Source organism: Bradyrhizobium iriomotense, assembly GCF_018129405.1.
Taxonomy (GTDB): Bacteria; Pseudomonadota; Alphaproteobacteria; order Rhizobiales; family Xanthobacteraceae; genus Bradyrhizobium; species Bradyrhizobium iriomotense_B.
Genome location: NZ_JAFCLP010000011.1, coordinates 1 through 57,671 on the forward strand (window position 1 = coordinate 1; position 57,671 = coordinate 57,671).

The window sequence follows — 57,671 nt, forward strand, 5'->3', positions numbered from 1 at the left end:
TCCGACCAAACCAAAAACCAGCCGTGTTCCGGGCCAGATCGAGTTCTGCTATGCATAACTTCCCCGGACACCCCTGCCCTTGTGGGAGAAGGTGGCATAGGCGGCCTTCGGCCGCCGTTCTTAAGAACGCCGAAGCGAAAGCTTCGGCTCTGGCGCCGGATGAGGGATCTTTCTCGGCAGGGGAAGGTGTGGAGAGATACCCCTCACCCCAGTGAGCTTGCGTCTACCGGCGTCGCTGCCCTCTCCCACAAGGGGCGAGGGCACATCAACGCGCATCCCGCCTTATTGCCCGCATAGTCAGCCGCCTCAGGCCACTGCCGCCGGGATCGGGCGCGGGCTCACGACGTATTCGCGGAGGACCTTGTCGTTGGCGTCGACCTCGATCAGCGCGACGTCGTAGGTCCAGAGATCGGCGAGGTGCTGCAGCACGCGCTTGGCGTCGGTCTCGTTGAGCTGCGAGCCCTTGATGACATGGTGATGCAGGATCAGCCGGCGGTCGCCGGAGAGATCGACGTCGACCACCTCGATATTGGCATCGATATAGCCGACATCATGCTGCCGCGCCAATTCGCGCCGCACGCGGCGGAAGCCGCGCTCGTCGTGGATGGCATCGACGCGGATGCCCGCGCGCTCCTCGGGATCGTCGTGGAGATGGAACATGCGGAAGTGGCGCATCAGCCTGGGGCTCAGGAACTGGCCGATGAAGCTCTCGTCGCGGTAATTGGCCCAGACGTCGCGCAGCACGCCCATCACGTCATTCTTGCCGGCGATGTCGGGGAACCATTCGCGGTCCTCGTCTTCCGGCCTGGTGACGATGCGCTCGATGTCCTGCATCACGGCGAAGCCGAGCGCATAGGGGTTGAAACCCGAGAAGCGCGGATCGTCGAATTCGGGCTGGAACACCACGTTGGTGTGCGACCCCAGGAATTCGAGGAAGTTGCCGTCGGTGATGCGGCCCTGCTGATGCAGCTGGGTCATGATGCGATAGTGGACGTAGGTCGCCGTCCCCTCGTTCATCACCTTGGTCTGGCTCTGCGGATAGAAATATTGCGCGATGTGGCGGACGATGCGCAAGAGCTCGCGCTGCCAGGGCGCCAGCCGCGGCGCGCTCTTCTCCAGGAAATAAAGCAGGTTTTCCTGCGGCAGGCCGAGCAGCTTGCGGCGCCGCTCGATGCTGAGCGTCGAACGGCTCTTGCTCTTGCCGGCCGGCACGGTGCGCCAGAGATCGTTGAAGACCTCTTCCTCGTGCTGGCGCCTGCGCCCTGCCCGCTTCTCCTCGGCGCGCAGGTCCAGCTTCTTCTTGCCGGGATAGCGGTCGATGCCGTGCGACATCAGCGCATGCGCGGCGTCGAGCGTACGCTCGACCTCGGTGCGGCCGTAGCGCTCCTCGCATTGCATGACGTAGTTCTTGGCGAAATCGAGATAGTCCAGGATGCCGTCGGCGTCGGTCCACTGCTTGAACAAATAGTTGTTCTTGAAGAAGTGATTGTGCCCGAAGGCGGCGTGCGCGATCACCAGCGTCTGCATCGTCGCCGTGTTCTCCTCCATGAGGTAGGAGATGCAGGGCGAGGAGTTGATCACGATCTCATAGGCGAGGCCCATCAGGCCCTTGCGATAGGAGGCCTCGTGGAAGGCGAAATGCTTGCCGAAGGACCAGTGCTTGTAGAACAAGGGCATGCCGACCGACGAGTAGGCATCCAGCATCTGCTCGGCGGTGATGACCTCGATCTGGTTCGGATAGACGTCGAGCCCGAGATCCTTCAGCGCCACCTCCTCGCAGGCATCGGTGATGCGCTGCAGGGTACGAAAATCCCAATCGGCGCCTTCGAACAAGCGTTCCGTCATGGAGCGGCTTTCTCCTGAGAAGTTTCGCGGCGCTGGAACAGATCGTGGAACACCGGAAAGATCTCGCTGCGTTCACTGACCTTGCGCATCGAGAGCGGTGCGCCGCTGTTGCGCAGGCGATCGTAGAGGGTCCAGAGCGAGGAGTCGGAGAGATCGAAGGCGCTGCCGCCGGATTCTCCGACCTCGAGATAGGCGAAGAACTGGCAGACCGGCAGGATCTTGTCGGTCAGCAGCAGGCCGGTGAGCTCGCCGTCGGAATAGGAATTGTCGCCGTCGGAGGCTTGCGCGGCGTAGATGTTCCAGTCCGAGGGATTGAAGCGCTCGCGCACGATCTCGTGCATTGCCTGGAGCGCGCTGGAGACCAGCGTGCCGCCCGAGGCCGGGCCGTAGAAGAAGGTCTGCTCGTCCACCTCCTCGGCGCGGTCGGTGTGGCGGATGAAGACGATCTCGACATGCTTGTAGCGGCGCTTCAGGAACACGTAGAGCAGCATGTAGAAGCGTTTTGCCAGATCCTTCATGTGCTCGGACATCGAGCCGGAGACGTCCATCAGGCAGAACATCACGGCCTGCGCTACCGGCTTCGGCACCATCTCGAAGCGGCGATAGCGGATGTCGATCGGATCGATGAAGGGGATGCGCTTGGACTTCGCCTTCAGCTTTTCGAGCTGGGCGAGAAGCACCAGACGTTCGTCCTCATCCGTGCAGGCGGCGATCGCGGCTTCCAGCTCTTCGATCTCCTCCTTGCGGGGACGCTTGAGCGCGATGCGGCGCGCCAACGCTAGCCGGACAGTCCGGCTGACCGAAATGTTGGCAGGCGAACCTGACGTCGTGTAGCCGGCGCGCTGGATGCCCTCGCTCTCGGTCTGCGCGATCTTGCGCTTGGCGAGATCCGGCAGCTCAAGATCGTCGAGGAAGAGATCGACGAATTCGTCGCGGCTGAGCACGAAGCGGAAGGCGTCCTCGCTGTCGCCTTCGCCCGGACCGGAATCCTTGGCGCTGCCCTGGCCGGAGCGCTGCAGATAGTCGCCCTCGATGAACTTCTTGTTCCCGGGCAGCACCATGTCGCGCGTCCCGCCTTCGCGGCGGAAACGCGGCTCGTGCATCCCGTCCAGCGGGATCGTGACCTCACCACCCTCCAGGACGTCCTTGATGTCGCGTTCCTGCGAGGTCTTCTTGACGGCGCCCTGCACCAGGGATTTGGCCCGACGCAAGAACCGCTGCCGGTTCTCAAGACTCTTGCCGCCTGGATTCAGGCGCCTGTCAATAATGTGAATGGCCACTTTCCCATCCGCCTCAACCGGCCTGCTTCACGCGCATGTACCATTCGACGAGCCGGCGAACCTGACGCTCGGTGTAGCCGCGCTCCACCATGCGTGCGACGAACTCGCCGTGCTTCTTCTCCGTCTCGCCGTCCTTCTTCGACCCGAAGGAAATGACCGGAAGCAGGTCCTCGACTTGGGAGAATATCCGCTTTTCGATCACGTCGCGAATCTTCTCGTAGGAGGTCCAGGTCGGATTCTTGCCGGCATTCTGTGCTCTGGCCCGTAACGAGAACTTGACCACCTCGTTGCGGAAATCCTTCGGATTGGCAATGCCGGCCGGCTTTTCGATCTTGGTCAACTCCTGGTTCAACAGTTCGCGATCGAGCAACTGGCCGGTGTCCGGATCCTTGAAATCCTGATCCTCGATCCAGGCATCGGCGTAATCCACGTAGCGGTCGAACAGATTCTGGCCGTAATCCGAGTAGGATTCGAGATAAGCCTTCTGGATCTCGTTGCCGATGAACTCGGCATAGCGCGGTGCCAGTTCCGCCTTGATGAACTCCAGGTAGCGTTTCTCGGTTTCCTCCGGCAGCTGCTCGCGGCGGATCGACTGCTCCAGCGCGTACATCAGGTGCACGGCATCGGCGGCGACCTCCTGCGGATCATGGTTGAAGGTCGCAGCCAGGATCTTGAAGGCAAAGCGCGTGGACACGCCGTCCATGCCCTCGTCGACGCCGGCGGCATCCCGGTATTCCTGGACGCTTCGCGCCTTGGGATCGGATTCCTTCAGGCTTTCGCCGTCGTAGACCCGCATCTTGCCGAACAGCGTGGAATTCTCGTGCTTGCGCAGGCGCGACATGACCGAGAACCGAGCCATCGTTTCCAGGGTCGACGGCGCGCACGGCGCGGAAGCGAGCTCCGAGCCCTGGATCAGCTTCTCGTAGATCTTCTGCTCTTCGGTGACCCGCAGCACGTACGGCACCTTGATCACGCAGATGCGGTCGATGAAGGCCTCGTTGTTCTTGTTGGCCTTGAAGCTCGCCCACTCCGCCTCATTGGAGTGCGCGAGGATCACGCCGGTGAACGGGATCGCGCCGATATTTTCGGTGCCGATGTAGTTGCCCTCCTGCGTTGCGGTCAGCAGCGGGTGCAACATCTTGATCGGCGCCTTGAACATCTCGACGAATTCAAGGATGCCCTGGTTGGCGCGATTGAGGCCGCCGGAATAGCTGTAGGCGTCGGGATCGTTCTGCGCGTAGGTCTCGAGCTTGCGGATATCGACCTTGCCGACCAGCGACGAGATGTCCTGGTTGTTCTCGTCACCGGGCTCGGTCTTGGAGACCGCGATCTGGCGCAGCCGCGACGGCTGGATCTTGGCGACACGGAATTGCGAGATGTCGCCGCCGAAGGCTTCCAGCCGCTTGTAGCACCACGGGCTCATCAGGCCGGTGAGGCGCCGGCGCGGAATGCCGTATTTCTCTTCCAGCATCGGCCCGAGATGATCGGGATCAAACAGGCTGAGCGGGCTTTCAAACACAGGCGAGAGTTCATCGCCGGCTTTGAGCACGTAGATCGGCTGCACTTCCATCAGCGACTTGAGCCGCTCGGCGAGCGAGGATTTTCCGCCGCCAACCGGACCGAGCAAATAGAGGATCTGCTTGCGCTCTTCGAGACCCTGCGCCGCGTGGCGGAAGAAGCCGACGATGCGCTCGATGGTTTCTTCCATGCCGTAGAAACCCGCGAAGGCCGGATAGGTGCGGATGGTGCGGTTCAAAAAAATACGGCCAAGGCGTGGGTCCTTGGCCGTGTCAATCGTCTGCGGATCGCCGATCGCTGCTAGCAGTCGCTCGGCCGCGTTTGCGTATTTCATGGGATCGCTTCGACACGACTCCAGATATTCCGCCATCGACATGTCGTGCTGGCTTCTCGCCTCGAACGACCGAGCGAAAGCGTTGAATAGAGAATCGTTGTACATGATCCCTCTCCGCGTGAGTTCCGCTACAAGCTGAAACGAAAGCAGTTACCGGACCGTTCCTCAGGCCGTTTCGAATCAGCGTGAGCACATGACGATCATTGGACACCCGGGAGCCGACTCGACGCAACGCACAACGTAGGCAACCAGGTGAGTTACGAACAGGCACCTGCCTGTTCTTTATGCGAATCTATGTATATCTTCGCTCATTTCCAGAAAATGTCACTCGGCCGCCACATCCGGGCATTACCGGGGATCAGCTCATCCGGCGGTGCAGCATAGCCGTCAGCCGGCGGCAGCTTTATGACGCTTGTACGGCCAAGCCTTGTGCATCTGAGCCTTATCACCTGAACCTTGCGTGCCTTGATCGCGGTCTCGCCGCAATGCGGTGCGTGCATCGCTGGCGGCATGGCACCCACGGCGAGCGCGCAGAAATGTTTCAAAATCGGTCGATCGTCCTGCACGCCGCGCGACATCGCCCGGCTCCCGCCGCGAATACAGGAGAGCTGCCGCGGCAATGTCGGCGTCGGCGTCAGCACGATCATCCTGTGCCCGCGGCGATCCTCGGTCGAAATGTCCGCGACCGTCTCCCACAGCAGAAATTCATTACCGATGCGGAAGATCGCGGATGCCGCAGGGGGTGACGATCACCACCGGCCCACGTTCGCCGGGAAGCAGCCAGATCACCAGCCGGTGATCAGGCCGAACACCGCGACGCCGGCATAGCCGACTGTCGTGTCGTCGTAGTCGTCGAGGCCATCCCACCAGTCGAACGCCGCGACCAGCAGCCGCAAGCACGTGGCGCATGGTTGATTTCGAGATCGTGGGACGCATCGATGCGCCCGGTCGGCGCGACCGGGTGCGGGCTGTCGGAGACGGCGGACGAAGGGCCGTCAGAAATGTGCCTGCATGCTTTCCCCAGCATGGCCATTCGCGAGGCCGAACCTTCCCGGCCAACGACTTTTTACGCAACACGGCCACTGCCGCCTGGATCGCCATGATCGCGACGGAGTTACACTGGAGGATATGACTCCCACACCCTAGATTGGTTCCCTCCCGGCAGCATGTAAGCTAGAGGATAGCGCGTCAGGACTGGCGCGGAAACCCCTCGCCCCCAGGCTTGGAGATAAATAAGTATCATGAATCCCGTCAAAGAACTGGAAAAGCACGGACAGGCCGTCTGGCTGGACTTCCTGGCCCGCGGCTTCATCGCCAAGGGCGACCTGAAGCGGCTGATCGACACCGACGGCGTCAAAGGCGTCACCTCGAACCCGTCGATCTTCGAGAAGGCGATCGGCAGCTCGGACGAATATGACGCCTCGATCGGCAAGGCGCTGAAGCGCGGCGACCGGGCCGTGGCCGACCTGTTCGAGGCCGTCGCGGTCGAGGACATCCAGAATGCCGCCGACGTGCTGCGCCCGGTCTATGACCGCCTCAAGGGCGGCGACGGCTATGTCAGCCTGGAAGTGTCGCCCTATCTGGCGATGGACACCGCCGGCACGGTCACTGAAGCACGGCGGCTCTGGAAGGACGTTGGTCGCAAAAACCTGATGGTGAAGGTGCCGGCGACGCCGGAGGGCCTGCCGGCGATCGAGACGCTGATCGGCGACGGCATCAGCATCAACATTACGCTGCTGTTCTCCAAGGCGGTCTATCTCGAGGTTGCGGAGGCCTATCTGGCGGGCCTCGAAAAATACGTCGCCGGCGGCGGCGATCCGTCGCACGTCGCCAGCGTGGCGAGCTTCTTCGTCAGCCGCATCGACTCGGCGGTCGACAAGCAGCTCGACGAGAAGATCGCGCGCGCCAACGATCCGTCCGAGAAGGAGCGGCTCGCCGCGCTCAAGGGCAAGGTCGCGATCGCCAACGCCAAGCTCGCCTATCAGGACTACAAGCGCCTGTTCTCAGGTCCCCGCTGGGAGAAGCTCGCCGCCAAGGGCGCCAAGCCGCAGCGCATGCTGTGGGCGTCGACCGGCACCAAGAACAAGGACTACAGCGACGTCCTCTATGTCGAGGAGCTGATCGGCCCCGACACCATCAACACCGTGCCGCCGGCAACGCTGGATGCGTTCCGCGACCACGGCAAGCCGCGCGACAGCCTGGAAGAGAATGTCGAGGACGCAAGGCGCATCCTGGAAGAGTTGGAGCGCTCCGGCATCTCGCTCGATGCGATCACCGAGGAGCTGGTCAAGGACGGCGTCAAGCTGTTCGCGGATGCCGCCGACAAGCTCTACGGCGCGGTCGCGCACAAGCGCGCCACCGTGCTCGGGCCGGCACTCGACCGCCAGCAGCTTTCGCTGGGCGACGGGCTCGGCAAGGCTGTCGCCAAGAGCACCGAGGAATGGCGTGCCTCCGCCAAGATCCGCAGGCTTTGGCAGCGCGACAAGTCGGTCTGGACCGGCACGGACGAGGACAGATGGCTCGGCTGGCTCGACAGCGCCGCCAAGGCCGACGTTGCCGATTACGAGGACTATGCGGGCCGCGTGAAGGGCCAAAAATTCTCCGACGCCGTCGTGCTCGGCATGGGCGGATCGAGCCTCGGACCTGAGGTGCTGGCCGAGACCTTTGGCAAGAAGCCCGGCTTCCCCAAGCTGCATGTGCTGGATTCCACCGATCCCGCGCAGGTGCGGGCGATGGAGGGGAAGATCGACATCGCCAACACCGTATTCATCGTCTCCAGCAAGTCCGGCGGCACCACCGAGCCGAACGCGATGAAGGACTATTTCCATGAGCGCGTCGCGCAGGCGGTCGGCCCCAAGGTGAAGACCGGCCACCGCTTCATCGCGGTGACCGATCCCGGCTCGTCGCTGGAGAAGGCGGCGAAGAAGCTGAACTACGCCCGCATCTTCCATGGCGAGCCCTCGATCGGCGGGCGCTATTCGGTGCTCTCGCCGTTCGGGCTGGTACCGGCGGCGACCGCCGGCATCGACGTCAAGACCTTCGTCAGGCACGCACTCGCCATGGCCCGCTCCTGCGGACCGGACGTGCCGCCGTCCGAAAACCCGGGCGTGCAGCTCGGCCTTGCCATGGGATTGGCCGGGCTCGAAGGCCGCGACAAGGTGACGATCCTGTCGTCGAAGAAGATCGCCGATTTCGGCGCCTGGGCCGAGCAGCTGATCGCAGAATCGACCGGCAAGGAGGGCAAGGGCCTGATCCCGATCGACGGCGAGCCGTTGGGCGATCCCTCTTCTTACGGCAACGACCGGTTCTTCATCGACATCCGCACCGAGGGCGAGGCGGACGCCGCCCACGACTCCAAGCTTGCCGCGATCGAAGCGGCCGGCCATCCCGTCGTGCGCATCGTCATGAAGGGAATCGACCATCTCGGCCAGGAGTTCTTCCGCTTCGAGATGGCCACGGCCGTGGCCGGCAGCATCCTCGGCATCAACCCGTTCGACCAACCCGACGTGGAAGCGGCCAAGATCAAGACCCGCGAGCTGACGGCGTCGTTCGAGAAGACCGGCGCGCTGCCGGACGAACAGCCCGTGGTCAGCACCGACGAGGCCGATCTCTACACCGATGAGGCCAACGCCACGGCGCTCCGCGCCGCCGGCGCCAATGGCGACCTCACCTCATGGCTGAAGGCGCACCTGTCGCGCTCCAGCGAGGGCGACTATGTCGCCCTGCTCGGCTACATCGCGCGCGACAAGGCCACCATCGATGCGCTCCAGGCGATGCGGCTCGAGGTGCGCGAGAAGCGGCATGTCGCGACCTGTGCCGAGTTCGGCCCGCGCTTCCTGCACTCCACAGGCCAGGCCTACAAGGGCGGACCCGACAGCGGCGTGTTCCTCCAGATCACCGCTGACGACGCCAAGGACCTGGCGGTGCCGGGCCAGAAAGCGAGCTTCGGCGTGATCAAGGCGGCGCAGGCGCGCGGCGATTTCGACGTGCTCACCGAGCGTGGGCGGCGCGCGTTGCGTGTCCACCTGAAGGGTGGGCTCAAGGAAGGTCTCGCGGCGCTCAATGCAGCGCTCAACGACGCACTGAATTAAGGGAATCTCTCACATGCAACTCGGCATGATCGGCCTTGGCCGGATGGGCGGCAACATCGTTCGCCGGCTGATGCGCCAGGGACATTCGACCGTGGTCTACGACAAGGACGCCAAGGCCGTCGCGGGCCTTGCCGCAGACGGCGCGACGGGATCGGCGACGCTGGAGGAGTTCGTCGCGAAACTCGAGCGGCCGCGCACGGCGTGGGTGATGCTGCCGGCCGGTCACATCACCGAGACGACGATCGACACGATCGCAGGGGTGATGCAGGAGGGCGACGTCATCATCGACGGCGGCAACACCTTCTGGCAGGACGACGTCCGCCGCGGCAAGGCGCTGAAGGCGCGCGGCATCCACTATGTCGACGTCGGCACGTCGGGGGGCGTCTGGGGCCTCGACCGCGGCTATTGCATGATGATCGGCGGCGAGAAGCAGGTGGTCGACCGGCTCGATCCGATCTTCGCCGCGCTCGCGCCCGGCGCCGGTGATATTCCGCGCACCGAAGGACGCGAGGGGCGCGATCCCCGCATCGAACAGGGCTACATCCATGCCGGCCCCGTCGGCGCCGGGCACTTCGTCAAGATGATCCACAACGGCATCGAATACGGCCTGATGCAGGCCTACGCCGAAGGTTTCGACATCCTCAAGAATGCCAATATCGACGCCCTGCCGGCGGATCATCGCTACGATTTCGATCTCGCCGACATTGCCGAAGTGTGGCGGCGCGGCAGCGTGATTCCGTCCTGGCTGCTCGACCTCACCTCGACCGCGCTCGCCGATAGCCCGCTTCTGTCGGAATATTCGGGCTTCGTGGAGGATTCCGGCGAAGGACGCTGGACCGTGAACGCCGCAATCGACGAGGCCGTGCCGGCCGAAGTCCTGACCGCGGCGCTCTACACACGTTTCCGTTCCCGCAAGGAACACACCTTCGCCGAAAAAATTCTCTCCGCGATGCGTGCGGGTTTCGGCGGCCACAAGGAGCCGAAGCAGCCGGGTGCATCGAAACCAAAGTAACGAGTAAACAAAGCGAAGGCCGACAATTCGTGACAAAAGACCCGCAAGTAAAGCGCAAGCCGGAAAATTGCGCCTTCGTCATCTTTGGTGTCACGGGCGACCTCACCCATCGCCTGGTGATGCCGTCGCTCTACAATCTGGCGGCCGAGCACCTGCTGCCGGAAAAATTCTGCGTGGTCGGCGTGGCCCGCAGGGGCCAGTCGGATGATGAGCTGCGCAACAGCCTGCTGAAGGGCCTGCGCCAGTTCGCGACCCGTCCCGTGGACGACGACGTCGCCAGGAAGCTGCTGGAATGCGTGACCTTCGTCGAGGCTGATCCGAAGGATCCGCCCTCCTTTGATCGCCTGCGCGAGCATCTGGATTCGCTGGAATGCGCGCAGGACACCGGCGGCAACCGGCTGTTCTATCTGGCAACGCCGCCCGCCGCATTTGCGCCGACCGCGCGCGAGCTCGGCCGCACCGGCATGACGAAGGAGAACGGCGCCTGGCGGCGTCTCGTGATCGAAAAGCCGTTCGGCACCGATCTCGCCTCGGCCAAGGCGCTGAATGCCGAGCTGCTGAAGATCATGGACGAACACCAGATCTACCGGATCGATCATTATCTCGGCAAGGAGACGGTGCAGAACATTCTGGTGCTGCGCTTTGCCAACGGCATGTTCGAACCGATCTGGAATCGCAACCATATCGATCACATCCAGATCACCGTGGAGGAGAGACTCGGGGTTGGCCATCGCGGCGGCTTCTACGATGCCACCGGCGCATTGCGCGACATGGTGCCGAACCATCTGTTCCAGCTGATGTCGCTGGTCGCGATGGAGCCGCCCGCGCGTTTCGACGCACATTCCGTGCGCTCCGAGAAGGCCGACGTGCTCACATCGATCCAGCAGCCTAGCCGGGAAGAGGCGCTGAAGAATTCGGTGCGCGCGCAATATCTCGCCGGCCGCAGCGGCGACGAAGAGATCGCGGACTATCGCAAGACCGAGGACGTCAAACCCGACAGCACCACCGAGACCTTCGTCGCGCTGAAGCTGATGATCGACAATTGGCGCTGGGCCGGCGTGCCCTTCTATTTGCGCACCGGCAAGGCGCTCGGCCACAAGCGCACCGAAGTCGCGATCAAGTTCAAGCAGGCGCCGCTGTCGATGTTCTCGGGCACGGACGTCGACCGGCTGTCGCAGAACTTCCTCACCATCGGCATCGCACCGACCGAGACCATCGAGCTGCAGTTCAACGCCAAGATCCCGGGGCCGAGCATCACCATCGACGGCGTCGAGATGAAGTTCCGCTACGGCGACTATTTCCGCGCCGACCCGTCGACCGGCTACGAGACGCTGATCTACGACTGCATGATCGGCGACAACATCCTGTTCCAGCGCGCCGACGGCATCGAGGCCGGCTGGCAGGCGGTGCAGCCGTTCCTGGACGCCTGGAAGCTGGCCGGCACCAACGGCATCGAGACCTATGAAGCCGGCAGCGACGGCCCCGCCTGCGCCGACGAACTGCTCCGGCGCGACGGGCGAAGCTGGCGGAAATTTTCGTGATGGTGGCGGCCGGCCAGCCGAAGCTGATCGTCGAGGCCGACGCCGAAGCGCTGGCGCAGGCCGCGGCCGAACGGGTGATGGCGCGGATCGGCGCCAATCCCGGGCGCATCGCGATCTGCCTCACCGGCGGGTCGAGCCCGAAGAAGCTCTATCAATTGCTCGGCAGCGATGCCTGGCGCGGCAGGATCCCGTGGGAACGTGTGCACTGGTTCATCGGCGACGAACGCTTCGTGCCCGAGAGCGATCCCCTCAACAACATGGCGGTCGCGCGGGCGACATTTCTCGATCGCAATGCGCCGGCCGGCCATATCCATCCGATCCCGACCACGGCTGAAGATCCCGATGCCGGAGCCGAAGCCTATGCGCGCGAGCTGCGGGCCTTCTACGGCGCAGACCAGTTCGATCCGGCGCGGCCGCTGTTCGACCTCGTCCTGATGGGCGCAGGACCGGACGGCCACACTGCCTCGCTGTTTCCGGGCTATCCCGAGCTCGAGGAGAGCCGGCGATGGGTCGTCGGCGTCCCCAAGGCCAATGTGGCGCCGTTCGTGCCGCGGGTCTCGCTCACCCTGCCCGCTCTGGCCTCCTGCCGCGAAATGCTGTTCGAGATTGCCGGGCACGACAAGCAGGCGATCTTGACGCGCCTGCTCAATGGCGAGAATCTGCCGGCCTTACGCGCGCGCTCGAATGGTGAGACCGTCTGGCTGGTCGATAGGGCCGCGCTTCCGGAGGAAATTCGTGGGCCGCGTTGAAGCACCTTGTGCGTTGATCGTGATGGGCGTGTCGGGTTCGGGCAAGAGCACGGTTGCAGGGGCGCTCGGCGACCGGCTCGGCTGGCGCTTCGAGGACGGAGACAGCTTCCACCCCGCCAGCAATGTCGAGAAGATGCGGGCCGGCCATCCGCTCACCGACGAAGACCGCTGGCCCTGGCTCAACGCCATCGCGGACGAGATCGAGCGGGTGTGCGACAAGGGCGACCATATCATCATCGCCTGCTCGGCGCTGAAGCACACTTATCGTGACGTGCTGCTGCGCGGACGCAGTGACGTCCGCTTCGTGTTCCTGAAGGGGACGAAAGAGCTGATCGCCGAGCGGCTCGCGCAGCGCAAGGGCCATTTCATGCCGCCCGGGCTGCTGACGAGCCAGTTCGACACGCTGGAGCCGCCGGAAGCGGGCGAGCACGTCCTCACCGTCTCGATCGACGAGACCGTGGAGGCGATCGTGGACGGCATCGTAAGACAATTGAAGCTGGGCGGCGCAATACCCAAGGTTCTGCCATGACTCCCATCTCACTCGTGGTCTCCGATGTCGACGGCACGCTGCTGACCAAGGACAAGACACTGACCGAGCGTGCGAGGTCCGCCGTGCAGCGGCTGCACCAGGCCGGCATCGGCTTCACCATCACCTCCAGCCGCCCTGCGATCGGCATGCGCTTCCTGATCGAGCCGCTGGCGCTCTGGCTGCCGGTCGGCCCGTTCAACGGCTCCTCGATCGTCGATCCCGAGATGCGGCCGGTCGAGCAGCATTTGGTCCCTGCGAGCGCCGCCGAGCGGTCGCTGCAGATCCTCCGCGACTACGGCGCCGACATCTGGCTGTTCACCACCGACAAATGGCTGATCGACAATCCCAGCGGTAAATACGTCGCGCACGAGCGGCACACGATCCGCTCCGACCCCACCATCGTGACGGACTTTTCGCCCTACCTTTCGAGCGCCTGCAAGATCGTCGGCGCCAGCGCCGATGCGGCCGGCCTTGCGGCTTGCGAGAAGGCGATGCAGGAGGCGCTCGGCAGCGAGGCCACCGCGGTGCGCTCGCAGACCTACTATCTCGACATCACGCCGCCCGGCTTCAACAAGGGCACGTTCGTCGAGGCCATGGCCAGGCACCTCGACATCTCGACCGATGCGGTCGCCACCATCGGCGACATGCAGAATGATCTGGCAATGTTCCGCGTCAGCGGCACCTCCATCGCCATGGGCAACGCCGCCGACAACGTCAAGGACGAGGCCACCCACGTCACCGCGAGCAATGAGCAGGACGGTTTTGCCGAGGCGATGGAAATGATTTTGAAGCGGAATGGGGTGGGTTAGCTGGAACCATGAGCTGCCGCTTGCGGCTCACCTTCCTACGGGCGAGTTGAACAACCTCCCGTGCCAAGCTACTTCGACCGCTGCATCGCCGGCTTCTCGCTTCTCTGCCTTGCCGCCGACAAGTTGTGTGCGGTGTTGATCAGCGCGATGTGGGTCAGCGCCTGCGGGAAGTTGCCGGTCTGGCGGCGGGCCACGGAGTCGTATTCCTCGGCGAGTAGCCCGACATCGTTCGCAACGCCGACCACGCGATCGAACAATTCCTGCGCCTTGTCGAGATTGCCCGACAGTACATAAGCATCGGCGAGCCATAGGCTGCAGGCCAGGAACGCACCTTCGAGCGCCTGTCCCGCAGGCAGCTCGCGCGGATCGTGCCGCAGCACGAAACCGTCGCGCATCAGGCATGTCTCGACGGCGGCGATGGTGCCGCAGATGCGCGGGTCCGACGCCGGCAGGAAGCCGACCGCGGGCAGCAGCAGCACGCTGGCATCGAGCAGCTTCGAGCCGTAGGACTCGACGAAGGCGTTCTCCTCCGCATCGAAGCCATTGTTGCAGACGTCGCAATGAATGGCTTCGCGTAAGGTGCGCCAATGCAGCAGCGGCGCCTTGAAGCCAAAGGTCTCCGCGCTCTTGATGCCGCGGTCGAAGGCGACCCAGGTCATGACCTTTGAGAACACGTAGTGCCGGGGCTGGCCGCGCCGTTCCCAGATGCCGTGATCGGGCCGGTCCCAGACCTCGGCGAGATGGTTGAGCACGCTGCATTCCAGCGCCCAGCTCTCCTCGTCGAGCTTCAGCCTGGCCATGCGCGACTGGTGGAAGGCGTCGATCAGCTCGCCGTAGACGTCGAGCTGGAGCTGCGCATGCGCGGCATTGCCGACGCGCACCGGCTGCGCGCCCTCATAGCCGGCGAGCCAGGCCGCCTCCCATTCCAAGAGCCGCCGCTGCCCCCAGATGCCGTACATGATCTGCATGTTCGACGGCGAGCCTGCGGCCGCGCGCAGCAGCCAATTGTGCCAGGCCGACGCTTCCTCGGTGTAGCCCGAGTTCATCAGCGCCAGCAGCGTGAAGGTGGCATCGCGCAGCCAGCAGAAGCGGTAATCCCAGTTCCTGCTGCCGCCAAGCTTTTCCGGCAGGGATGTGGTGGGCGCCGCAACGATGCCGCCGGTGGGGGCGAAGGTCAGCGCCTTCAGGGTGATCAGCGAACGCATGATGAGATCGTGATAATCGCCGTCGCGGGTGTAGCGGCGGCACCAGTCCTGCCAGAAATTCTCGGTCTCCTGGAGCGCGACCCCGGGATCGATCGGCCCGGGCGGATCGAGATGCGAGGGGCCGTAGGTCAGCACGAAGGGAATAACCTCGCCTGCCCTCACCTCGAAGTCGGACACCGTGGTCAGATCCTCGCCGCGGGTCTCGACCGGCGTGCGGAGCACCGTCATGTCCTGGCCGCAAATCGCGAGCAGGGAATGATTGATCCGCCGCACCCAGGGAATATCCACGCCGAAGCCGAAGCGGATGACGAGCTCCATCCGCATCTTTACCGTGCCGCTGACGCCGCGGACCAGGCGCACGATGTCGGACGCCTTGCCGCGCGGCGGCATGAAGTCGATCAGCGCGACAGTGCCGCTTCTGGTCTCAAACCGCGTTTCAAGGATGAGGGTATTGCCGAGATAGCGGCGCGACGTCGCGGTGACATCCTCACTTGGCGCGATCAGCCAGCGGCCGTTCCTGTGCGTGCCGAGGATCGCGGCAAAGCAGGCATCGGAATCGAAGGCTGGCCAGCACAGCCAGTCGATCGAGCCGTTGCGCCCGACCAGCGCCGCGGTCTCGCAGTCGCCGATCAGCGCATAGTCCTCGATCCTTTGCATCAATGTCGTACGAGCCTGGGAAGCCCCGGCCCTTCAACTCCCGCCGGTCAGCGAACGTTCCCGTGTCGCGGCCTTCAAAGCCGCGAGATCGACCTTGGAGGCGATCTTGTCGAGCGTAACAGGAAGGCGCTGGCGCCAGTTCGGATGCTCGTCGATCGTGCCGGGAATGTTGGGCTGGTCGATCACGCCGAGCAGGTCCTCCATGGACACTGCGAGCAGGCGCGAGGGCGTGCGCGACAGGAAGGCGAGCACCGAATAGAGGTCGTTGCCGTTGATGCCGTTCTGGCGCAGGATCTGGTCGAGCATGCCGAGCGCATCCCAGCGCGCCTGGTCGTTCTCGCCGGGATCGAGCCCGAGCGAGCGCTTCATCTTGAGATCGCTGAAGGAGCGCCAGCCCGCATAGGTGCACAAATCATGCGTGTTCAGCGTCACCAGCGCGTTGGGCCGGTAGTGATCGACATTGCGGAAATGGCCGGCATCGTCGCGCTCGAACATCATGACGAGATAGGACCAGATGCCGAAATCCTGCATGGTCTCGCGAAAGCCTTCCGGCACGGTGCCGAGATCCTCGCCGATCACGATGCATTTGTGGGCCGCGCTCTCGCGCACCACCGCGGCGAGCAGCGCCTCGAACGGCATCTGCACATAGGCGCCGTTGTCGGGCTTGAAGCCGCGCGGCACGAGATAAAGCCGTTTCAGCCCGAGCACGTGATCGAGCCTGATGGCGCCGGCATGGCGCATCGACGCCGCCAGCATGTCGGCGAACGGCACGAAGGATTGCGCCTCCAGGCCGCCGGCATTGAAGCCGGCGAGGCCCCAGTCCTGGCCGACGGTGTTGAGCACGTCGGGCGGCGCGCCGACGGCGAGGTGGCGGGAAATCGCGGTCTGCTCGTTCCAGGCATCGAAGCCGTTCGACTGCACGCCGACGGCGACGTCGAGATAGAGCCCGACGCGCATGCCGAGCTGGCCGGCCAGCACCTTGGCGGCATGCAACTGGCTGTCGGCCGTCCACTGCACGAATTCGACGAACTCGACCTCGCGCCGCTCAGGCCCCTTGTGCAGCTCGGCGCATTTGGCTTCGTCCGGCTGTTGCCATTCGGACGGCCATTCCCACCACGGCCGGTTGAAGCGATGGCGCAGCACCTCGAAGCAGGCGAAGCGGGACAATAGCGGCGCGCGGGCGGCGCGGAAGGCGTCAAACTCCTTGCGGCGCGCCTCGCGCGCGCTCGTCACGAAGCTGTTGAAGGCCGCGCGCAAGGCCAGCCATTTCAGCGCCGCCATGTCGGCATAAGGCACGCGGTCGCCTTCACGCAGCCGCGCGGCGGTTGCGGCCGCATCGGGGACGAGATCGGCGGAAAATTCCGGGATCGCCTCGACGTCGATATAGAGCGGATTGAGAAACAGCCGGCTGTTCGGCGAATAGGGGCTGCAATCGGCCGGCTGGTCGTCGAACAGCACATGCAGCGGATTGAGGCCGACGCCGTCGGCGCCGAGTTGCTTGGCGAGCCGGACGAGACCGGCGAGGTCGGTGAAATCGCCGATGCCCCAGTTGCGGTCGGAGCGGACGCTGTAGAGCTGCACGGCGAGCAGCCAGCCGCGATCGAAATCGCCGCCGAAGGCGCGCTCGGGCGCCACGATCATCGGCACCTCTTCGCTTGCACCCCCGGCATCCGTCAGCGTCAGGCGATGATAGCCGAGCGGCAGGCCGGCCGGCCAGGCAATGACCGGCTCGCGCGTCTCGCCTTGCGCGATCACATTGCCGTTGCCGAAGATTTTCCATTGCAGCGGCGGCGTCCCGGTTGCCGCCAGTTCGGTGCGCGGATGTCCCAGGGCCCGGACCACGACCGGCCCGCCGACGAAGCGGTAGACCCGCTTCTCCGGCAGGGCATCGAGGATGGATTTGAGCGCCTCGGGCGCGGTGACCCGCAGCTTGCCGAGGGCGTCAACGAATTCGGATTGAACGCCCTTGATCCGGGCTTGAGCTAAAAGATCCATTCGGCACGCAGCTTGCAGGCCATGATTTGGCCGGGGGCAGGGATTTTAACGAGGTCGCGGAAGAGGTTAGTCAGGGGTAACTCGCAAACTGCGCTTGCCGTTCCCCAGGGAACCAATGACACACAAGCGGCTTTCTATAATGGTACCAAGCGTGGGTTCCCGACAAGGGAAACGGGCTCCTGCTTTCTTGTCAATGGCATCACCGTGAACAAGACAATTCAAACTGTCGAAAGTGCCGCATCCGGCAGCGCTTTCCTCATCGAAGACGTCTATCCCTCGGTCGACGGCGGCCGCTTCGCCGTGAAGCGGATCGCGGGCGAACGGGTCGAGGTCTGGGCCGACATCTACCGCGACGGCGACGCCGTGATCGCCGCCGCGCTGATCTGGCGAGGAGAGCAGGACCGCGAATGGCGGAGCGAGCCGATGACCCCTCACGGCAATGACCGCTGGTGCGGCGCGTTCACACCGGTTGAGCCCGGCCAATATGTCTACGCGATCGAAGCCTGGACCGACGAGTTCGCCACCTGGTCGCACGCCGTCGCGCGAAAACGGCGCACCGGCGCCGATGTCAGCCTGGATGCGATCGAGGGCGCCGGACTGCTGACCAAGGCGCATGGCGCACGGCAGGACGCCGCGGCGATCATCATCAAGCGATGCGAGGATTATCTCCAGACCGGCGACGTTACGCCGCTGCTCGCGACCGAGCTTGGCGAGGCCATGGCCGAGAGCCAGTCGCGGCCCGACCTCACGCGCTCGCCGCTCTTCCCACTGATGATCGACCGCGACAAGGCGCGCTTCAGCGCCTGGTACCAGATGATGCCGCGTAGCCAGAGCGAGATCCCGGGCCGGCACGGCACGCTCCGCGACTGCATTGCACGCGTGCCTGATATCGCCGCGATGGGCTTTGACGTGCTCTATTTCACGCCGATCCACCCGATCGGCCACACAGGCCGCAAGGGGCGCAACGATGCGCCGGTGGCGAACGAGGGCGATCCCGGGTCGCCCTATGCGATCGGCACCGCCGAGGGCGGGCACGATGCGCTGCATCCCGATCTCGGCACGATCGAGGACTTCCGCGCGCTGGTCGCCACGTGTCTCGAGTACGGGCTCGAGCTTGCGCTGGACTTCGCGGTGCAGTGCTCGCCGGACCATCCCTGGCTGACGCAGCATCCGGAATGGTTCAAATGGCGGCCGGACCGCTCGGTGCGGACGGCGGATGGGCCCTATTCGGACATCGTCATCCCCGACTTCGGCTCCGTCGATCGCGCCGGGCTGTGGAATGCGTTCCGCGACGCCATGCTGTTCTGGATCGACCATGGCGTCACCATCTTTGCCATCGACAATCACGACACCGCACCGCTTCCGTTCTGGGAGTGGCTGATCGGCGACATCCGCCGCCGAAATCCCGAGGTGATCCTGTTCTCCAAGACGTTTGCACGACCGAAGTTGATGCAGGGCCTCGCCAAGCTCGGCTTCACGCAGTCTTTCAGCTATTTCCCCTGGCGCACTTTGAGGTGGGAGCTGGAACAGTATCTCGGCGAGCTGACCCGTTATCCCGAGCGGGACTTCTATCGTCCGAACCTGTTCGTCAACACGCCCGACCTCTTGCCCTATCATCTCCAGAGCGGCGAGCCCTGGGTCTTCAAATCACGGCTCGCGCTGGCCGCGACGCTGTCGGGCAATTACGGGATCTTTGGCGGCTTCGAGCTCCTGGAGCACGAGGCGATTCCCGGCCGTGAGGAATATCTCGATTCCGAAAAGTACCAGGTCAAGACGCGCGACTGGAACAAGCCCGGCAACATCAAGCCCTGGATTGCCGCGCTCAACCGCCTCCGCAACGAAAACCCGGCGCTTCAGCAGACCGCGACCTTGCGCTTCCTCGGCATCGAGGACGGCGAGACGATCGCCTTCGCCAAGGAGGCGGCCGATCCCGCAAACACCGTCGTCGTCGTGATCGCGCTCTCCCGACATGCGCGCGAATTCTGGCTGCCGCTCGCCGACATCACTGTTGACGCCGGCGGACAGCGACACCATGTGACGGCACTCGAAAACCTCCTCACCGGCGAGCAGTCCCGCATCGAATGGGGCGGGATCAGGTTGCGTATCGATCCCGATCGCGATCCGGCGCTCTTGTTCCGCTGCCTGGCGTAAGGGGTCACGCCATGAATGTTTTGTCTTCCGTCGATACCAAGAAGGCCGAGGCTGCCGAGGTCGTGGATGAGCTCTGGTACAAGGACGCGATCATCTACCAGCTCCACGTCAAGGCCTTTGCCGACAGCAACCATGACGGCATCGGCGACTTCGCCGGCCTGACCGAGAAGCTGCCCTATCTCCAGGAGCTCGGCGTCACCGCGCTGTGGCTGCTGCCGTTCTATCCCTCGCCCGGCCGCGACGACGGCTACGACATCGGCGATTACGGCGCGGTCAATCCCGATTTCGGGACGATGAAGGATTTCAAACGTTTCATCCAGGAGGCGCAGAAGCGCGGCCTGCGCGTCATCACCGAGCTCGTCGTCAACCACACCTCCGACCAGCACAAATGGTTCAAGCGCGCGCGCCGCAGCCATCCGGGCTCGAGCGCACGCAACTGGTATGTCTGGAGCGACACCGACCAGAAATACCAGGGCACCCGCATCATCTTCACCGACACCGAGAAGTCGAACTGGACCTGGGATCCGGAGGCCGGCGCCTTCTACTGGCACCGCTTCTTCTCGCACCAGCCCGACCTCAATTTCGACAATCCACGCGTGGTCAGCGCCATCATCCAGGTGATGAAGCGCTGGCTGGATGCCGGGGTCGACGGTTTCCGCCTCGACGCGATTCCCTATCTCTGCGAGCGCGAGGGCACCTCGAACGAGAACCTGCCGGAGACGCATGCGATCATCAAGCGCCTGCGCCAGGAATTGGATGCGTACTCCAAGGGCAAGCTGCTGCTGGCCGAGGCCAATCAATGGCCGGAGGACGTGCAGGAATATTTCGGCCGCGGCGACGAATGCCACATGGCCTATCACTTCCCGCTGATGCCGCGCATCTACATGGCGATCGCCCAGGAAGACCGCTTCCCGATCACCGACATCCTGCGCCAGACGCCGGACATCCCGGCGAGCTGCCAATGGGCGCTGTTCCTGCGCAACCATGACGAGCTGACGCTGGAGATGGTCACCGACGTCGAGCGCGACTATCTCTGGACCACCTACGCCAACGATCCGCGCGCCCGCATCAATGTCGGCATCAGGCGGCGCCTCGCGCCGCTGATGGACAACGACCGCCGCAAGATCGAATTGATGAACTCGCTGCTGCTGTCCTTCCCGGGAACGCCGATCATCTATTACGGCGACGAGATCGGGATGGGCGACAACATCTATCTCGGCGACCGCAACGGCGTGCGCACGCCGATGCAATGGAGCCCGGACCGCAATGGCGGCTTCTCGCGCTGCGACCCCGCCCGGCTCTACGCGCCGCTGATCATGGACCCGGTCTACGGCTATGAATCGGTCAACGTGGAGGCGCAGTCGCGCAGCCTGTCGTCGCTGCTCAGCGCCACCAAGCGGCTGATCTCGGTGCGCAAGTCGACGCTCGCCTTCGGCCGCGGCACCATGACCTTCATCCGTCCGGCCAATCGCGCCGTGCTTGCCTATGTCCGGCAGTATCGCGACGAGGTGATCCTCTGCGTCGCCAACCTCTCGCGCGCCGCGCAGGCGACCGAGCTCGATCTGTCGCCGTGGAAGGACCGCATCCCGCAGGAGATGCTCGGACGGACGCGTTTCCCGGCGATCGGCGAATTGCCCTACATGATCACGCTGGGGCCCTACGGCTTCTACTGGTTCCAGCTTCAGGAGCGCGACAAGTCCGAGCCGGTGACGCCGCGCGCGGTGCCGGAGTTCGAGACCCTGGTCGTGCCGGTGAATTCGAACTGGGTTTCTCTCGCTCGCGAGCGCGGCGTGTTCGAGCGCGACGTGCTGCCGGGATTTTTAGCAAGGACACGCTGGTATCCGGAGCACAATCCCAAGCACATCAAGGCTGCGCTGACCTCGGCGGTGCCTTTCAGCGATATCGGCGACAACAGGCCCTGGATCGCGTTCTTCGAGACCACTCGGGGCGACGTCACGACGCGCTACGTACTGCCGATGCAGATCGAATGGGTACGCTTCGACCGCGAACGCTTCAACCCGAAGGCGCTCGCCGCCGTCCGCCAGGGTGCGCGCGAGGGCACGCTGCTGGACGTCGCGACCGAGCAGATCTTCATCGGCCTGTTCCTGCGGGGTCTGTCGCAAAACCTGGTGGTAGACGAGAACGATCTGCGGCTGGAGTTCAAGGCGACCAGCCGGTTCGCCGACTACACCATCAAGGAGCCCCAACGCATCCGCGCGATCGAGCAGTCCAACAGCACCGCGCTCGTGGACAACCAATATGTGGTCAAGATCCATCGGCAGCTCGAAAGCGGCACCAGTCCCGAGATCGAGATTGGCCACTACCTCACCGAGGTGGCTCACTTCGCCAACACGCCGGCCCTGCTCGGCAGCGTCGAGCTGGTCGAGGACGATCGGCACAGCGCGCTCGGCGTGCTGCATGCCTTTGTCGAGAACCAGGGCGACGGCTGGACCGTGACCACCGGTTATCTCGATCGCTATATCGACGAGCAGCGGGTCTCGCCCGCGGGCGAGGCGCCGCGCGAGACCCAGGAGCAGGCGCCCTATCTGCACTTCATCGCGCAGATCGGCCGGCGGCTCGCCGAGTTGCATGTCGCCCTGGCCGCGGCAAAGCCGGACAATCTTGCTCCGGAGCCGATCGGCTCCGAACACGCCAGGCGCTGGGTCTCCGACCTCAAGGCACGGGCCGAGCGCGTTTTCGAGCAGCTGGCCAACAGCCGCGACGGCCTGCGGGAGGCGGACCGGCCGCTGATCGACCAGCTCGGCGCCGCGCGTGCGGCCCTGCCCGACCACCTCAATGCACTATTGCCTTCCGGGATCGGCGGGTTGAACATCCGTCATCATGGCGACTTCCGCCTCGGGCAGACTCTGATCGTGAAGGACGACATCTTCATCATCGACTTCGACGGCAATCCGCGCCGGCCGCTGGCCGACAAGCGGCGCAAGCTGCCTGCCGCGCGCGACGTCGCCGGCATGATCCGCTCGATTGATCTTTCGGTTAACGTGGCCCTCAATCGCGCCCTCACCGGCGCCTCCGACGAACAGGACCGGCTTGCAGCCGCGCTCGGCGAATGGCGCGAACGCGCTACCACGACGTTCCTGTCCGCCTATCGTGAGGCCATGACCGACCGGAGGCTATGGCCGCAAGATCCGCAAGTCGCGCAAGGCCTGTTAAGGTTTTTCCTGCTTGATCAAGCGTTCGACGACGTAGAGTACGAACTGTCCCACCGGCCCGAGGGGCTCCATGCGCCGCTGACCGGACTGCTTCGCATTCTGTCCAGTGCCGAGAGCGAAGCCCATGCCTAAACTGCCAGCCGAAGCCTACGCGATCATCGAGGGCCGCCACTCCGACCCCTTCCACTATCTCGGGCTGCATCCCGAGGGCGGCAAGAGCGTGGTGCGCGCCTTCCTGCCCGAGGCCACCAATGTCGAGGCGGTCGGCGAGCATGGCGAGGTCGCGCCGCTCGACCGCGTTCATGACTCCGGCCTGTTCATCGGGGCCCTGCCCAACGGCTCGAAGCACTACCAGCTGCGCGCGAAATTCGGCAACAACGTCGTCGAATTCGAGGATGCCTACCGCTTTCCGCCGATCCTGACCGATTTCGACCTCTATCTGCTCGGCGAAGGCACCCACCAGCGCCTCTACGACAAGCTCGGTGCGCATCCGATGCGGCTCGACGGCGTCGACGGCATCGGCTTCGTGGTGCTGGCACCGAATGCACGGCGCGTATCCGTGGTTGGCGATTTCAACTTCTGGGACGGGCGGCGTCATCCGATGCGGGTGCGCGGCAGCGGGTACTGGGAACTGTTCATCCCCAATGCGAAGATCGGCGATCACTACAAGTTCGAGATCATCGGGCCGCACGGCCATCTGCTTCCGCTGAAATCCGATCCGATGGCGTTTGCGAGCGAGGTACGGCCGAAGACGGCCTCGATCGTACTCGACGAGGCGCATCTGCCGCGGCCGCGCCCGGCGCCCGACGGCATCAACGCGCTGTCGGCGCCGATGTCGATCTACGAGGTCCATCTCGGCTCGTGGCGGCGCAAGGGCGACAATGAATGGCTGACCTATCGCGAGCTGGCCGAGCAGCTGCCGGCCTATGCCCGCGACATGGGGTTCACGCATCTCGAATTCCTGCCCGTGAGCGAACATCCGTTCGACGGCTCATGGGGCTATCAGCCCACCGGCCTCTATGCCCCGACCAGCCGGTTCGGAAGCCCTGAGGATTTCGCGGCGCTGGTCGATGCCTGCCACCGCGAAGGCATCGGCGTGCTGCTCGACTGGGTGCCCGGCCATTTCCCCGACGATCCGCACGGGCTCGGCAGCTTCGACGGCACGGCGCTCTATGAACACGCCAACCCGCTCCAGGGCCGCCACCTCGACTGGGGCACGCTGATCTACAATTACGGTCGCACTGAAGTGACGAACTTCCTGGTGTCGAACGCGCTGTTCTGGATGGAGCGCTACGGCATCGACGGCTTACGCGTCGACGCGGTAGCGTCGATGCTCTATCTCGACTACAGCCGGCCGCCCGGCGCGTGGATTCCGAACCAGTATGGCGGCCGCGAGAACATCGAGGCGATCAACTTCCTGCGCCGTTTCAACACGGAGGTCTTTGCCCGCTTCCCGCAGGCGACCACGGCCGCGGAAGAATCCACCGCATGGCCGCAAGTCTCGCGCCCGGTCGAATTCGGCGGGCTCGGCTTCGGCTACAAGTGGAACATGGGCTGGATGCACGACACGCTGAACTACATCAGCAAGGATCCAATCCACCGCAAGCATCATCACGGCGAGATCCTGTTCGGCCTGCACTACGCGTTCTCGGAAAACTTCATCCTGCCGCTGTCGCATGACGAGGTCGTGCACGGCAAACGCTCGATCCTGGGCCGCATGCCGGGCGACGAATGGCAGCGCTTTGCGAACTTGCGGGCCTATTACAGCTTCATGTTCGGTCACCCCGGCAAGAAGCTCCTGTTCATGGGCGCCGAGATCGCGCAGAGCCGCGAATGGAATCACGACCAGTCGCTCGACTGGCACCTGCTCGAATACAAGGTCCATTCCGGCATCCAGGCGCTGATCCGCGACCTCAACCGGCTCTACCGCGCGGTGCCGGCGCTGCATCAGATGGACTGCGACCAGGCCGGCTTCGAATGGCTGATCACTGACGATGCCAACCGCAACGTGTTCGCCTGGCTGCGCAAGGGCTTTGACGAGCACGCGCGATGCCTGGTGGTCGTCAATTTCTCCCCCAATGTCTATCGCAACTATCGCGTTCGCGCGCCCCTGGCCGGCAAGTGGAAAGAGGTGTTCAATTCCGACTCCGCCCATTACGGCGGCAGCAATGTCGGGAACATCGGCGAGGTTCAGACCGTTGACGGCAAGACGCCCGAGCTCCGCCTCACCATTCCGCCGCTCGCCGCGATCTTCCTCGTTCCGGAAAGCTGACATATGCGCCTGACTGCTGGATCGCCCGCACGCCTCGGCGCAAGCTGGGACGGACGCGGCACCAATTTTGCGCTGTTCTCCGCCAACGCGCAGAAGGTCGAGCTCTGCCTGTTCGACACGCAAGGCCGCCGCGAGCTCGAGCGCGTCGAACTGCCTGAAAAGACCGAGGACGTCTGGCACGGCTATCTCAACGACGTCTCGCCGGGCCAGCTCTACGGCTACCGGGTGCACGGTCCCTACGAGCCCGAGCACGGCCACCGCTTCAACGCCAACAAGCTGCTGCTCGACCCCTATGCCAAGCGGCTCGCCGGGCGGCTGGTCTGGAGCGATGCGCATTTTGCCTACCGCACCGGCTCGCCGCGCGAGGACCTCTCCTTCGACCGCCGCGACAATGCGCGCGGCATGCCCAAAGCCGTCGTGGTCGACGAGACCTTCAACTGGGGCCGGCGCGAGATCCGGCCGAACATTCCGTGGGAAGACACGATCATCTACGAGGCCCACGTCAAGGGTTTGACGCAGAAGCGCGACGACGTGCCGCCGAACCTCCGCGGCACCTATGGCGGCCTGTCCTCGCCGGCGATGATCGAGCATCTGAAGAAGCTCGGCGTCACCACGATCGAGCTCTTACCGATCCACAGTTTCGTCGACGACCGCATCCTGGTCGAAAAGAAGCTCGCCAATTACTGGGGCTACAACACGCTGTCCTTCTTCGCGCCGGAGCCGCGCTACGCCCAGGACAATGCGCTCGATTCCTTCCGCACCACGGTCGCACGCCTGCACGACGCCGGCATCGAGGTGATGCTCGACGTCGTCTACAACCACACCGCCGAGGGCAACCACCTCGGCCCGACGCTGTGCTATCGCGGCATCGACAATGCCTCCTATTACTGGCTCAACCGCGAGAACCCGCGCTACTACGACGACTTCACCGGCTGCGGCTCGTCGGTGAACCTCACCCATCCGCGCGTGCTGCAGATGGTGATGGATTCCCTGCGCTACTGGGTCGAGGTCTGCCATGTCGACGGCTTCCGCTTCGACCTCGCCACCACGCTCGCGCGCGGGCCGAACGGTTTTGATCGTGGCAGCTCGCTTCTGACCGCGATCCGGCAGGACCCGGTGCTGGCCGCCGTGAAGCTCGTCGCCGAGCCCTGGGACCTCGGCCTCGGCGGCTACCAGGTCGGCGCATTCCCCTCGCAATGGTCGGAGTGGAACGACCGCTATCGCAGCGCCATGCGCCGTTACTGGAGCGGCGAAGGCAGCCTGATCGGCGACATCTCCAGCCGCATGACGGCGTCCTCCGACCTGTTCAACCACGACGGAAGGCGGCCGCGCGCCAGCATCAACCACATCACGGTGCATGACGGATTTACGCTCGCCGACCTCTTCAGCTACAACGAGAAGCACAACGAGGCCAATGGCGAGGACAATCGCGACGGCTCCAACGACAACCACAGCAACAATTGCGGTGTCGAGGGACCGACCGACGATCCGAACATCCTCGTCCTGCGCCGGCAGCTTCGCAGGAACGTGCTGGCCTGCCTGATGCTGGCGCAGGGCGTCCCGCTGATCCTCGCCGGCGACGAGGTCGGCAATTCGCAGTCCGGCAACAACAACGCCTATTGCCAGGACAATGAGGTCGGCTGGGTCGGCTGGGACAATCTCGGCGCGGAGAGCGAGGACATGGTCGATTTCGTCGGCCATCTCGCCGACATCCGCCGCCGCTTCTCGCAGCTTCGCAGCCATCGCTGGCTTGACGGTCGCCCCAAGGACGGCAGTTCCTACGGCGCGCTGTGGCTGACGCCCACAGGTAGCGAGATGACGGAGAGCGACTGGACATTCCCGGATGGGCGGTTTCTCTCCTATGTGATGGGGCCGATGGAACCGGGCAGCGCCGCGATCTTTATCGTCCTGAACGCCGCGCCCGAAGAGATCGCATTCAAATTGCCCGAGATGTCCGAATACAAGAGCTGGCAGCAGATCCTGAACACGACCGATGCCAAGCTGAACACCATCGACTTCCCGTCCGGAAGCGACAGCAAGGCGCCGCCGCGCTCCGTGCTCGCCTTCGCGGGGGCATCATGAGGCCATCCTTCGGGGCGCGGCCAACGAAAGACGGCGTGTCGTTCCGGCTGTGGGCGCCCGGCGCGCGCCGCGTCGATCTCCTGCTCGACCGCAGGCACGCGATGCAGCGCCGGCAGGACGGCTGGTACGTGGCCGAGATCGCCGGCCTGCCGGTCGGCAGCCCCTACAAGTTCAGGATCGACGACGAGATCGACGTGCCCGATCCGGCATCGGCTTTTCAGCCCGAAGACGTGTTCGGCCCGAGCGAGGTGATCGATCACGACGCCTTCGCCTGGCGCGCGCGCGAGTGGCGCGGCCGTCCCTGGGAAGAGACGGTGCTGATCGAGACCCATGTCGGCACCTTCACTTCTGAGGGCACCTACCGCGCCATGATCGACAAGCTCGATCATCTCGCCGCGACTGGCATTACCGCGCTGGAATTGATGCCGCTGGCCGATTTCGCAGGACGCCGCGGCTGGGGTTATGACGGCGTGCTGTGGTACGCGCCCGATAGCGCCTATGGCCGTCCCGAAGATCTGAAGATGCTGATCGACGAGGCCCATCTGCGCGGGCTGATGGTGCTCCTCGACGTCGTCTACAATCACTTTGGCCCCGAGGGGAATTATCTCGGCCGCTATGCGCCGACCTTCTTCACCGACGCACATACGCCCTGGGGCAGCGCGATCGACTACCGCGTGCCGCAGGTGCGCGCCTTTGCGGTCGAGAACGCGCTGTCCTGGCTGACCGACTACCGCTTCGACGGACTGAGGTTGGACGCCGCCAACCACATCATGGCTGTCCCCGGCGAGCAATCGATGCTGCAGGACCTCAGCGTGACCGCCGGCGAGCTTGCCAGGGCGACGGGGCGGCACATTCATCTCGTGCTGGAGAACGGCGACAATCGCGCCAGCCTGCTCGACGCCGCGCAGGAGCCGCCGAACGGAAAATATCGGGGACAGTGGAACGACGACTATCATCACGTCTGGCACGTGATGCTGACCGGCGAGCTCGCCGGCTACTACGGCGACTACCAGACCCCGCGCATGGATCTCGCCCGCGCGCTCGCCTCGGGCTTCGTCTATCAGGGCGAGATCTCGGAGTTCTGGGGCAAGAAGCCGCGCGGCGAGCCGAGCGGCCAGTTGCCGCCCGCAACCTTCGTCAATTTCCTGCAAAACCACGACCAGATCGGCAATCGCCCGCTCGGCGAGCGGCTCGAGAGCCTGGCATCGCCGCAGCAGATCGAGGCGGCGCTCGCAGTGACCCTGCTCGCACCGATGGTGCCGATGCTGTTTCAGGGCGAGGAATGGGGCTCGAAGGTCCCCTTCCCGTTCTTCTGCGATTTTCAGGGCGGACTTGCCGATGCCGTGCGCAAGGGCCGCAAGCAGGAATATGGCTGGGCCTATGAGAAATACGGCGACGAGGTGCCCGACCCGCTCGATCCTGCAACGCTCGAATCGGCCGTGCTCGACTGGACCGGCCGCACGCCGGAGCAGAACGCGCGGCTCGCTTTGGTGCGTGAGCTGCTCGCGCTCCGCCGCAAGGAGATCATGCCGCGGCTCAAGGGCGCAAGCTTCGGTGATGCCGAGGCGGTCGACAATGGCCTGCTCAGCGCTCATTGGCGCATGGGGGACGGCACGACGTTACGCCTCCTCGCCAATCTGTCGGACCGCGAGATCACCTCCAATGTCAGCATGGGCGCGCCGATCTGGGGCGGCGCGTCAGGCGATCGGCTTCCGCCCTGGTCGGTGGTCTGGCGCCTCGGAGGTTGACATGCCTCCCGCCATTCCCATTGCGACCTACCGACTTCAGCTCACCGCGGATTTCGGCTTCGACAAGGCCACTGAGGTCATTCCATATTTGAAAGAGCTCGGGATCACGCATCTCTATGCCTCGCCGGTGATGAAGGCGCGCAAGGGCTCGACGCATGGCTACGACACCGTCGACCACGGTCAGCTCAATCCCGAGCTTGGCGGCGAAGCCGGCTTTGCGCGACTGAGCGAGGCGCTCAGGCAGCACGATCTCGGCCTCATCATCGATTTCGTGCCCAACCATGTCGGCGTGCATTTTGCCGACAATCCATGGTGGCTCGACGTGCTGGAATGGGGCCAGGCCTCGCCGCACGCGGCCGCCTTCGATATCGACTGGGATCTGCTGCCCCACCGCGCCCGCGGCGGCGTGCTGTTGCCGATCCTCGGCTCGTCCTATGGCGAGGCGCTCGAGCGCGGCGAGATCGAGCTACGCTACGATTCCGACCAGGGCAGCTTTTCGGCCTGGTATTTCGAGCATCGCCTGCCCGTCGCGCCCGAGCGCTATGGCGAAATCCTGCGCATGACCGTGAAGGAGGCGGACGCCGCCGAGACGGAAGCCGGCAAGCGCCTGCTCGCTCTTGCGGCGCGCTACACGGGATTGCGCCGCCCCAATCGCAAGGAAGCGCCGGGCTTCAAGTTGGAGCTCAAGGAAATCGCCGGCGCCGCCGACATCATCAGCCGCGGTCTTGCCGCCTATCGCGCCGCCAAGGACCATCACGCGCAGACGCTGGCGCTGCATCACCTGCTGGAGCGCCAGAACTACAAGCTCGGACACTGGCGGCTCGCCTCCAGCGACATCAACTATCGCCGCTTCTTCGACGTCAACGGGCTCGCCGGCCTGCGCGTCGAGGACCCCGGCACCTTCGCCGCCACGCACCGGCTGGTGAAGCAGCTCATTGCCGACGGCAAAATGCAGGGCATCCGCCTCGATCACATCGACGGCCTGCGCGATCCCGCGCAATATTGCCAGCGGCTGCGCCGGCTGGTGCGCGATGCGCAGGGCAAGACAAGACCGTTCTATACGCTGATCGAGAAGATCCTGTGCGAGCACGAGCGCCTGCCGCATCTCGCCGGCGTCCAGGGCACCACCGGCTACGAGTGGATGAACGTCATCACGCAGGTGCTGGTCGACGCCAAGGGGCTGGAGGCGCTGGACGAGACCTGGCGCCAGATCAGCAACCGCTCGCCGCGGCTTGCGCCTTACGTCAAGGAGGCCAAGCGGCGCGTGCTGGAGACGCTGCTGACCAGCGAATTCACCGTGCTGACGCGCCTGCTCGCGCGCATCGCCAACGGGCACTATTCGACGCGCGACTTCTCAGCCGACAGCCTGCGGCAGGCGCTCGAACTCTATGTGCTGCATTTCCCGGTCTATCGCACCTATCTGACCACGGCAGGGGCGACCGCGCACGACCGCAAGCTGATCGAGGACACCATCGCGCGCGCCCGCGCCGAATGGTTCGCCGCTGACGAGGGCATCTTCGACTTCCTGCGCGATGCCCTGACCATGGATCTGCTCAAGCCCGGCCGGCCCCCGCACAGCACGCCGCGCGTGCGCCGCTTCGCACTGAAGGTGCAGCAGTTCACCGGGCCGGTGATGGCGAAGTCGCTGGAGGACACCGCGTTCTACCAGTTCCACCGGCTGCTGGCCTTGAACGAGGTCGGCGGCGATCCCGCGAGCACCGGCCTCACCGTTCCCGCCTTCCACGAGGCGATGCGGGCGCGCGCCAGGGAGTGGCCGCAAGGGATGACGGCGACCGCCACCCACGACACCAAGCGCGGCGAGGACGCCCGCGCACGGATTGCGGCGCTCAGCGAAATTCCCGGCGAATGGACCAGCGCGGTGTCGCGCTGGAAGGTGTTAAACGCGCCGCATCTTGCGCTTCACGGCAATCTGCGCGCGCCGTCGGCGACGTTCGAATACATGCTCTACCAGACCCTGCTCGGCGCCTGGCCGCTGCAGGAGCCGCCTGATGCAAGCTTCGCTGAACGTATCCAGGCCTATGCGCTGAAGGCCGCGCGTGAAGGCAAGGAGGAGACGAGCTGGCTTAACCCGCACGAGGGCTATGAGAACGGCCTCCAGAGCTTCATCGCAAAGATCCTCGATCCCGCGCTATCAGGCCAATTCCTGGAGGCGCTGCAGACCCTGGCCCGCCGTCTCGCGCTGCTCGGCGCGCTGAACTCGCTGAGCCAGCTCACGCTCAAGGCGACATTGCCGGGCGTGCCCGACTTCTATCAAGGCACCGAATTCTGGGACCTGTCGCTGGTCGATCCCGACAACCGCCGCCCCGTGGATTTTTCCGCGCGCGATACCGCGCTGGCGTCATTGAAAACGCCGGACTGGACCGGGCTGACCAGGACCTGGCCGGACGGCCGGCTCAAGCTCGCCTGGACGCGGCACCTGCTCAGGCGCCGCAACGAGCTCGCGGACGTTTTCGCGCAGGGCGAGTACCAGAAGCTGGAGGTGCGCGGCACGCACGCTGAGCACGTCATCGCATTCGCTCGCCGCCGCGGCCGCGCTGCGGCGATCGTGATCGTCGGACGCCAGTTTGCGCCGTTCACGCAAGCCGGCCGGGAATGGCCCGCACCCGAAGGCTTCGACGCCACCGTCGATATCACGGGCTATGCCGCAGCGGGCCTTGCGGGCAACGCACTGCCGATCGCACAGGCCTTCCGCGATCTTCCGGCGGCTGTCATTGCGGCCCGCGCAGCGAGCGCCATCAGGCCTGCGCGGCAGCGCGCCCGCGCCTGAAACTCACTTGCCGTCGTCCTTGGTCAGCAGCAACTGCCCGCGCTTCTTGATGGTCGCCTGCGCCATCTCGGCAAAGCGCTGCAACAGCCACGGCAAGACCACCTGAACCTTGACGTGATCGTCGGCGACGTCGACCTGACCGGTCGCGATCTGACCGAGCGCGCGGATGCGGAAATTCATGCTGTCGCCGCTCCAGCGCTCCTCCTCGACCTGCAGCACGGGAATGCTGGCGGCCGCGCGGCCAAGCCCGCTCTTGAGCCGGCGCACCGCCTCCTCGCGGCCGAGACGATGCGGAATGGAAACGACAAGCGGTGCTGACATGGCCCTGCCCTCTGCTGCTTGATCCTCACTTAATGATGCCGGCTGCGACCATAAAGGTTCCATGCAACTTGCACCTGTCGCCCCGTTTCAAAACCGGAACTTTAAAACCTGCGGCAAGTTGCCCTCGCACACGGGACAGGTGCAAACGACCCTTTCCACAAGGGCTGGAGGAGACTCGCATGTCAATCGGCACGATCATTCTGATCATTCTGGTCATCGCCCTGCTCGGCGGCTTCAGCGGCATTGGCGGCGGCCCGTTCTACGGCACCGGCTATTACGGCGGCGGCGGCCTCGGGCTGGTCATCATCATCCTGCTGATCCTGCTGCTGATGGGACGGATTTAGTTGCAGACTTCGTAGGGTGGGTTAGTTAGTCCGCGGCTGCGCGAAGCGCAGTCCGCGAGCGTAACCCACCACCTCTGTCTCTGCGGAAACCAAAGAGGTGGGTTACGCCTTACGGCTAACCCACCCTACTTCACTTCCCCGCCAGTTTCTTCATTGCGGCCTTGATCGACGTAGCCGCATCGTCATAGCCCTCCCAGGCCTTGGACCGGCCTAACAGGCCGGGTACGGTCCGCACCGTGTATTTCTTCGGGTCGAGATCGCTCTTCACCTGCGCCCAGGTCACGGGCATCGACACGGTCGCGCCGGCACGCGCACGGGGCGACAGGGGCGCTACCGCCGTCGAGAGCCGATCGTTGCGGAGATAATCCAGGAAGGTCTTTCCGTTCCGCAGCTTCTTCGACATGTTGAGCAGATACCGTTCGGGGTCGTCATCGGCCATCCACTGGCAGATTCCTTGCGCAAACGCCTTGGCCTCCTTCCAGCTCACCTTGTCGCGCGCGCCGTGGAGCAGCGGCACCACGATGTGCAGGCCCTTGCCGCCGGTGGTCTTGCAAAAGCTCTCCATGCCGACAGCGGCGAGCCGCTGCCGCATCTCCTTGGCCGCCTCGACGACGTCGGCAAAGTCCACGTCCGGCGCCGGGTCGAGATCGAACACCAGTCGGCCCGGCGTGTCATAGGCATCCGGCGCGCAATTCCATGGATGCAGCTCGACACCACCGGCCTGCGCCACGGCCGCGAGCCCCTCGACCCGGTCGATCTGCAAATACGGCTTGCGATCGCCGGACACTTTTGCCAGTTCGAGCAGGTTCGACGTGCCCTGCATCGCGTGCCGCTGGAAGAATTTTTCGCCGCCGATGCCATCGGGCGCGCGCAGGATCGAACAGGGGCGGCCCTTGATGTGCTCGATCATCCATGCGCCGACGGCCTCGAAATAGCGCGCGAGGTCGAGCTTCGTAACGCCCTCGCCGTCGCCGCCATCCGGCCATAGCTCCTTATCCGGCTTCGAAATCGCAACGCCCATCACCTCGGCGATGCTGCGGTCTTTCTTGCCTGTCTTCGGCATGACGCGCTTTCTGGCGGAAGGCTCTGCAAGCGCGGTATCGACAGGCGTCTCGGCCTCGACCTCCTCGGCCGGCTTGTCCTGCCGCAAGCCCTTGAACGCGGCCTGGCGGATATTGCCGTCGGCGGTGAAGCCGGCAAATTCGATCTCGGCAACGAGCTCCGGCTTCAGCCAGTGCACGTCGCGCGTCTTCTTCGGGGCATTCTTGCCGCCAAAGGGACTCTCCTTGCTCTCCATCGCCTTCAGCGACGGCATGATGCGCTTGACCGTGTCGGCGCCAAAGCCAGTGCCGACCATGCCGACAAAGGCGAGATGATCACCGCGATGCACGCCGGCCATCAGCGAGCGGAATTTGCCGTCGGTGGTCTTGTAGCCGCCGATCACGACCTCATGGCCGGCGCGGCATTTGGCCTTGGTCCAGCTCTCAGTGCGGCCGGAGCGATAGGGCGCGTCGAGCTTCTTCGACACCACCCCTTCCAGCTCGAGCTTGCAGGCCGATTGCAGCACGGCATCGCCGCCGCTCTCGAAGTGCTCGACATAGCGGATCTGCGCCGACTTGCGCTTGCGCGCCTCCAGCAGCTCCTTGAGCCGCGCCTTGCGCTCGCGGAGCGGCAGCCGGCGGTAGTCGAGGCCTTCGGCAAACAGGAGATCGAAGGCAAAGAAGATGAGGTCCTCGGTCTTGCCGTCCGACAGTGCGGCCTGGAGCGAGGAGAAATTCGGCGCGCCGTTGTGATCGAGCGCGACGATCTCGCCGTCGATCATGGTATCCGGCAGCGCGCCCGCCTCCTTCGCGATCGAAGCGAACTTGCCGGTCCAGTCCAGGCCCTTGCGCGTCTTCAACGTCACCTCGCCGTCCTCGACCCGGAGCTGCACGCGGTAGCCGTCGAACTTGATCTCGTGGCACCAGCCGTTGCCGGCCGGCGGCCGCTCGACCGGCGTGCAGAGCTGCGGCGCCACGAAGTCCGGCATCGCCGAGACCTTCTTGGCGTTCGTGGCCGTCGTCGTCTTCTTTCCGGTCTTCCCGGCCTTCAAGGCCGTGCGCGGCGCCGGCTGGACGGTCCTGCCTTTCGTCTCCTCAGTCCGGTTGGACTGCCACACCGCATCCGCCTTAGCCTTAGCCTTACCCTTCGCCAGCATGAACGGCTTTGGCGCGCGGCCCTTACCTTCGGCGATCTGCTCCATCGCGCGGCCGGAGGCGACCGACTTATCCTCGTCGAGAATGTCGTTGTCCGCGCCCTCGCGGGCATATTCGTCGCGATGCTTGATCAGAAGCCAGTTGGTGCGCTTTTCGCCGCCGCGGTTGCGCATGCGCACCAGCACCCAGCTTCCCTGCAGCTTGTCGCCGTGGAGCGTGAACTTGAGGTCGCCCTTCTTAAAACCGGCTTCCGGATCTTCCGCCTCCCACGTGCCGCGGTCCCACAGCATCACTGTGCCGCCGCCATACTGGCCTTCCGGAATCGTGCCTTCGAAATCGCCATAGTCGAGCGGGTGATCCTCGACCTCGACCGCCAGGCGCTTGTCGTGGGGATCGAGCGAAGGCCCTTTCGTCACGGCCCAGGACTTGAACACGCCGTCGAATTCGAGTCGGAGATCGTAGTGCAGCCGCGTGGCATCATGCTTCTGAATCACGAAACGCCGCTGTTCCGATGGTGCCACCGCGGTCTTGCCGGATGGCTCGGGCGTCTTCTCGAAGTCACGCTTCTGTCGGTAGGTGGAGAGTTTTCGCAGCACGACCGGTCCCGCTTCTCTTTCGGCGTTCGAGCCTATCACGGCAAGAGTCCCACCCGGAACCAAAACCCGATCGCGAGGTTGGAGTTCCAAAACGTCTTGAAAACGCTGGAGAATGGAATGGCCCCCCGTGCCTATTGGAAGGGAACGTTGAAGCTGTCGCTGGTCAGTTGCCCCGTCGTGCTCTATCCCGCGACGACGGCCGCCGAGAAGACCCGGTTTCACATGATCAACCGCGAGACCGGCAATCGTCTCAAGCAGCAGATGGTCGATGCCGAGACCGGCGACGTCGTCGAGAGCGACCAGAAGGGGCGCGGCTACGAACTGCGCAAGGGCAAATATGTGGAGGTCGAGCCGGAGGAGCTCGAGGCGGTGCAGATCGAGAGCAATCACACCATCGACATCGAGAGTTTCGTGCCGAGCGAGGAAATCGACCAGCGCTATCTCAACCATCCCTATTACATCGCGCCCGACGGCAAGGCCGCGGTCGACGCTTTCGCGGTGATCCGCGATGCCATGAAGGATCAGGATCGCGTGGCGCTCGCCAAGATCGTGCTCACCAACCGCGAGCACATCATCGCGATCGAGCCGCTCGGCAAGGGCCTGCTCGGCACCACGCTGCGCTACCCTTACGAGCTCCGCGACGAGGACCAGTTCTTCGACGACATCAAGAGCCCCAAGATCACCAAGGACATGGTCGAGCTCGCCGGCCACATCCTGCACACCAAGGCCGCGCATTTCGATCCCGCCGAATTCAAGGACGAGTATGAGAACGCGCTGAAGGCGCTGGTGAAGCGCAAGGCCAGCGGCAAGACGATCGAGCTGCCCGAGCCGGAGGAGCGCCCGAGCAACGTCGTCAGCCTGATGGATGCGCTGAAGCAGAGCCTGAAGGGGCGCGGCGGGAAGAAGGCGGCAGCGAAGTCACACGCGCGGCGCGCCACGGGACGGCATCGAGCCGCGAGGAAGACGCACCGGGCAGCCGCGAGACATCGGAAGGCGGGGTGAACAGGCCTCGTCATTCCGGGGCGATGCGAAGCATCGAGCCCGGAATCCATCGTGACAAGCATCCCCAAAGAGAGATGGATTCCGGGCCCGCGCCAAGGGGCGCGTCCCGGAATGACAGCGGGGCCTAATCCCCCGCCTTCAGCCGGTAGCCGATCCCCGTCTCGGTCAGCACATATTGCGGACGCTCGGGATCGGCCTCGATCTTCTGCCGGAGCTGGCGGACATAGACGCGTAAGTATTGCGCGTCGGTCAGCTCGTCCCACAGCTCCTTCAACAAGAACCGATGGGTCAGCACCTTGCCGGCGTGCTGCACCAAGACGCGCAGCAGCTCATATTCCTTCGGCGACAGTTTGATGTCGCGCTCGCCGACCTTGACGATACGGCGGACGAGATCGACCGAGAGATCGCCGGTGCGAAACACCGGGCGCTCGCCCTGGACCTGGAGCTGGTGCCGCAGCGCAGCGCGCAGGCGCGCCAGAAGCTCGTCCATGCCGAACGGCTTGGTCAGGTAATCGTCGGCACCGAGATCGAGCGCCTGCACCTTGCCGGCCTCGTCGCCCCGGCTCGACAGCACCACGATCGGCACGGCCTCGTTGCGGGCCCGGATGGTGCGCAGCAGCTCATGGCCCTGAATGTCGGGCAGGCCGAGATCGAGGATGATCAGTGCGGGCTCTTCGGCGAGCTTTTCCAGCGCCGACTTGCCGTTCGGTGCTTCCAATATCTCATAGCCCTGCGTCGTCAGTCCCATCCGCAACAATTTGCGGATCGGCGGCTCGTCGTCGATGACCAGGACCTTGATCGCGGCGGCACTCATGCGGCGGTATCCAATGCGTGGGTCTGAGCCGGAACCGGCAGACGGATGGTGAGGATCGCGCCGCTCCGGTCATTGCGGTTGGCGGCCGAAATCGTGCCCCGCATCGCTTCGACGAAGCCGCGGGAGATGGCGAGCCCGAGGCCTGTGCCGGGACGGACATGATCGCCCTTCTGCGCACGGTAGAACTTGTCGAACACGCTCTCGAGCTCGTGGGGCGGAATGCCGTCGCCTTCGTCGGCAACCTCCACCACCACCTGATCCCGCTCGCGCCGGCTCCGGATCGAGATGATGGTGTCGGGCGGCGAGTATTTCGCTGCATTGTCGAGCAGGTTGAACAGCACCTGCTCGAACAGCACGGCATCCAGCTGCAGCATCGGCAGATCGGCGGCCAGCACCAGCTCGACCTTGTGCGCGGTCAGGATCTTGCTGGCGCGGCGCAGCGCGCTGCCGATGATCTCGCCGAGATCGTGCAACGCCGTGTTGGGCACGATGGCGCCGGACTCGAGCTTCGTCATGTCGAGGAGATTGGCGATGAAGCGGTTGAGCCGCTCGGATTCATCGATCACGGTGGCGAGCAGGTCGCGCTTCTCGGTGTCGGACAAGGCACCGGCGAGATCGCGCATGGTCGAGGCCGCGCCCAGCACGGAGGCGAGCGGAGTCTTCAAATCGTGCGAGATCGAGGTCAAGAGCGCCGAGCGCAGCCGCTCGGATTCGACGGTGCGCTTGACGCGATCCATGTCCTCGACCAGCAGCACGCGCTCGATCGCGAGCGCGCCCTGGTCGACCAGCGCATCCAGCAGTCGGCGTTGATCCGGCGTCAGCAGCGGGCCGGTGCGGTCGTTGTCGATGCCGATGGCGCCGATCAGGCCGCGCCCGGTGCGCATCGGCAGGAACAGCCGTTTGGCACCCGGCAAGGTGTCCGAGCCTCGGCCGGCGGAGCGATCATTGCTCCAGGCCCAATTGGCGGCGGCAAGATCGGCCTGATCGAGCTCATCCTCCGGCGGATAGCCGGACTTGACCGTCAGCAGGCCCTCTTCCGGCAGCAGCAGCACCACGCGGACCTTCAGCATCAGTGCGATCTGGTAGGCCGTCGCCCACAGCACATCGTCTAGCGTGGCCGTGCCGGCGAGCTTGCGGCTGAAAGCATAGAGCTGCTCGGTCATCCTGATCCGGCCGATCGCCGTATCGGCCTGCGTGCGCACGCGCGCCGCGACATTGGAGACGATCATCGCCACCACCATGAACAGCACGAAGGCGGCCACGTTGGTCGGGTCGGTGATCGTGAAGGTGTAGATCGGCGGCAGGAAGAAGAAATTATAGGACAGCGAGGCCGCGACGGTGGCAAGCAGCGACGGCCACAGGCCATAGCGGACCGCGACCGCCACCACCGCCGTCAGCAGCACCAGGTCCACGTTCTCAATGCCAAATCTCGGCTGAATCAACTCGGCTGCGCCGAGCCCGACCAGCACGATGCCGAGCGCCTTCAGATAGGGCAGCGGATTGAACGGCTCGGATCGTGCTGCGGTCTGCACCGCCGTCTTGGGCGCCGCTTCTGCAGAGAGCTCGTCGCCGGGAATGACGTGAACGCTGATGTTGCCCGCGCGGCGGACCAGATCATGCACCACCGAGCCGCGCGTCATCTCGAACCAGCGCGAGCGGGTCGACTTGCCGATCACGATCTGGGTAACGTTGTTGGCTTGCGCGAAATTGATGAGGTCGTCGGCGATGCGGCCGCCGACGGCGGGAATTGTCAAAGCTTCGCCGCCCAGCGATTCCGCGAGCCGCAGCGTATCGGCGAGCCGGTCGCGCTCCTCGTCGGACAATTGCAGGGATCTCCGGGTCTCGATCGAGATCGCGGTGAAAGGTGCATGCAGCCGGTCGGCCAGCCGCTTGGTATAGCGCACGAGGCCGGCGGCACGCGGATCCTCGCTGACACAAACCAGGATGCGCTCGCCCGCGGCCCAGGGACCGGCGATCGCATTCGCCTGCATGTGGGTGAGCAGCTGCTCGTCGACCCGTTCGGCCGTCCGCCGCAGCGCGAGCTCGCGCAGCGCGGTCAGATTGCCGGGCGAGAAATAATGCTCCAGCGCCCGCTCGGCCTGTTTGGGGACGTAGACCTTGCCCTCCCTCAGCCGCTGGATCAGATCGTCAGGCGTGAGGTCGATCAGCTCGATGGCGTCGGCGCGGTCGAACACCGAATCCGGCACGGTCTCGCGCACCCGCACATGGGTGATCTGGGCGACGACGTCGTTCAGGCTCTCGATGTGCTGGATGTTGACGGCGGTGTAGACGTCGATGCCGTGGGAGAGCAGCTCCTCGACGTCGAGATATCGTTTGGGATGGCGGCTGCCCGCCGCGTTGGTGTGGGCGAGCTCATCGACCAGCGCGATTTGCGGCCGGCGCGCGATCACGGCGTCGAGGTCCATCTCCTCGACCGTCTGGCCGCGGTAATCCAGCCTCTTGCGCGGGATCACTTCCAGCCCCCGCACCAGCGCCTCGGTCTCGGCGCGGCCATGGGTCTCGACGAAGCCGACCACGACGTCGATGCCGGCCTTGCGCCTGGCGTGGGCGCTCTGCAGCATCTCGTAGGTCTTGCCGACGCCGGGGGCGGCGCCGACGAAGATCTTCAGCTTGCCGCTCGCGCTTTCCTCCCGGCGCGCAGCTTCCAGCAGCGCCTCGGGAGACGGACGTTGTTCGGGATCGCGGCGCTCTCGGACCATGCTGTCAATATAATCATCTGCGCACCGCGAGCCTAGACCGCTACTTGGCTACGGCGCGATCCAGCGCGAGGTTCAGCGCCAGTACGTTAACGCGGGGTTCGCCCAGCAGGCCGAGGAAGCGGCCCTGGACGTTGGCCGCCACGATCTGCTTCACGGCGTCCTGCGGCATATTCCGGGCCTTGGCGACGCGCGGCACCTGGAATTCCGCTGCTTCCGGCGAGATGTCGGGATCGAGGCCGCTGGCCGACGTGGTGACCAGGTCGACCGGCACGGCAGCGTTCGGATTTTCGGCCTTCAGCTTGTCCACATCCTCCTTCAGCCGGTCGGCCAGCGCCTTGCTGGTCGGGCCGAGGTTAGAGCCGCCCGAATTGGCGGCGTTGTAGGGCGCCGATACCGTCTTGGTCGAATCATTCGGGTCCGGGGCCAGCGTCGCCGAGGGGCGGCCGTGGAAGTACTTGTCCTCCTTGAACTCCTGCCCGATCAGGGCGGAGCCGATCACCTTGCCGTCCTTCTCGATCAGGCTGCCCTGTGCCTTGGCGGGAAAGAGCGCGCTGGCGATGCCGGTCATGGCGAGCGGGTAGGCCAGGCCCGTGATGGCAGTGAGCACCAGCAAGAGGACGATGGCGGGGCGGATTTCTCTGAGCATGTTACGTCTCCTAAGTCTTCGTCATCGTGCGGGGCGCCGCGCGTCCCGCACGACGGCGATCAAGCCAGGTGCAAGGCGGTCACGACGAGGTCGATCGCCTTGATGCCGATGAAGGGAATGACGATGCCGCCAAGCCCGTAGATCAAGAGGTTGCGGCGGAGCAGCGCGCCGGCACCGACGGCGCGATAGGCGACGCCCTTCAGCGCAAGCGGGATCAGCGCAATGATGATCAGCGCGTTGAAGATGATCGCCGACAGGATGGCGCTCTGCGGGCTCGACAGGTTCATGACGTTGAGCACGTTGAGCTGGGGGTAGAACGCCAGGAACATCGCCGGGATGATCGCAAAGTACTTGGCGACGTCGTTGGCGATCGAGAACGTGGTCAACGCACCGCGCGTCATCAGGAGCTGCTTGCCGATCTCGACCACCTCGATCAGCTTGGTCGGGTTGGAGTCGAGGTCGACCATGTTACCCGCCTCGCGGGCGGCCTGCGTGCCGGTGTTCATGGCGACGCCGACATCGGCCTGGGCGAGCGCCGGCGCGTCATTGGTGCCGTCGCCGCACATGGCCACCAGCTTGCCCTTGGCCTGCTCGTCGCGGATCAGCTTGAGCTTGTCCTCGGGGGTTGCCTGCGCCAGGAAGTCGTCGACGCCAGCCTCGGCGGCGATGGCCGCGGCAGTCATCGGATTGTCGCCGGTGATCATGATGGTGCGGATGCCCATGCGGCGCAGCTCGGCGAAGCGCTCGCGGATGCCGCCCTTGACGATGTCCTTGAGCTGGACGACGCCGAGCAGCCGGCCATCCTTGGCGACAGCCAGCGGCGTGCCTCCGGACTTCGACACTTCATCGGCGATGGCCTGGATCTCGCGGCCGAGCTCGGAAAGTGCGGCAGGCTGCATGGCGCGCGCCGTGTTGCCGGACGCGACCGCGGTCGGAGCGCCGCCGCCGACATGGTTCAGCATGGCATCGACCGCACCCTTGCGCACCGACAAGCCGCCGGCATCGACGCCGCTCATGCGGGTCTGCGCCGTGAACGGGATGAAGGTGGCCCCTAGCTCGGCCATGTCGCGGCCGCGGATGCCGTACTTCTCCTTCGCCAGCACGACGATGGAGCGGCCTTCCGGGGTCTCGTCGGCGAGCGAGGCAAGCTGGGCGGCGTCCGCCAGCTCCTGCTCGGTCACGCCGCGAACGGGGCGGAACGCGGTCGCCTGCCGGTTGCCGAGCGTGATGGTGCCGGTCTTGTCGAGCAGCAGCGTGTCGACGTCGCCGGCGGCTTCGACCGCGCGGCCCGACATCGCCAGCACGTTGAAGCGCACCAGGCGGTCCATGCCGGCAATACCGATCGCCGACAACAGCGCGCCGATCGTGGTCGGAATCAGCGTCACGAACAGCGCGACCAGCACGATCACCGAGATCGAGCCGCCGGCATAGGCGGCGTAGCTCGGAATGGTGACGGTGGCAAACACGAAGATGATGGTGAGGCCGGCGAGCAGTATGTTGAGTGCGATCTCGTTCGGCGTCTTCTGCCGCTCGGCGCCTTCGACCAGCTTGATCATGCGATCGATGAAGGTCGAGCCTTGCGCCGCGGTGATGCGCACGCGGATCCAGTCGGACAGCACCTGCGTGCCGCCTGTCACCGCCGAGCGGTCGCCGCCTGATTCACGGATCACGGGCGCGGACTCGCCGGTGATGGCGGCCTCGTTGACGGACGCAACGCCTTCGATCACCTCGCCGTCGGAGGGAATGGTATCTCCCGCCTCGACCAGCACGATGTCGCCGACCTTCAGGCTGGTGCCCGGGACCAGCTTGAAGGCCTGGCCAGTGCCGGTCAGGAGCTTGGCCTGGCTCTCGGTGCGGGTCTTGCGCAGCGATTCAGCCTGGGCCTTGCCGCGGCCTTCAGCCACCGCTTCGGCGAAATTTGCGAACAGCACAGTAAACCAGAGCCAGAGGATGATCTGGAAGGTGAAGCCGAGACCAGCCCCGCCCGTGACAACATCGCGCAGAAAGATCACGGTGGTGAGCGCGGCCACGATCTCGACCACGAACATCACGGGGTTCTTCATCATCAGCCGCGGATCGAGCTTGGTGAAGGAGGCCCGGATCGCCGGCATCACGATCTTCGGATCGAGCATTGCCGACATCGGTGCGCGCTTTTGCAGTTTCATCGTTTCCATGGAGGTCACTCCAAACAATCAGAGTCAGAAGACTTGGCCGGCGTTCATTGCGAGCTGCTCGACGATCGGGCCGAGCGCGAGCGCCGGGAAGAAGGTCAGGCCGCCCATGATCAGGATGACGCCGACGACGAGGCCGACGAACAGGCCCCCGGTGGTCGGGAACGTGCCCATCGACGGCGGGATGGATTTCTTGGCAGCGAGCGAGCCCGCGATCGCCATCGCCGGGACGATCATCAGGAAGCGACCGACGAACATCGCTGATGCTCCCGTCAGGTTGTAGAACGGGGTGTTGCCGGTCAGGCCCGCGAAGGCCGAACCGTTGTTTGCCGTCTGCGAGGAATAGGCATACAGCACTTCCGAGAAGCCGTGCGGACCGGCATTCGCCATCGAGGCAACGCCCGTGGGCAGCACCACCGCCACGGCCGACCAGCCCAGGATCATCAGCGGCAGGATCAGGATCGCGAGCATTGCCATCTTGACCTCCCGCGCCTCGATCTTCTTGCCGACATATTCCGGCGTGCGGCCGACCATCAGGCCCGCGACGAAGATCGCGAGGACGACGAACAGCAGCATGCCGTACATGCCGGCGCCGACGCCACCGACGATGATCTCGCCGAGCTGCATGTTGATCAGCGGGATCATGCCGCCGATCGCGGTGAAGCTGTCATGCATGGCGTTCACCGCGCCGCATGAGGCGGCGGTGGTGATCACGGCGAACAGCGAGGACGCGACGATGCCGAAACGGACCTCCTTGCCCTCCATGTTGCCGCCGGTCAGCCCCAGCGCCTGCAGCGTCGAGGTGCCCTGAGCTTCCGCCCAGTAGGCCACGGCCACGCCGGCGACGAACAGCACGCCCATCACGGCGAGGATCGCCCAGCCCTGGCGCTGGTTGCCGACCATGCGGCCGAACACGTTGGTGAGCGCCGCGCCAAGTACGAAGATCGACAGCATCTGCACGAAGTTCGAGAGCGCGGTCGGGTTCTCGAAGGGATGAGACGCATTGGCGTTGAAGAAGCCGCCGCCATTGGTCCCTAACATCTTGATCGCGACCTGCGAGGCGACCGGACCGACCGCGATAGTCTGCTTGGCGCCCTCGAGCGTGGTCGCTTCGACGTAGTCTCCAAGCGTTTGCGGCATGCCCTGCCAGACCAGGAACAGCGTGAACACGACGCAGACCGGCAGCAGGATATAGAGCGTGCAACGGGTCACATCGACCCAGAAGTTACCGACCGTGCGCACGGACGCACGGGCGAAGCCGCGGATCAGGGCAACCGCCAGCACGATGCCGGTCGCCGCCGACAGGAAGTTCTGGTGCGTCAGGCCGACCATCTGGACGAGATAGGACAGCGTGCTTTCGCCGCCGTAGTTCTGCCAGTTGGTGTTGGTGATGAAGGAGATCGCGGTGTTGAAGGACAGGTCCTCCGCGACCGCGGACTGGCCGGCCGGATTGAAAGGCAGCACGGCCTGAAGGCGCATCAGTCCGTAAATGATGAGAAAGCCGCCGACATGGAACAGCAGCATGGCGATCGTATAGGTCATCCAATGCTGCTCGCGCTTCTCATCGACGCCGGAGATCCAGTAGATGCCGGCTTCAATGGGCCGCAGAACCGGCGACAGGAACGTGCGCTCGCCGTTGAAGACGCGCGTCATGTAGCCGCCGACCGGCTTTGTCAGCGCGACGATGATCGCGCAGTAGAGAATGATTTGGAGCCAACCGATCACAGTCATGGCATTAACCCTTCAGACCTTGTGTCTGGCGCAACAGCGGCAGGAGCACCGCAAGCAGGCAGACGACGAGCGCGGCGTCCGCCAGCAGCAATTCGACAAGCAGCAGCACGGGTCAGAACCGCTCGGGCCGCAGCAGCGCGTAGGTGAGGTAGACCAGGAGGCCGAACGAGACGGCGCCGGCGAGCGCATAATCGAAGATCATGGCGTACTCCGTCACAGCCGTTCGCAGGCATAGGTGTAGCCGATCGCAAGGGCGAATAAGGCGAAGCCCAGCGCCAGCATCAGAATGTCCATCATGGCGATACTCCTCAATACGAGACGATATCCGGCATTGCCTGTCTCTGGATTCCCGGCAGGCCGCTTGCTGCAAGCGAATGCAACACGTGTCTCTCCCGGCCGGGAACTTCACCGCGCTGAAGTGCCATTGCGCACATAGGTTTTCGAGGTGAGGCCTATGGCGACGTTATAGGAATCTCATAAAGGCCGGCACGCCGTGCCATCCGCCATGTGACACCGACAACGCATTCCGGGAGCGCGCTTCTTGCAGGCCGTGCAGCGACACAATTCACCGACGCTCTGCTTCTCGTTGGTACGTCAGGCGACGGTCAAGGTCTTTTCAAAACGCCCTGCCTCTATAAGCCTCCACCTTCGGCGGAGACGACAGTCGAAACTCTGTCGGTCTTACCCGGAAGAATCCGGGCACTTATGAAATCCCTATATCTCTCGCCCGATCCCCATCTCGTTTTCAAACACCCTTCCAGCCATCTTGGAGAGGCCGGCCGACTGACCGACGCCAATTCCAGGAGGCCTGACATGACCGCCGCTCTCCGACACGACGATCCACCATCGCTCGGCGCGAGCCTCCGTCACGCGCAAACGATGACGCGGCCCCTGATGCTCGACATCATGCATGGCTGCCGGCGCTTCCCCTCCCTCGGCCAGAGCGAACGCACGGCGCGCGTCATGCGCCTGATCGATGCGGAGGCCTGGACCGACGCGGCGCTGGCGCTGATGGAACTCGAGCAGCCGATGTGGCAGGTCCGCCGCATCGCCTATGACGAGGGCGAGTGGCACTGCGCGCTCTCGCGCGAGCGCGAGCTGCCGGATTGGCTCGATGCTGCGGTCGAGGGGTGCCATGGCGACCTCGCGATCGCCCTGCTGTCGGCCTTCGTCGAGGTCCAGGCGCTCGCCGCGGAAGCGTCGCGGCCAAGCGTTCCCACTGTGCGCCCTGCCCCGGATTCGCTCTACGAGCCGGTTGCCTGCGAGAACTTCAGCTAAGCCAGCCGGACAGGTTCGCACCTTGCCGCAATCCTCGAACACATCGCGGGCCCTGAGCCCGGCGCGGGTGATCGCGCGCTTTGCCGTGCGCGTCGTCCTGCTCGGAGCCTTTGCAGCGTTCGGCAGCATCGGCTTCGGCCGCAGCCTCGCCACCCTGCTCTGGATGTCTATCATCCTCTGCGCCGCCGTCGCGGTTCTCAGGCGCGAGCAGCTGTTTGGCACCGTCCTCAATCATTGGGACGAATGCGCGGCATTCGGCGCGCTGTTCGCGCTGGTTCACCTTGTCAACGAACAGAGCTGAACAGGAAGCTTTATGAGCTTCCTATGAGATCGCCGCAGCGCCTCACTCGAAATCATATTCGCTTGACCAGATATTGATCGAACGGTTGCGGGCTCGCGTCCGCCACCTCTGTCAATCGGAAAGAATATGTCAATGAAGCTCGTCGAACCTCCCTCGTGCAGCTCCCCTTCAACCATCGTCTTCATCGGCCGCAACCGCCGCGGCCAATGGGTTGCGCAGGAGCAGAACGGCCTCTATGGCGGCCTGTTCGTCAGCCGCGCCCAGGCCGTCAAATACGCGCTGTTCGAGAACGGACAGCATCCCGAGACCATCGTCGAGCTGCCGCGCGAGCTCGAGCTCGACATGGGCAAGCGCCCCAACACCATCGTCTCGCAGCGCGCCGCCTGATCCGGCGCCAACAGGCGACATACCATGTTCATCCCTCCCTCAGCCTGGTTCACCGGCTTCATTCCGGACCTGCCAACGCCGTTCAACGCGGCTGACGCGATCGATGTCGAGGCGTTCGCCGCGCTCTGCGAGCGCCAGGTCGCGGCGGGCGTTCCCGCGATCGTGGTCTGCGAGACGGCAGGCGAGGCGCCGACGCTCTCCCCCGCCGATCAGGAGCTCGTCATCCGCACCGCAGTCGAGGTCGTCCGCGGCCGCGTGCGCATCGTCGCCGGCGCGATGTCGAATGCGACCAGCCACGCCATCGAGCTTGCGCGGCGTGCGGAGGCGGCCGGCGCCGACGCCGTGATGGCGGTTGTGCCCGCCTACAACAAGCCGATGCAGGAGGGGATGCTCGCGCATTTCCGCGCCATCGCCGGCGCGATCGGCCTGCCCGTGATCCTGCACGACGTTCCCTCCCGCACGCTGCGCCCGCTCGCCGACGAAACGCTTCTGCGTCTCGTCGAATCCCGCCAGTTCGTCGGCCTGTGCGACGCAAGCGCCGACATCACCCGCCCGATGCGCCTGAACCGGCTGCTGCCGGCCGGCTTTCGCCTGCTCTCCGGCGACGACGTCACCGCCTTCGGCTATATCGCGAGCGGCGGCGACGGCGCGATCTCGGAAATCTCCAACATCGCCCCCGATCTTTGCCGCACGATCTTCTCACAGGTCAGGCAAGGCCGCCTGCAGTCGGCACGTTACCTGCACAAGCGCCTTGCCCCACTCATCGCCTGCCTCTCCAAGGACAGCCCCGCGGCACTCAAGAGCGCCCTGAGCGTGCTGGGCCTGATGTCGCCGGCCACAAGGCTGCCGATCGTGCCGCTGGACGCGGCCGCGCACCGAGAACTGGTGCGCGCCTTCGCCGCGATCGCCGACGAGGAGCTGATCGACGGCACCGGCGCCTGACGCCTCGCGCGGCCGTTCGGATCTCGCATGCGACCATCAGTCGAAGACCATCACAGGCTGCTCTGCGCCTGGCAGCTGGCCGCCTTTATGACTTTCCTATACGGCAGCCGCGGCGGTCACCTCGCAATCATACGCAGCGGCGGCCATCATGGAAGACAGATCGGAGCGGCCGTCTCGCCGCACCGGATAAGGACTGAAGAAATGTCGATCCTGACACATGGCCTTGACCGCCCCTTCGCGCCTGAGCGTCCGGCGCGCATCTCCGAAGCGCGCAAGGCCCAGCTCAAGCGCATCGCCCTGCAGGGGCTCGCCCTGCTCTCGATGGGCAGCGTGCTGACTGCACTGATCGCGCTGAGGACCGCAATCTATGTCTGGCACATGCACGGCTGACCCGCAGGGAGGCCTCTATGACCTTGCAGATGTGTGAGGAGGCCGCCATGGCCGCAATTGCCCTTCAGGCTTCTCGTCACCGACCCGACACCACGCAGGAACCGGCGGCGACGCTCAGGCCACTGGATCCGGATGTCGTCAGTGCCGCCATCCCCGCATTCTTCATTGGACGCAACCGCACCGGCCTTTGGGTCGCGCGCGAAGCGAATGGACGCGTCGGCGGTCTGTTCCTGTTCAAGAGCTCGGCGGTGGACTTCGCCAACCGCGAGAGCGCGCCGACGCGCTGCGCCCTGGTGTTCCCCGTCGAAAACTTCGAACTCGACATCGAGAACCGCGGCAATCCCGTGATCGCGCTGGTGGAAGCAGCCAGGCAGCTTCTCGCGCGCATGGTCGCAAGGCTGAAGACATGATCGAGCTCAAGATCACCATCCTGGTTGCGCTGATGGGGGCATTGCTGCTCGGCATGCGCTTCGCTGCAACGCCCGCCTCGGACAAATAGCGTGCAGCTCCTCAAGGGAAATCTCGAGCACGCGGTCACCACGACCATCCTGACCATGACGCTGAGCCTGGTCTGGGGCGCGATCCTGACCATCGTGATCACCCTGATTGCGCGCGGGCTCGGCGCCTGACCCTCACCTCTTCTCGGGCGGCGATCGACCGTGAATTGACCATGGCTGCCTATGAGGCAAGCAACCGAGCGCGCAGCGCGGTCGCGATGCCTGTCTGAGGCCCGTATCCCGCGGAAAAAGGCTTGGCCTAAAAGTACTTGCCGATCTGGCGCAATTTCACGGAACCGTGTAGATCGGTTTCATGAGCACAAGCAGCGTCAATGTCGTCGCCCACCCCCTGGTCCAGCACAAGCTCTCCCTGATGCGGGAGAAGGACCGCTCGACCAAGAGCTTTCGCGAGATCCTGAACGAGATCGGGATGCTGCTCGGCTATGAGGTGACGCGCGACCTGCCGCTGGAGCTGGTCGAGATCGAGACGCCGATCGCGGCCATGCAGGCGCCCAAGATCGCCGGCAAGAAGCTCACGCTGGCGCCGATCCTGCGCGCCGGCGTCGGCTTCCTCGACGGCATGCTGGCGCTGATGCCCTCGGCGCGCATCGCGCATATCGGGCTCTACCGCGATCCCGAGACATTGCAGGCCGTGGAATATTACTTCAAGGCGCCGCAGGACCTGTCCGACCGCACCGTGATCCTGATGGATCCGATGCTCGCGACCGGCAACTCGGCCTGCGCCGGCGCGTCCCTGCTCAAGGACCGCGGCGCCCGCGACATCCGCTTCGTGTGCCTGCTGGCCGCGCCCGAGGGCATCGCCCGGTTCCAGAGTGAACACCCTGACGTGCCGGTCTGGACCGCTGCGATCGACGAGCGGCTCAACGACCACGGCTATATCGTGCCGGGCCTGGGCGATGCCGGCGACCGGATGTTCGGCACCAAGTAGACAGCCATCAAGTAGACAGGTTTGCGCGATCGGGTTACTCCGGTTGCCATGAGCGCCGACGACTTTTCGCTGCAATCGCTGATCCGGATCGAAGACGCCGCCGATCCCGCCGTCGTGTTTGACGGCGTGCCGGTCTCCCGCGCGGAATTCCTGGAGAAGATCGAGCAGACCGCGGCCTGGCTTGCCGCGCAGGGTGTCGGCAAGGGCGACGTCGTCGCGGTCTGGCTGGTCAACCGGATCGAATGGATCGCGCTGCTGTTCGCCGCCGCCCGCCTTGGCGCCGTCGTCGCCGCCGTCAACACGCGCTACCGCAGCGCGGAAGTCGTACATCTGCTTCGCGTTTCCGGCGCCAGGCTGATGGTGGTCGAGGCCGCATTCCGCTCGATCGATTTTGCCGCCATTCTTGCCGATATCGCCAGGGCCGAGGTGCCAGCACTGCAGAAGCTGGCAGTGGTCGGCGCAGACGCAATCCCGGCGCACTGGCCCTGTGTGCGCTTCGATGCGTTTGAGGAGCCCTATCCACCCGCCCCGCCCGCCCAGGACGACGTCGACCTGCCCGTGCTGCTTTATACGACGTCAGGCACGACCAAGGGACCGAAACTCGTCGCGCATTCGCAGCGGACGCTCGCCGTGCACGCCGCATCAGTCGCCACAGCGCTGAAACTCTCGCCGCAACGCCATTCGCTGCTGGCGATGCTGCCGTTCTGCGGCACCTTCGGCATGACGAGCCTGCTCGGCTTCGTCGCAGCGGGGGCGACCATCCATGTGCTCGACGCCTTCGAGGCCGCGCCCGCGCTGAAGATCCTCGAAGCGCAGAAGATCACCCATTCCTTCGGTTCGGACGAGATGTTCCGCCGCATTCTTGCGCTCACCGATGCGCCACGGCCATTTCCGCATCTCGAAGTCTGCGGCTTCGCTGCGTTCCAGCCCGGTTGGCGCGAGCTGGCCGCAGAGGCCGAGGCCCGCGGCCTGCCGCTGTTCGGCCTCTACGGCTCAAGCGAGGTGCAGGCGCTGTTCTCGATTGGCCGCCCGCACGACGCCTTCGCCGATCGCATCGAGGGCGGCGGCTGGCCGATGTCGCCCGAGGCGAAGGTGCGCGTCCGGGACACCGAAACCGGTGAGCTCGCGGCCCAAGGCCTCTCCGGCGAGATCGAGATCAGAGCGCCCTCGCGCTTCCTCGGCTACTTCAACAATCCGGACGCAACCCGCGATGCGATCACCGCCGACGGCTTCTTCCGCACCGGCGATATCGGCCGGCTGCGCGGTGACGGGGCCTTCGTCTACGAAACTCGCGCCGGCGACGCGATGCGGCTCGGAGGTTTTCTCGTCGCCCCCGGCGAGATCGAGGACGAGCTCAAGTCCTGCCTGGGTGTTGCCGATGCCCAGGTCGTCGCGGTCGACCTGAAGGGCCAGGCGCGCTGCGTCGCCTTCGTGATCCCGACGAAGCAGCCACCGCAGCAGGCGGCGCTGACCGCGAGGCTGCGGGAGCGGCTCGCCGCCTACAAGGTGCCGGCACGGATCTATCTCGTCGACGCCTTCCCCGTCACCGACAGCGCCAACGGCGTCAAGATCCAGCGCGCCAGGCTTCGCACCATGGCCATGGAGCTGATCGCCGCGGAATAGACAGGCCTATTTCAGGTAGCTCGCGAGGTTCAGGCTCAGGATCTTGCCGAGCGCCGAATAGGATGCGGTGAGCTGCGTCTGGTAGGTCGAAAGCTGCGCGGTGATGGCAGCGACGTCGACGCTGGTGAGGTCGTTCGAGAGCGTCTCGGCATAGCTCTTGTAGTCGGTCTGGCGGGCGCTCGCGGTCTCGATCGAGGACGCGACGCTGGAGAGCTTTGCCTGCACCGCCGCGGTGTCGTCGAGGGCCGTGCTGGCGAGATCCAGCGCGCTGGTGATGTCCGAGGACGACAGCGTGGTGCTGTTGGCGACGAACTTCAACACGCGCATCACCTCCTCGAATGCCGAATTGTCGGCGGTGACGCCGTAGGACACGGTTTCATCGGCCGCGACCCGCACCGATGCAATCTCACTGTCGCCATTGTAGTAGCTGGTGTCCGCCGTGGTCGTCGAGCCGGTGCCGGACGCAAAGCTCGTGAGATCGACCGGCGCCGTCTCCGTCTTGCCGCCGGCGAAGACGTACTGGCCGTCATATTGCGTATTCATCAGCGAGCCCATCTGCTCCAGCAACTGCTGGGCGGAGCTGATCACCGAATTCACTTCGGTCGAGCTCCCCGTCGAGGCGGCGCTGAGCTGGGAGCGGAGCTGGGTGAGGATGTCGGTGACCGAGCCGACCGCCGAATACATCACCTGGACCTTGCTGTCGGCGAGCGTTGCGGCATCGATATAGGACTGCGCGCGCGTCACCGAAACCTGGAGATTGACGACGTGCTGCGCGTCGGAGCCGTAGCCGCCGAAATCGGTCGAGACGACGCCCGAGGATTCCTGGATCTGCTTGTTGGCCATGACCGATTCCACGCGCATCGCGTCGGCGATCATCCTGTTCGACTGGGCGAAGGTGGCAACCCGCATCGCGACCATGCGCGTGCCCTCTTACGTCGACTGCACGGCGGTGAGCAGCGCCGAGTACATGGAGTTGATGGCCTGGATCAGCGCCGAAGCGGCCGAATATTTGTTCTGGAGCGTGCTCAGATTCGCCGATTCTTCGTCGAGGTTGACGCCGGACTGCGACGACAGCGAGTTTGCGTAAGTCGACTGCGCCGTCTCCTTGGAGGTGTAGTCGGTCGACGCCTGCGAGGCCTTGCTCGAAACATCGGAGACGATGGCCGAGGCGTAGTCGGCCAGCGACCCCGTGGTGGCGGCAACGCCGCCGGTCGACGCGAAGGTCCGCGAGTCCGTCAAGGCATCGTAGAAGGCATTGATCACGGTGGCGGAGCCCGACGACAGCACCGTGCCGCCGACCGTCAGGGTCGACGACGAATCCAGCGTCGCGAGCTGCAACTCGTTCGTTCCGGACAGGATCTTGCTGTTGACCGCAATGTCCGACGCGCTCGTTCCCGTCACCAGGTCGTTGAGGCCAAAATACTCGGAAAATCCCTCGCCCGAGCTCCCGACCGAGCTCGTCATCTCGTTGATGGCGACGCCGTTCCCGGAACCCGTCGCCGTGATCGAGAGATGGCCGTCCGCATCGACCGACGCGGATAGGCCCGAGATGCCGTTGATGGCCGTGACGAGGTCACCGACCGTCGCATAGGACGACAGATCGAGATCGCTGTAGGAGACCAGATTGCCGCTCTGGTCAGTGACGGCGAGGCGCACCGTGCCACTGGCCGACAGCGCCGTGCCGCTGGTGACGGCCGTCGTGCCGGTCAGGCTCGTCGGCGCCGGCACCGAGGAGGCGCTGTTCGAGACGCTGTTCATCGCGGAAGCAAGCTGCTGGGCGAGCTGGTCGAGCTGCGACTGCGCGTCCGGCAGCGTGTCGTCGCGGAGCGTGATCAACGCCCCGATGTCTCCGCCGGATATCTGGGAGGTGATGTCGACGCCGTTCACCGTGATCGCGCTGAAGCCGCTCGACGAGGAGCCGGCCGTATAGGTCGTCGACGCCGTCACATTGGCGGCGGCCGTATAGCTGATTGTGTGCGCGGAAGAGTCCACCAACGCCTGGCCTGACGTGGTGTAGATCTGGAGATCGCCGTTCGACGCCGTGAAATAGCTGATATTCATCTTCGAGGCGAGGTCCTGGAGCGCGGTGTTGCGCTGGTCCTCCAGGTCCGCGGTGGACTGCCCGGTCGCGGCCGTCTGCTTGATCTGGGCGTTGAGGTCCGCGATCTGCTGCAGGTCGGTATTGACGTCGTCGATCGAGGACGCGATGTCCTGGTCGGCGTCGGAACGCAGCTTCTGGATCCCGCTCGATGTCTCCCGCAACTGGCTTGCGACGTCGTCGAGCGCGCTGACGACGTTGGATTGCAGCGAGGCGCTGCTCGGCGTGCTCGCCAGCGACGACAGCGCAGATTCCAGCGCGGCGATGCTGTTGGCGAGCGAGGTCCCGGAGGAGGAATCGTCGCTGCTGCTGATCGAGCCGTACAGCTTCTGGAGCGACGTCAGATAGGTGTTGGTGGTGTCGGCCGCGCCGAGGTCGGAATCCGCGCTGACCAGCGACTTCAAAAGCAGCTTGTCGACCGTCGAGGTGATGCCCGTCACCGTGACGCCGGTACCGACGCCATTGGTGACGCTGCTCGACTGGTTGGCGGACTTCTTGGTATAGCCGGTCGTGTCGGCGTTCGAGATGTTCGACGACGTCACGCTGATCTGCACGGACGTCGCCGACAATCCGCTGAAAGCGATCGATCGTGCGATATCGAGTGACACGGCGGGGCCCCCTTGAACGGTCAGGCGCTGCGGCTGGTGCCGCTGGAAACGGCGCGGGCGGCGGCGACGCGGCCGGACGCGCCATAGGGCGACACCGCCGCGATCTGCTCGCGGATCGCCTGCATGACCGCCTCGATCCGGCGGTTGCTGGCCTCGATCGCCGCCCGCAGCCGCACCAAATTCTCGTCCATCGCCGCGCGCAGCTTCAGGATCTTGTCCATCAGCTGTTCGCGCAGGATCCGGTCGCGTACGTGCAGGCTGGTCGTGCCCACCGCGTATTCGGCCACCGTCCGCTCGAACATCTCCGCCAGCCGGTTCTTCTCGTCGACCTGTTTCAGGCGCGAGGCGGGGAGGCCCTTGGCGAGTTCGGCATTCTCTTCGGCGACGAGCGCGGTCAGCGTGTCGATCAGTGTGATCAGAGACTTGATCCTGATGTCGCCATTCGCAGCGTTCGTCATCTTGGCCTGGGCTACACTCATGGTCATCGCCTTCTTCTAGTTATGCCGTTTGCCGCGCTGGACTTGCGAGCTGCGCAAGTAAGCGCCGATCGCGGTCGCCCTCACGGTTGCCTGCCGCATCTCGCCCTCGATCTCCGCGCATTCCCGCAGGAGGCCGCGGCGTGTCGTTTCGACGTCGTCGAGCAGCGCGAGGAGCTGCTTGCGGTCACTGCCCTTGAGGGTCGCGGCCCGCGCCAGCAGCCGCTGCATCCGACGCAGCAGCGCCTCGCCGACCGCACTTACCTTTTCACCGGGCATCGCTCACCTCATCGCCGAGATCAGGGTGTCGTACATCTTGTTGACGGTGGAGATGACCTGGGACGCGGCGGAATAGGCCTGCTGCGCCGAGATCATGCTCGAGAACTGGCTGGAGGTATCGGTGGTCGAGGATTCCAGCTCGCTGCCGTAGATGGTGCCTGCGCCATTCTCGCCGGAGCCCTGCAAGGAGGCGTTCCCCGACGTAACTGTTGCCGAATAGAGTCCGTTGCTGGACGCGGCGAGCCCGTTGGGATCGGCAAACGTCGCAACTGCGATCTTGTAGATCGCAATGGTCTCGCCGTTGGAATAGGTCGCGTTGACGAGGCCGTCATCGCCGATCGAGATGCTCGACAGCTTGCCGTAGGACAGGCCGTCGGAATCGATGCTAGTGACATTGACGTCCGGCGTCGTCTCGCCGGAGGCATATTGCGTCAGGCCGTCGGTACCGCCGACCGTGCCGAGGTTCATGGTGACGGTGCTGTCGGCCGCGCCGTCGGTCCAGCCGGTGATCGAGACAGTTGCCGGGTCCGGACTGGTGCTGGCCAGCGAGCCGTCGCTGTTGAAGGTGATGTCGATCGTGCCCGAGGCCGTACCCGTCGCGGTCGTGGTGTCCGACGACGATGTCGGATTGGCGAAGCTCGCGCTCCAGGCGTTGGTGCCGGTCTTGGTCCAGGTGATCTGCATCGTGTTCGCCGCGCCGAGCGAATCGTAGAGCGTCATCGAGCTGGTGTAAGTGTCGCCGGTGGCGGCATCCGACGGCAGATTGGCCGCGATCGTGGTCTTGGTGGTGGCGCTGCCGCTGGTCGAGGCGACTTGGGTGTTGATGGCCTCGAGATTGCTGGCCGATTCGCTGCCGACGACGTTGCCGTCCTCGTCGGTGCGCCAACCTTCGAGGTAGCTGCCGTTGTTCTCGAGATAGCCGGCATTGTTGATCGTGAAGGCGCCGTTGCGGGTGTAGGACGTGATGCCGCCGGACGCGGCACTGGTCACCACGAAGAAGCCCGAGCCCTGGATCGCGACGTCGGTGGCATTGGAGGTCGCGGCGAGCAGGCCCTGCTGGGTGATGTTCGAGCGGCCCGAGACGGTGACACCGCCCGATGCGTAGGAGGTGGTGTTGCTCGACGCGGTCACGAGCGCGTCGAACATTGCCGACGTCGTCTTGTAACCCGTCGTGCTCGAATTGGCGATGTTGTCGCTGATCATCGACAGGGACTGGCTCTGCGCACTGAGCGCCGAGATTGCCGAGGACAATGCACCGGTGAGACTCATGATGAAACTCCGAGGGAAGCAGGCCGCAAGATCAGGACGTGACGCCGAGGATGTTGGCGGCGCTGACGGCGACGCCGTTCACCGTGAGCGAGGGCGTGGAGGTCGAGGTATCGATGCCCGTGACCATGCCGGTGACCGTCGTGTAATTGAGCACCGAATTGCCGGCGGAATCGGTGGCGGTCACCGAGATGGTGTACTTGCCGCCGTCGGAGAGCTGATTGCCGCTGGAGTCCTTGCCGTCCCAGGTGAAGCTGTTGAAGCCGGAATTGCCGGTGCCGGTGCCGGTGTAGACGACGTTGCCGGAGGAATCCGAGATGCTGATCGAGACGTTCGAGGCGGCCGAGGACAGCGAGTAGCCGTAGGTCGCCGAGCCGTTGCTCAGGGTCGTCGTGTCGGACTTCGCTTCGACATTGTGGCCGATGTAGTTGACCGAGTTCAGCGTCACGAGGCTGGAGAACGAACTGGATAGCGAGCTGAGACTGCTATTGATCGACTGCTGCTGATTGTAGTTCGAATAGGACATCAGCTGATTGGTGAGATCGGTGGTCGAGGTCGCGTCCAGCGGATTCTGGTTCTCGAGTTCGCTGACCAGAATGCTCAGGAACTCGCTCGAGGTCAGCGAGGAACTCGATGATGTGCTCGACGACGATGTCGTCGTGCTTGCGGTTGTCGTGGAGCTCACGGCGGAAACGGTCATCAGAAACTCCGCTTTCTTGCGCGGTCGGCGACCCCATGTCGGTCGCGGCGCTTGAAATCTGTCTGCTGATGAAACGCGTGGGCGCGCCGATTCAGGCGAGGATTCACGCGCGTGAAAATGGCTTTCGACACGGCAAAATCTGCCGTGTGCGTGTCTTAAAAGAGCGGCGAGTTACAAACGGATTTGGCGCGACGGTGGCGGTGCGCTCCCTCGCCTCGCTCATGTCCGCCGAAGCCTTGGCGAAGGCGGATGCGGGGGCGCGACGAGCTGCGCTCGCGCTGAGAGGGTTGGGGTGAGGGGGAGTCTCCACAAGGAAGGTGACAGTTAGACTCGTGGAGAGTCCCCTCACCCGGATTGCATCTTCGATGCAATCCGACCTCTCCCCGCAAGCGGGGCGAGGTGAAGGAAGCGACGTGAGAAAAAGAGCCGCTCAGCTCTCCGCCGTCTCGCCTTCGGTGCGCGGCTCGGCGGTGTCGCTCTTCATGTTCGCAGCCGCGGCGACGATGCGGTCGGCGAGGCCCTTGGGCGCGCGGACCGGAGGCGCAGCGAGCGCCTGGCGCAACGCGCGCGCTTCGTCCAGCAGGGCCTGCGCGGCGGCGGATTGCGCCAGCAGCGCTTCGGCGGGCAAACGCCGGTCGTCGGGCCAGAGGGAGAGATCCTCGCCCAGCCGGTCGATCAATTCCTCAAACTCGGTGACGTCCATCGCCCGCCGATCCCGCCTCGGTCAGGCCCGTCATAAAGCATTGCAGGCGCGGCGGAAACCGGATTTCAGCGGCTTTGGACGCCAAATCTGTCCGCAGCACTACGGAACGCGGCGGAAACGGCGGACCGTCTCGCGCCTGTCCTCCCCGCGTCGCGGAGGAGCAGGCGTCTTCAGCCCTTGCGGGCCGAATCGCCTGGTCCCGGCTTGCCGCTCCGTACGGTCGTGTCGACAAATTCCCAGGCCTCCCGCAGCTCGGCCAGCCCGGCGATGATGCGGCCGAAACTTTGGCGGGCGTGCGGACGGCCATAGGCCTTGAGGCTCGCCAGGATCATCGCGTTGTAGGTCTGGAACAGCCGCTCCGCCACGTCGCCGCCTTTGGCGAAATCGAGGTTGTGGCTGAGCCCGCGCAGGATCGCGGTCGCCTTCATCAGGTAGTCGTGCCCTTCCTCGAAGCGCCGGGCCTCCTGGGCGGCCAGCGATTTCTGCAGAAACGTGATCGTGCCGCCGATCAGCATCGCGACCGCCTTGAGCGGCGGCACGGTCGTTGCCGTTCCCCGATAGGCCTGGTTGGCCATGTACGCCATCGGATTATGCATCATCAATCACTCGAGCTGGAATTGAGCAGGGCCTTGAGATAATCGAGCGTGCTGTTGGCACTCTCGATCGCGGCCTGGTACTTCGCGTATTGCGTCTGAAGCTGCGACTGCAGCGTCGAGGCCGCGCTGTTGATGTCGTCGACCTTCTGCTGAAGCTCGTCGTCGCGGTTGGTCAGGCTGGTGATCTGCGTCTGCAGTGCGCCTGATGACGATGAGTAGTTCTTCGCGATCTGGTAGATCTGCGATGCGATCCCGGTGG

General features: G+C 64.8%; 47 protein-coding genes (1 of these 47 running past the window's edge). 24 read left to right on the forward strand and 23 right to left on the reverse strand.

Annotation, left to right across the window (positions count from 1 at the left end):
* Positions 1–306: 306 nt before the first annotated feature.
* The 4 genes from JQ592_RS21945 to JQ592_RS38330 all read right to left on the reverse strand — a co-directional run bounded on the left by JQ592_RS21945 (position 307) and on the right by JQ592_RS38330 (position 5,624).
* Positions 307–1,845, reverse strand: a complete 1,539-nt coding sequence (locus JQ592_RS21945; protein WP_211404877.1) for a SpoVR family protein — start codon at positions 1,843–1,845, stop codon at positions 307–309.
* Positions 1,842–3,119: a YeaH/YhbH family protein gene (locus JQ592_RS21950; protein ID WP_211405078.1), complete on the reverse strand. Its 1,278-nt coding sequence runs from the start codon at positions 3,117–3,119 to the stop codon at positions 1,842–1,844. Before JQ592_RS21950 ends, JQ592_RS21945 begins: the two co-directional genes overlap by 4 nt.
* A gap of 19 nt (positions 3,120–3,138) precedes the next feature.
* Complete coding sequence (locus JQ592_RS21955) at positions 3,139–5,082, reverse strand: PrkA family serine protein kinase (protein ID WP_211404878.1); 1,944 nt, start codon at positions 5,080–5,082, stop codon at positions 3,139–3,141.
* Between the two features lie 203 nt (positions 5,083–5,285).
* Positions 5,286–5,624 carry a hypothetical protein gene (locus tag JQ592_RS38330; protein ID WP_246820598.1) on the reverse strand — a complete coding sequence of 113 codons (339 nt, stop codon included), beginning with the start codon at positions 5,622–5,624 and terminating at the stop codon, positions 5,286–5,288.
* Positions 5,625–6,218: 594 nt separating this feature from the next.
* Here JQ592_RS38330 and JQ592_RS21965 point away from each other — a divergent pair.
* The 6 genes from JQ592_RS21965 to JQ592_RS21990 are packed head-to-tail and all read left to right on the forward strand — an operon-like array spanning position 6,219 to position 13,708.
* Positions 6,219–9,068 carry a bifunctional transaldolase/phosoglucose isomerase gene (locus JQ592_RS21965; RefSeq protein ID WP_211404879.1) on the forward strand — a complete coding sequence of 950 codons (2,850 nt, stop codon included), beginning with the start codon at positions 6,219–6,221 and terminating at the stop codon, positions 9,066–9,068.
* Positions 9,069–9,081: 13 nt separating this feature from the next.
* Positions 9,082–10,080 (forward strand): phosphogluconate dehydrogenase (NAD(+)-dependent, decarboxylating), encoded by a 999-nt coding sequence (gnd, locus tag JQ592_RS21970; RefSeq protein WP_211404880.1) that lies wholly within the window; start codon positions 9,082–9,084, stop codon positions 10,078–10,080.
* A gap of 29 nt (positions 10,081–10,109) precedes the next feature.
* Positions 10,110–11,621 carry a glucose-6-phosphate dehydrogenase gene (gene zwf, locus JQ592_RS21975; RefSeq protein ID WP_211404881.1) on the forward strand — a complete coding sequence of 504 codons (1,512 nt, stop codon included), beginning with the start codon at positions 10,110–10,112 and terminating at the stop codon, positions 11,619–11,621.
* On the forward strand, positions 11,621–12,370 hold the full coding sequence (pgl, locus tag JQ592_RS21980; protein WP_211405079.1) for a 6-phosphogluconolactonase: 750 nt from the start codon (positions 11,621–11,623) through the stop codon (positions 12,368–12,370). The genes zwf and pgl overlap by 1 nt, the downstream gene beginning before the upstream one ends.
* Positions 12,357–12,899, forward strand: a complete 543-nt coding sequence (locus JQ592_RS21985; RefSeq protein WP_211404882.1) for a gluconokinase — start codon at positions 12,357–12,359, stop codon at positions 12,897–12,899. Before pgl ends, JQ592_RS21985 begins: the two co-directional genes overlap by 14 nt.
* On the forward strand, positions 12,896–13,708 hold the full coding sequence (locus JQ592_RS21990) for an HAD family hydrolase (protein ID WP_211404883.1): 813 nt from the start codon (positions 12,896–12,898) through the stop codon (positions 13,706–13,708). Before JQ592_RS21985 ends, JQ592_RS21990 begins: the two co-directional genes overlap by 4 nt.
* A gap of 68 nt (positions 13,709–13,776) precedes the next feature.
* Here the strand turns inward: JQ592_RS21990 and JQ592_RS21995 are convergent, their stop codons facing one another.
* The gene (locus JQ592_RS21995; RefSeq protein ID WP_211404884.1) at positions 13,777–15,573 is read right to left on the reverse strand and encodes a glycoside hydrolase family 15 protein; all 1,797 of its coding nucleotides are present in this window, start codon (positions 15,571–15,573) and stop codon (positions 13,777–13,779) included.
* A gap of 30 nt (positions 15,574–15,603) precedes the next feature.
* Complete coding sequence (gene malQ, locus JQ592_RS22000) at positions 15,604–17,565, reverse strand: 4-alpha-glucanotransferase (protein WP_211404885.1); 1,962 nt, start codon at positions 17,563–17,565, stop codon at positions 15,604–15,606.
* Positions 17,566–17,769: 204 nt separating this feature from the next.
* On the opposite strand from malQ, the gene JQ592_RS22005 reads away from it, so the two are divergent.
* From JQ592_RS22005 to treY, 6 genes are read left to right on the forward strand one after another with little or no spacing between them, the layout of a single operon-like run.
* The gene (locus JQ592_RS22005; RefSeq protein ID WP_211404886.1) at positions 17,770–19,716 is read left to right on the forward strand and encodes a maltotransferase domain-containing protein; all 1,947 of its coding nucleotides are present in this window, start codon (positions 17,770–17,772) and stop codon (positions 19,714–19,716) included.
* 11 nt (positions 19,717–19,727) lie between these two features.
* On the forward strand, positions 19,728–23,021 hold the full coding sequence (treS, locus tag JQ592_RS22010; protein WP_211404887.1) for a maltose alpha-D-glucosyltransferase: 3,294 nt from the start codon (positions 19,728–19,730) through the stop codon (positions 23,019–23,021).
* Complete coding sequence (gene glgB / locus JQ592_RS22015) at positions 23,014–25,161, forward strand: 1,4-alpha-glucan branching protein GlgB (protein WP_211404888.1); 2,148 nt, start codon at positions 23,014–23,016, stop codon at positions 25,159–25,161. The genes treS and glgB overlap by 8 nt, the downstream gene beginning before the upstream one ends.
* Before the next feature lie 3 nt (positions 25,162–25,164).
* Positions 25,165–27,243: a glycogen debranching protein GlgX gene (gene glgX, locus JQ592_RS22020; RefSeq protein WP_211404889.1), complete on the forward strand. Its 2,079-nt coding sequence runs from the start codon at positions 25,165–25,167 to the stop codon at positions 27,241–27,243.
* On the forward strand, positions 27,240–28,991 hold the full coding sequence (treZ, locus tag JQ592_RS22025) for a malto-oligosyltrehalose trehalohydrolase (RefSeq protein WP_211404890.1): 1,752 nt from the start codon (positions 27,240–27,242) through the stop codon (positions 28,989–28,991). Before glgX ends, treZ begins: the two co-directional genes overlap by 4 nt.
* 1 nt (position 28,992) lies before the next feature.
* Positions 28,993–31,779 carry a malto-oligosyltrehalose synthase gene (gene treY, locus JQ592_RS22030; protein WP_211404891.1) on the forward strand — a complete coding sequence of 929 codons (2,787 nt, stop codon included), beginning with the start codon at positions 28,993–28,995 and terminating at the stop codon, positions 31,777–31,779.
* A 3-nt stretch (positions 31,780–31,782) separates the two neighbouring features.
* On the opposite strand, the gene JQ592_RS22035 is transcribed toward treY, so the two are convergent.
* Entirely contained in the window at positions 31,783–32,100 is a 318-nt protein-coding gene (locus tag JQ592_RS22035; RefSeq protein ID WP_211404892.1) for a polyhydroxyalkanoic acid system family protein, read from the reverse strand.
* A gap of 179 nt (positions 32,101–32,279) precedes the next feature.
* Here JQ592_RS22035 and JQ592_RS22040 point away from each other — a divergent pair, with 179 nt between their 5' ends.
* Complete coding sequence (locus JQ592_RS22040; protein ID WP_084298933.1) at positions 32,280–32,444, forward strand: DUF3309 family protein; 165 nt, start codon at positions 32,280–32,282, stop codon at positions 32,442–32,444.
* 130 nt (positions 32,445–32,574) lie between these two features.
* Here JQ592_RS22040 and ligD read toward each other — a convergent pair whose 3' ends face one another.
* On the reverse strand, positions 32,575–35,235 hold the full coding sequence (gene ligD / locus JQ592_RS22045) for a DNA ligase D (protein WP_211405080.1): 2,661 nt from the start codon (positions 35,233–35,235) through the stop codon (positions 32,575–32,577).
* Positions 35,236–35,352: 117 nt separating this feature from the next.
* Here ligD and JQ592_RS22050 point away from each other — a divergent pair, with 117 nt between their 5' ends.
* On the forward strand, positions 35,353–36,237 hold the full coding sequence (locus JQ592_RS22050) for a Ku protein (protein ID WP_211404893.1): 885 nt from the start codon (positions 35,353–35,355) through the stop codon (positions 36,235–36,237).
* Between the two features lie 124 nt (positions 36,238–36,361).
* Here the strand turns inward: JQ592_RS22050 and JQ592_RS22055 are convergent, their stop codons facing one another.
* The 6 genes from JQ592_RS22055 to JQ592_RS22080 all read right to left on the reverse strand — a co-directional run bounded on the left by JQ592_RS22055 (position 36,362) and on the right by JQ592_RS22080 (position 44,521).
* Positions 36,362–37,051 (reverse strand): response regulator, encoded by a 690-nt coding sequence (locus JQ592_RS22055; protein ID WP_211404894.1) that lies wholly within the window; start codon positions 37,049–37,051, stop codon positions 36,362–36,364.
* Positions 37,048–39,771 (reverse strand): sensor histidine kinase, encoded by a 2,724-nt coding sequence (locus tag JQ592_RS22060; RefSeq protein WP_211404895.1) that lies wholly within the window; start codon positions 39,769–39,771, stop codon positions 37,048–37,050. Before JQ592_RS22060 ends, JQ592_RS22055 begins: the two co-directional genes overlap by 4 nt.
* A gap of 40 nt (positions 39,772–39,811) precedes the next feature.
* Positions 39,812–40,417: a K(+)-transporting ATPase subunit C gene (locus JQ592_RS22065; protein ID WP_211404896.1), complete on the reverse strand. Its 606-nt coding sequence runs from the start codon at positions 40,415–40,417 to the stop codon at positions 39,812–39,814.
* Between the two features lie 59 nt (positions 40,418–40,476).
* Positions 40,477–42,591, reverse strand: coding sequence for a potassium-transporting ATPase subunit KdpB (kdpB, locus tag JQ592_RS22070; RefSeq protein ID WP_211404897.1), 2,115 nt, complete (start codon positions 42,589–42,591; stop codon positions 40,477–40,479).
* A 24-nt stretch (positions 42,592–42,615) separates the two neighbouring features.
* The gene (gene kdpA, locus JQ592_RS22075; RefSeq protein WP_211404898.1) at positions 42,616–44,319 is read right to left on the reverse strand and encodes a potassium-transporting ATPase subunit KdpA; all 1,704 of its coding nucleotides are present in this window, start codon (positions 44,317–44,319) and stop codon (positions 42,616–42,618) included.
* 112 nt (positions 44,320–44,431) lie between these two features.
* Entirely contained in the window at positions 44,432–44,521 is a 90-nt protein-coding gene (locus JQ592_RS22080; RefSeq protein ID WP_018641117.1) for a K(+)-transporting ATPase subunit F, read from the reverse strand.
* Positions 44,522–45,132: 611 nt separating this feature from the next.
* Between JQ592_RS22080 and JQ592_RS22085 the strand changes: the two genes are divergently transcribed.
* The 9 genes from JQ592_RS22085 to JQ592_RS22120 all read left to right on the forward strand — a co-directional run bounded on the left by JQ592_RS22085 (position 45,133) and on the right by JQ592_RS22120 (position 50,686).
* On the forward strand, positions 45,133–45,597 hold the full coding sequence (locus JQ592_RS22085) for a hypothetical protein (RefSeq protein ID WP_211404899.1): 465 nt from the start codon (positions 45,133–45,135) through the stop codon (positions 45,595–45,597).
* Positions 45,598–45,619: 22 nt separating this feature from the next.
* Positions 45,620–45,898: a hypothetical protein gene (locus tag JQ592_RS22090; protein ID WP_211404900.1), complete on the forward strand. Its 279-nt coding sequence runs from the start codon at positions 45,620–45,622 to the stop codon at positions 45,896–45,898.
* Between the two features lie 132 nt (positions 45,899–46,030).
* Positions 46,031–46,285 carry a hypothetical protein gene (locus JQ592_RS22095; protein WP_211404901.1) on the forward strand — a complete coding sequence of 85 codons (255 nt, stop codon included), beginning with the start codon at positions 46,031–46,033 and terminating at the stop codon, positions 46,283–46,285.
* Positions 46,286–46,309: 24 nt separating this feature from the next.
* Positions 46,310–47,227, forward strand: coding sequence for a 4-hydroxy-tetrahydrodipicolinate synthase (gene dapA, locus JQ592_RS22100; RefSeq protein ID WP_211404902.1), 918 nt, complete (start codon positions 46,310–46,312; stop codon positions 47,225–47,227).
* A 201-nt stretch (positions 47,228–47,428) separates the two neighbouring features.
* A complete protein-coding gene (locus JQ592_RS22105; RefSeq protein ID WP_211404903.1) occupies positions 47,429–47,617 on the forward strand; it encodes a hypothetical protein in 189 nt (62 codons plus the stop codon).
* Positions 47,618–47,634: 17 nt separating this feature from the next.
* On the forward strand, positions 47,635–48,027 hold the full coding sequence (locus tag JQ592_RS22110; protein ID WP_211404904.1) for a hypothetical protein: 393 nt from the start codon (positions 47,635–47,637) through the stop codon (positions 48,025–48,027).
* A 90-nt stretch (positions 48,028–48,117) separates the two neighbouring features.
* A complete protein-coding gene (locus JQ592_RS38600; RefSeq protein ID WP_283816160.1) occupies positions 48,118–48,246 on the forward strand; it encodes a hypothetical protein in 129 nt (42 codons plus the stop codon).
* A 181-nt stretch (positions 48,247–48,427) separates the two neighbouring features.
* Positions 48,428–49,063 (forward strand): uracil phosphoribosyltransferase, encoded by a 636-nt coding sequence (gene upp, locus JQ592_RS22115; protein ID WP_018641130.1) that lies wholly within the window; start codon positions 48,428–48,430, stop codon positions 49,061–49,063.
* Between the two features lie 48 nt (positions 49,064–49,111).
* Positions 49,112–50,686: an AMP-binding protein gene (locus JQ592_RS22120; RefSeq protein WP_211404905.1), complete on the forward strand. Its 1,575-nt coding sequence runs from the start codon at positions 49,112–49,114 to the stop codon at positions 50,684–50,686.
* Between the two features lie 6 nt (positions 50,687–50,692).
* Here the strand turns inward: JQ592_RS22120 and JQ592_RS22125 are convergent, their stop codons facing one another.
* From JQ592_RS22125 to JQ592_RS22150, 6 genes are read right to left on the reverse strand one after another with little or no spacing between them, the layout of a single operon-like run.
* On the reverse strand, positions 50,693–51,604 hold the full coding sequence (locus JQ592_RS22125; RefSeq protein ID WP_211404906.1) for a flagellin: 912 nt from the start codon (positions 51,602–51,604) through the stop codon (positions 50,693–50,695).
* 12 nt (positions 51,605–51,616) lie between these two features.
* Positions 51,617–53,392 (reverse strand): flagellar hook-associated protein FlgK, encoded by a 1,776-nt coding sequence (gene flgK / locus JQ592_RS22130; protein WP_211404907.1) that lies wholly within the window; start codon positions 53,390–53,392, stop codon positions 51,617–51,619.
* Positions 53,393–53,412: 20 nt separating this feature from the next.
* A complete protein-coding gene (locus JQ592_RS22135; protein ID WP_433996432.1) occupies positions 53,413–53,871 on the reverse strand; it encodes a flagellar protein FlgN in 459 nt (152 codons plus the stop codon).
* A 15-nt stretch (positions 53,872–53,886) separates the two neighbouring features.
* Positions 53,887–54,147 carry a hypothetical protein gene (locus tag JQ592_RS22140; RefSeq protein WP_211404909.1) on the reverse strand — a complete coding sequence of 87 codons (261 nt, stop codon included), beginning with the start codon at positions 54,145–54,147 and terminating at the stop codon, positions 53,887–53,889.
* A gap of 3 nt (positions 54,148–54,150) precedes the next feature.
* Complete coding sequence (flgE, locus tag JQ592_RS22145) at positions 54,151–55,416, reverse strand: flagellar hook protein FlgE (protein ID WP_211404910.1); 1,266 nt, start codon at positions 55,414–55,416, stop codon at positions 54,151–54,153.
* A gap of 31 nt (positions 55,417–55,447) precedes the next feature.
* A complete protein-coding gene (locus tag JQ592_RS22150) occupies positions 55,448–56,113 on the reverse strand; it encodes a flagellar hook assembly protein FlgD (protein ID WP_211404911.1) in 666 nt (221 codons plus the stop codon).
* A gap of 35 nt (positions 56,114–56,148) precedes the next feature.
* Between JQ592_RS22150 and JQ592_RS22155 the strand changes: the two genes are divergently transcribed.
* Complete coding sequence (locus tag JQ592_RS22155) at positions 56,149–56,409, forward strand: hypothetical protein (RefSeq protein WP_211404912.1); 261 nt, start codon at positions 56,149–56,151, stop codon at positions 56,407–56,409.
* A 134-nt stretch (positions 56,410–56,543) separates the two neighbouring features.
* On the opposite strand, the gene JQ592_RS22160 is transcribed toward JQ592_RS22155, so the two are convergent.
* The 3 genes from JQ592_RS22160 to fliD all read right to left on the reverse strand — a co-directional run.
* Complete coding sequence (locus tag JQ592_RS22160; protein ID WP_211404913.1) at positions 56,544–56,816, reverse strand: hypothetical protein; 273 nt, start codon at positions 56,814–56,816, stop codon at positions 56,544–56,546.
* Positions 56,817–56,986: 170 nt separating this feature from the next.
* Complete coding sequence (gene fliS, locus JQ592_RS22165) at positions 56,987–57,415, reverse strand: flagellar export chaperone FliS (RefSeq protein WP_211404914.1); 429 nt, start codon at positions 57,413–57,415, stop codon at positions 56,987–56,989.
* Positions 57,415–57,671, reverse strand: partial view of a flagellar filament capping protein FliD gene (gene fliD, locus JQ592_RS22170; RefSeq protein ID WP_211404915.1) — the end only. The gene runs 1,426 nt beyond the window's last position; 257 of the gene's 1,683 nt are visible here — the last part of the coding sequence; its start codon lies beyond the right edge, outside the window; the stop codon is at positions 57,415–57,417. The genes fliS and fliD overlap by 1 nt, the downstream gene beginning before the upstream one ends.

Coding starts and splice junctions, on each gene's coding strand:
- JQ592_RS21945 (WP_211404877.1), bottom strand. CDS start 1,845: ATGACGGAACGCTTGTTCGAAGGCGCCGATTGGGATTTTCGTACCCTG.
- JQ592_RS21955 (WP_211404878.1), bottom strand. CDS start 5,082: ATGTACAACGATTCTCTATTCAACGCTTTCGCTCGGTCGTTCGAGGCG.
- JQ592_RS38330 (WP_246820598.1), bottom strand. CDS start 5,624: ATGATCGTGCTGACGCCGACGCCGACATTGCCGCGGCAGCTCTCCTGT.
- JQ592_RS21965 (WP_211404879.1), top strand. CDS start 6,219: ATGAATCCCGTCAAAGAACTGGAAAAGCACGGACAGGCCGTCTGGCTG.
- gnd (WP_211404880.1), top strand. CDS start 9,082: ATGCAACTCGGCATGATCGGCCTTGGCCGGATGGGCGGCAACATCGTT.
- pgl (WP_211405079.1), top strand. CDS start 11,621: ATGGTGGCGGCCGGCCAGCCGAAGCTGATCGTCGAGGCCGACGCCGAA.
- JQ592_RS21990 (WP_211404883.1), top strand. CDS start 12,896: ATGACTCCCATCTCACTCGTGGTCTCCGATGTCGACGGCACGCTGCTG.
- malQ (WP_211404885.1), bottom strand. CDS start 17,565: ATGGATCTTTTAGCTCAAGCCCGGATCAAGGGCGTTCAATCCGAATTC.
- treS (WP_211404887.1), top strand. CDS start 19,728: ATGAATGTTTTGTCTTCCGTCGATACCAAGAAGGCCGAGGCTGCCGAG.
- glgB (WP_211404888.1), top strand. CDS start 23,014: ATGCCTAAACTGCCAGCCGAAGCCTACGCGATCATCGAGGGCCGCCAC.
- glgX (WP_211404889.1), top strand. CDS start 25,165: ATGCGCCTGACTGCTGGATCGCCCGCACGCCTCGGCGCAAGCTGGGAC.
- treZ (WP_211404890.1), top strand. CDS start 27,240: ATGAGGCCATCCTTCGGGGCGCGGCCAACGAAAGACGGCGTGTCGTTC.
- treY (WP_211404891.1), top strand. CDS start 28,993: ATGCCTCCCGCCATTCCCATTGCGACCTACCGACTTCAGCTCACCGCG.
- JQ592_RS22035 (WP_211404892.1), bottom strand. CDS start 32,100: ATGTCAGCACCGCTTGTCGTTTCCATTCCGCATCGTCTCGGCCGCGAG.
- JQ592_RS22040 (WP_084298933.1), top strand. CDS start 32,280: ATGTCAATCGGCACGATCATTCTGATCATTCTGGTCATCGCCCTGCTC.
- JQ592_RS22050 (WP_211404893.1), top strand. CDS start 35,353: ATGGCCCCCCGTGCCTATTGGAAGGGAACGTTGAAGCTGTCGCTGGTC.
- JQ592_RS22055 (WP_211404894.1), bottom strand. CDS start 37,051: ATGAGTGCCGCCGCGATCAAGGTCCTGGTCATCGACGACGAGCCGCCG.
- JQ592_RS22060 (WP_211404895.1), bottom strand. CDS start 39,771: ATGGTCCGAGAGCGCCGCGATCCCGAACAACGTCCGTCTCCCGAGGCG.
- JQ592_RS22065 (WP_211404896.1), bottom strand. CDS start 40,417: ATGCTCAGAGAAATCCGCCCCGCCATCGTCCTCTTGCTGGTGCTCACT.
- kdpB (WP_211404897.1), bottom strand. CDS start 42,591: ATGGAAACGATGAAACTGCAAAAGCGCGCACCGATGTCGGCAATGCTC.
- kdpA (WP_211404898.1), bottom strand. CDS start 44,319: ATGACTGTGATCGGTTGGCTCCAAATCATTCTCTACTGCGCGATCATC.
- JQ592_RS22080 (WP_018641117.1), bottom strand. CDS start 44,521: ATGATCTTCGATTATGCGCTCGCCGGCGCCGTCTCGTTCGGCCTCCTG.
- JQ592_RS22085 (WP_211404899.1), top strand. CDS start 45,133: ATGACCGCCGCTCTCCGACACGACGATCCACCATCGCTCGGCGCGAGC.
- JQ592_RS22095 (WP_211404901.1), top strand. CDS start 46,031: ATGAAGCTCGTCGAACCTCCCTCGTGCAGCTCCCCTTCAACCATCGTC.
- dapA (WP_211404902.1), top strand. CDS start 46,310: ATGTTCATCCCTCCCTCAGCCTGGTTCACCGGCTTCATTCCGGACCTG.
- JQ592_RS22105 (WP_211404903.1), top strand. CDS start 47,429: ATGTCGATCCTGACACATGGCCTTGACCGCCCCTTCGCGCCTGAGCGT.
- JQ592_RS22110 (WP_211404904.1), top strand. CDS start 47,635: ATGACCTTGCAGATGTGTGAGGAGGCCGCCATGGCCGCAATTGCCCTT.
- upp (WP_018641130.1), top strand. CDS start 48,428: ATGAGCACAAGCAGCGTCAATGTCGTCGCCCACCCCCTGGTCCAGCAC.
- JQ592_RS22120 (WP_211404905.1), top strand. CDS start 49,112: ATGAGCGCCGACGACTTTTCGCTGCAATCGCTGATCCGGATCGAAGAC.
- JQ592_RS22125 (WP_211404906.1), bottom strand. CDS start 51,604: ATGGTCGCGATGCGGGTTGCCACCTTCGCCCAGTCGAACAGGATGATC.
- JQ592_RS22135 (WP_433996432.1), bottom strand. CDS start 53,871: ATGAGTGTAGCCCAGGCCAAGATGACGAACGCTGCGAATGGCGACATC.
- JQ592_RS22140 (WP_211404909.1), bottom strand. CDS start 54,147: ATGCCCGGTGAAAAGGTAAGTGCGGTCGGCGAGGCGCTGCTGCGTCGG.
- flgE (WP_211404910.1), bottom strand. CDS start 55,416: ATGAGTCTCACCGGTGCATTGTCCTCGGCAATCTCGGCGCTCAGTGCG.
- JQ592_RS22150 (WP_211404911.1), bottom strand. CDS start 56,113: ATGACCGTTTCCGCCGTGAGCTCCACGACAACCGCAAGCACGACGACA.
- JQ592_RS22155 (WP_211404912.1), top strand. CDS start 56,149: ATGTCGGTCGCGGCGCTTGAAATCTGTCTGCTGATGAAACGCGTGGGC.
- JQ592_RS22160 (WP_211404913.1), bottom strand. CDS start 56,816: ATGGACGTCACCGAGTTTGAGGAATTGATCGACCGGCTGGGCGAGGAT.
- fliS (WP_211404914.1), bottom strand. CDS start 57,415: ATGATGCATAATCCGATGGCGTACATGGCCAACCAGGCCTATCGGGGA.